Annotated in this window: 40 protein-coding genes (2 of these 40 only partly in view); 20 read left to right on the forward strand and 20 right to left on the reverse strand. The window is 38.0% G+C overall.

The features are described from left to right. On the forward strand, positions 1–2096 hold the 3' portion of the coding sequence (locus CRO54_RS13420; RefSeq protein WP_097132591.1) for a T9SS type A sorting domain-containing protein. 2524 nt of this gene lie to the left of the window's left edge; the window shows 2096 of its 4620 coding nt (coding positions 2525–4620); the start codon falls outside the window, past its left edge; the stop codon is at positions 2094–2096. Between the two features lie 294 nt (positions 2097–2390). Here the strand turns inward: CRO54_RS13420 and CRO54_RS13425 are convergent, their stop codons facing one another. Then, entirely contained in the window at positions 2391–6125 is a 3735-nt protein-coding gene (locus tag CRO54_RS13425) for a S8 family serine peptidase (RefSeq protein WP_097132592.1), read from the reverse strand. 99 nt (positions 6126–6224) lie between these two features. Here CRO54_RS13425 and CRO54_RS13430 point away from each other — a divergent pair, with 99 nt between their 5' ends. Continuing rightward, positions 6225–6641 carry a carboxypeptidase regulatory-like domain-containing protein gene (locus tag CRO54_RS13430; RefSeq protein ID WP_138765831.1) on the forward strand — a complete coding sequence of 139 codons (417 nt, stop codon included), beginning with the start codon at positions 6225–6227 and terminating at the stop codon, positions 6639–6641. A gap of 152 nt (positions 6642–6793) precedes the next feature. Next, entirely contained in the window at positions 6794–7054 is a 261-nt protein-coding gene (locus CRO54_RS13435) for a PID-CTERM protein-sorting domain-containing protein (protein WP_097132594.1), read from the forward strand. 3 nt (positions 7055–7057) lie between these two features. Here CRO54_RS13435 and CRO54_RS13440 read toward each other — a convergent pair whose 3' ends face one another. The 4 genes from CRO54_RS13440 to CRO54_RS13455 form a co-directional block, all read right to left on the reverse strand. After that, positions 7058–7921 carry an N-acetylglucosamine kinase gene (locus CRO54_RS13440; protein WP_097132595.1) on the reverse strand — a complete coding sequence of 288 codons (864 nt, stop codon included), beginning with the start codon at positions 7919–7921 and terminating at the stop codon, positions 7058–7060. Between the two features lie 73 nt (positions 7922–7994). Then, complete coding sequence (locus tag CRO54_RS13445) at positions 7995–9314, reverse strand: TolC family protein (protein WP_097132596.1); 1320 nt, start codon at positions 9312–9314, stop codon at positions 7995–7997. Positions 9315–9325: 11 nt separating this feature from the next. Then, positions 9326–12442 carry an efflux RND transporter permease subunit gene (locus tag CRO54_RS13450; RefSeq protein WP_097132597.1) on the reverse strand — a complete coding sequence of 1039 codons (3117 nt, stop codon included), beginning with the start codon at positions 12440–12442 and terminating at the stop codon, positions 9326–9328. A gap of 2 nt (positions 12443–12444) precedes the next feature. Next, complete coding sequence (locus tag CRO54_RS13455) at positions 12445–13524, reverse strand: efflux RND transporter periplasmic adaptor subunit (protein ID WP_097132598.1); 1080 nt, start codon at positions 13522–13524, stop codon at positions 12445–12447. Positions 13525–13850: 326 nt separating this feature from the next. On the opposite strand from CRO54_RS13455, the gene CRO54_RS13460 reads away from it, so the two are divergent. After that, complete coding sequence (locus CRO54_RS13460) at positions 13851–15674, forward strand: M61 family metallopeptidase (RefSeq protein WP_240775107.1); 1824 nt, start codon at positions 13851–13853, stop codon at positions 15672–15674. Positions 15675–15747: 73 nt separating this feature from the next. Here CRO54_RS13460 and CRO54_RS13465 read toward each other — a convergent pair whose 3' ends face one another. Continuing rightward, positions 15748–16218: a hypothetical protein gene (locus tag CRO54_RS13465; protein WP_097132599.1), complete on the reverse strand. Its 471-nt coding sequence runs from the start codon at positions 16216–16218 to the stop codon at positions 15748–15750. Positions 16219–16557: 339 nt separating this feature from the next. On the opposite strand from CRO54_RS13465, the gene CRO54_RS13470 reads away from it, so the two are divergent. Continuing rightward, positions 16558–17373, forward strand: a complete 816-nt coding sequence (locus CRO54_RS13470; RefSeq protein ID WP_138765832.1) for a response regulator — start codon at positions 16558–16560, stop codon at positions 17371–17373. 4 nt (positions 17374–17377) lie between these two features. Here CRO54_RS13470 and CRO54_RS13475 read toward each other — a convergent pair whose 3' ends face one another. After that, positions 17378–18529 (reverse strand): sensor histidine kinase, encoded by a 1152-nt coding sequence (locus CRO54_RS13475; protein WP_138765833.1) that lies wholly within the window; start codon positions 18527–18529, stop codon positions 17378–17380. A 651-nt stretch (positions 18530–19180) separates the two neighbouring features. Here CRO54_RS13475 and CRO54_RS13480 point away from each other — a divergent pair. The 6 genes from CRO54_RS13480 to CRO54_RS13505 all read left to right on the forward strand — a co-directional run bounded on the left by CRO54_RS13480 (position 19181) and on the right by CRO54_RS13505 (position 31539). Then, on the forward strand, positions 19181–24415 hold the full coding sequence (locus tag CRO54_RS13480; protein WP_097132602.1) for a T9SS type B sorting domain-containing protein: 5235 nt from the start codon (positions 19181–19183) through the stop codon (positions 24413–24415). A 93-nt stretch (positions 24416–24508) separates the two neighbouring features. Further along, on the forward strand, positions 24509–25390 hold the full coding sequence (locus tag CRO54_RS13485; protein ID WP_097132603.1) for a PorP/SprF family type IX secretion system membrane protein: 882 nt from the start codon (positions 24509–24511) through the stop codon (positions 25388–25390). Between the two features lie 10 nt (positions 25391–25400). Next, positions 25401–25754 (forward strand): response regulator, encoded by a 354-nt coding sequence (locus tag CRO54_RS13490; RefSeq protein WP_179747345.1) that lies wholly within the window; start codon positions 25401–25403, stop codon positions 25752–25754. 315 nt (positions 25755–26069) lie between these two features. Then, positions 26070–27845, forward strand: a complete 1776-nt coding sequence (locus CRO54_RS13495; RefSeq protein WP_097132605.1) for an AMP-dependent synthetase/ligase — start codon at positions 26070–26072, stop codon at positions 27843–27845. A gap of 10 nt (positions 27846–27855) precedes the next feature. Further along, positions 27856–29592, forward strand: coding sequence for a gamma-glutamyltransferase (ggt, locus tag CRO54_RS13500; RefSeq protein ID WP_097133095.1), 1737 nt, complete (start codon positions 27856–27858; stop codon positions 29590–29592). Between the two features lie 615 nt (positions 29593–30207). Next, positions 30208–31539: an OmpA family protein gene (locus CRO54_RS13505; RefSeq protein ID WP_097133096.1), complete on the forward strand. Its 1332-nt coding sequence runs from the start codon at positions 30208–30210 to the stop codon at positions 31537–31539. Between the two features lie 67 nt (positions 31540–31606). Here the strand turns inward: CRO54_RS13505 and CRO54_RS13510 are convergent, their stop codons facing one another. The 6 genes from CRO54_RS13510 to CRO54_RS13535 all read right to left on the reverse strand — a co-directional run bounded on the left by CRO54_RS13510 (position 31607) and on the right by CRO54_RS13535 (position 39468). Next, the gene (locus tag CRO54_RS13510; RefSeq protein ID WP_244904294.1) at positions 31607–32083 is read right to left on the reverse strand and encodes a hypothetical protein; all 477 of its coding nucleotides are present in this window, start codon (positions 32081–32083) and stop codon (positions 31607–31609) included. A 162-nt stretch (positions 32084–32245) separates the two neighbouring features. Next, positions 32246–33934 carry a sodium/sugar symporter gene (locus CRO54_RS13515; RefSeq protein WP_097132606.1) on the reverse strand — a complete coding sequence of 563 codons (1689 nt, stop codon included), beginning with the start codon at positions 33932–33934 and terminating at the stop codon, positions 32246–32248. A gap of 124 nt (positions 33935–34058) precedes the next feature. Beyond that, a complete protein-coding gene (gene xylA / locus CRO54_RS13520; protein ID WP_097132607.1) occupies positions 34059–35390 on the reverse strand; it encodes a xylose isomerase in 1332 nt (443 codons plus the stop codon). A gap of 90 nt (positions 35391–35480) precedes the next feature. Continuing rightward, a complete protein-coding gene (locus CRO54_RS13525; RefSeq protein WP_097132608.1) occupies positions 35481–36962 on the reverse strand; it encodes a xylulokinase in 1482 nt (493 codons plus the stop codon). A gap of 107 nt (positions 36963–37069) precedes the next feature. Further along, on the reverse strand, positions 37070–38086 hold the full coding sequence (locus CRO54_RS13530) for a LacI family DNA-binding transcriptional regulator (RefSeq protein ID WP_097132609.1): 1017 nt from the start codon (positions 38084–38086) through the stop codon (positions 37070–37072). 101 nt (positions 38087–38187) lie between these two features. Next, positions 38188–39468: a DUF2130 domain-containing protein gene (locus CRO54_RS13535; RefSeq protein WP_097132610.1), complete on the reverse strand. Its 1281-nt coding sequence runs from the start codon at positions 39466–39468 to the stop codon at positions 38188–38190. 180 nt (positions 39469–39648) lie between these two features. On the opposite strand from CRO54_RS13535, the gene CRO54_RS13540 reads away from it, so the two are divergent. The 8 genes from CRO54_RS13540 to CRO54_RS13575 all read left to right on the forward strand — a co-directional run bounded on the left by CRO54_RS13540 (position 39649) and on the right by CRO54_RS13575 (position 50585). Beyond that, entirely contained in the window at positions 39649–40851 is a 1203-nt protein-coding gene (locus CRO54_RS13540) for an MFS transporter (RefSeq protein WP_097132611.1), read from the forward strand. A 266-nt stretch (positions 40852–41117) separates the two neighbouring features. Next, entirely contained in the window at positions 41118–41492 is a 375-nt protein-coding gene (locus tag CRO54_RS13545; protein WP_097132612.1) for a response regulator transcription factor, read from the forward strand. Positions 41493–41668: 176 nt separating this feature from the next. After that, positions 41669–42268, forward strand: coding sequence for a TetR/AcrR family transcriptional regulator (locus CRO54_RS13550; RefSeq protein WP_097132613.1), 600 nt, complete (start codon positions 41669–41671; stop codon positions 42266–42268). Positions 42269–42345: 77 nt separating this feature from the next. After that, positions 42346–43542, forward strand: a complete 1197-nt coding sequence (locus CRO54_RS13555) for an efflux RND transporter periplasmic adaptor subunit (RefSeq protein WP_097132614.1) — start codon at positions 42346–42348, stop codon at positions 43540–43542. A gap of 10 nt (positions 43543–43552) precedes the next feature. Further along, positions 43553–46741 carry an efflux RND transporter permease subunit gene (locus CRO54_RS13560; protein WP_097132615.1) on the forward strand — a complete coding sequence of 1063 codons (3189 nt, stop codon included), beginning with the start codon at positions 43553–43555 and terminating at the stop codon, positions 46739–46741. A gap of 10 nt (positions 46742–46751) precedes the next feature. Continuing rightward, positions 46752–48161 (forward strand): TolC family protein, encoded by a 1410-nt coding sequence (locus CRO54_RS13565; RefSeq protein ID WP_097133098.1) that lies wholly within the window; start codon positions 46752–46754, stop codon positions 48159–48161. A 236-nt stretch (positions 48162–48397) separates the two neighbouring features. Beyond that, positions 48398–48976: a pentapeptide repeat-containing protein gene (locus CRO54_RS13570; RefSeq protein ID WP_097132616.1), complete on the forward strand. Its 579-nt coding sequence runs from the start codon at positions 48398–48400 to the stop codon at positions 48974–48976. Between the two features lie 67 nt (positions 48977–49043). Further along, complete coding sequence (locus tag CRO54_RS13575; RefSeq protein ID WP_097132617.1) at positions 49044–50585, forward strand: S8 family peptidase; 1542 nt, start codon at positions 49044–49046, stop codon at positions 50583–50585. 347 nt (positions 50586–50932) lie between these two features. Here the strand turns inward: CRO54_RS13575 and CRO54_RS13580 are convergent, their stop codons facing one another. From CRO54_RS13580 to CRO54_RS13595, 4 genes are all read right to left on the reverse strand, one after another. Continuing rightward, positions 50933–52438 (reverse strand): succinate CoA transferase, encoded by a 1506-nt coding sequence (locus tag CRO54_RS13580; protein WP_097132618.1) that lies wholly within the window; start codon positions 52436–52438, stop codon positions 50933–50935. 83 nt (positions 52439–52521) lie between these two features. Continuing rightward, the gene (locus tag CRO54_RS13585) at positions 52522–53340 is read right to left on the reverse strand and encodes a helix-turn-helix transcriptional regulator (protein WP_097132619.1); all 819 of its coding nucleotides are present in this window, start codon (positions 53338–53340) and stop codon (positions 52522–52524) included. Positions 53341–53426: 86 nt separating this feature from the next. Beyond that, positions 53427–53726, reverse strand: a complete 300-nt coding sequence (locus CRO54_RS13590; protein ID WP_097132620.1) for a response regulator — start codon at positions 53724–53726, stop codon at positions 53427–53429. A gap of 94 nt (positions 53727–53820) precedes the next feature. Then, positions 53821–54534, reverse strand: a complete 714-nt coding sequence (locus CRO54_RS13595) for a pirin family protein (RefSeq protein ID WP_097132621.1) — start codon at positions 54532–54534, stop codon at positions 53821–53823. Positions 54535–54728: 194 nt separating this feature from the next. Here CRO54_RS13595 and CRO54_RS13600 point away from each other — a divergent pair, with 194 nt between their 5' ends. Further along, positions 54729–55874 carry a putative sensor domain DACNV-containing protein gene (locus CRO54_RS13600; RefSeq protein WP_097132622.1) on the forward strand — a complete coding sequence of 382 codons (1146 nt, stop codon included), beginning with the start codon at positions 54729–54731 and terminating at the stop codon, positions 55872–55874. On the opposite strand, the gene CRO54_RS21225 is transcribed toward CRO54_RS13600, so the two are convergent. The 3 genes from CRO54_RS21225 to proB form a co-directional block, all read right to left on the reverse strand. After that, positions 55875–56036 carry a hypothetical protein gene (locus CRO54_RS21225; protein ID WP_171047913.1) on the reverse strand — a complete coding sequence of 54 codons (162 nt, stop codon included), beginning with the start codon at positions 56034–56036 and terminating at the stop codon, positions 55875–55877. A gap of 228 nt (positions 56037–56264) precedes the next feature. Further along, a complete protein-coding gene (locus CRO54_RS13605; RefSeq protein WP_097132623.1) occupies positions 56265–57503 on the reverse strand; it encodes a glutamate-5-semialdehyde dehydrogenase in 1239 nt (412 codons plus the stop codon). Positions 57504–57599: 96 nt separating this feature from the next. After that, a protein-coding gene (gene proB, locus CRO54_RS13610) for a glutamate 5-kinase (RefSeq protein ID WP_097132624.1) crosses the window boundary here: on the reverse strand, positions 57600–57671 show its 3' end. It continues 1005 nt past the right edge of the window; the window shows 72 of its 1077 coding nt (coding positions 1006–1077); its start codon lies beyond the right edge, outside the window — the gene reads right to left on this strand; it ends in the stop codon at positions 57600–57602.

The raw sequence follows: 57671 nt of genomic DNA on the forward strand, positions 1-57671 counted from the left end.
CTTCTGGCATTCAGAATCTAAGATTTGGAGGTGATGTAAATGTAAGTGGAGGAACTTTTTCAATGGGAAGCGGAACTGCCAATGTGATATTCGATGGCGGCACTCAAAACATTGAGGCTGTTGGTAATATAGAGTTTGGAAACGTTACTTTTTCTAACAGCGGTACCAAAACTTTAAATAGTGGCAGTTTTTCTTTAGCAACTGATGGAGTACTAACAATGAATCCTTCAGCTATTTTGAATGCTAACGGTAAGCTAACCATCAAGTCTAATGCCAGTGGCTCTGGAACTATTGCAGCTATTCCTAATTCGTCTTCAATTATCGGTGACGTAGCTGTAGAGAGATTTATTCAAGGTGGTGGTAAAAATCCATTCAGAACTTACAGAATGTTCTCTTCTCCTATCTATGATAACGGAAATCCTATTGATAGAACTTATAGCTTTACGCAATTTATAGACAATATGCTCATCACTGGTAGGTCTGCAGGATTTGACCAATTGGGCAATAGCGGTACAAGTGCTTGGACTTATGATAATGGATATGTAGCTATCCCAAGTATAGATACGAATGTTCCTGCTGGTAAAGGGGCATATTTACTTTACAGAGGTAATAGGTCTAATGAGACTGATAAAGTGGCAACGCCTTACGTAGACCCTGAAGATGTGGTAATGGACTTTAAAGGAATTCTTAACCAGCAAGATGTAACTGTTCCATTAACTTATGCCGTTGAAACTTCGGGCTTTAATCTATTGGGTAACCCTTATGCATCAAGTATCAACTGGGATGCCGTTAGTGCTGCACAAAAAGCAGATTTGGAAGATAACGTGATTTCTATCTTTAATCCAGCTCTTAGACAATATGCTACTTATGACGGTGTAACCAGTGCTAATGGTGGTAGCAATATCATTCCTGCTGGACAAGGCTTCTTTGTTAAAGCTAAATCAGGAGGCGGTTCATTTACTTTTACAGAAAGTAACAAAGCCTTGGATATGCCTGCAGATTTGTTAATGGCTGTTCCTGTTGGTGATAATCAAACAGCAATGTCTTCTAGTGGTAAATTGTCTGTGGCCAATGCCAGAAATGTTTTTTCTGCTAGTCCTCAATCAGAACTTAGAACATGGTTGAAAAAAGAGGAAACTCCTTTTAAAGTAGAAACCGTTGTTGTTTTTAAAGATGGAACTTCAGCAGATTACGTTTCAAAAGAAGATGTGTCATACGCTAGAGGAAGTGATGTTTACATGTCGAGCTTAACCAATGACAATAAAAGAGCAGTAATTAACTACATGCCGGCAATTGTAGAAACTACTAATGTTGCTTTAGATTTGGATAGTTTAAATGCATCTGGAAATTATGCTTTAGAGTTAAATTACACTAATATCCCAAGTGGTTATTTGGTTAAACTTACCGATAATTATCTTGGTACATCTGCTTTTGTAGAAAACGGCACTGATTATAGTTTTACTATCGATAGAAAACAACTGGCGAGTTCAGGGCCATCTAGATTTATTGTCTCTTTTGAAGCGCCTGTAACGCTTCCTGTTACTTACAATACACTATTTACGGCAGCTAAAACTAATCAAGGTGTGGCATTGAAATGGAGTACAGCAACCGAAACTAATCATAACAGGTTTGAGGTAGAAAGAGCAGCAGATAACGGAGTGTACGAGAAAATTCACACAGAATTGGCAAAGGGAAGTGGTTCTTCTTATTCGTTTATCGACAGTAACCCATTGTTAGGCAACAATTATTATAGATTAGTGCAGTACGATAACAATAACACCTCTAAGGTAACTTCGCCTCAAGTTATAAATTATACTGGTGGAATTGAATCTGCTACAGATTTAGTAAGCGTCTTCCCTAATCCGGTAATTTCTAATTTCACGGTTAAATTTAATGGTGTTTTAAAAGCTAACCAACAAACCATTAAAATTGTAAGCGCTGCGGGGAAGATTTTATTAACCCAAAATGTTTCTAAAACACAGTTGATTTCTGGACACGATATCGCCATAGCTGATTTTGCAGCTGGAGTTTACATTTTGGAAGTTTATGAAAATGGAACCCAGCGAATAGGACAAATGAAATTGATTAAGCAATAGCATTGCTTGTCCACTAAAATAGAAGGGCTGTACATAAATAAAATGTACGGCCCTTCTTTTTGATTATGCCGAAGCATGGCAAGCTGTAATGATGTCGCTAAGAGGATGATTATTAGAATGCTATCGTTATTTCAATCTTTTCTTTCTGAGGAAATAGATTTGATAGATAAAACACAATGCAAAAGCCCGATTATTCTTTTGTAATCGGGCACTGCTTAAACCAAATTCAGATTTAAATAACTAAATGATCCAAGCCTCATTCGAAAGGCCTGAATCATTTTATGGGTTTGTTTATTACAATTTAGCAATCTTTTTAGAGTAGATTTTATCCTTAACTCTGATGTTCAAAATGTAGGTGCCTCTAGGTAATTTAGAAACATCCAGATTGTCAATGATTATTCCTGTTTGATTTCCTTTATTTCGTTCGTAAACTTTCTGTCCAACAATATTTACAATGCTGACAATTACTGGCTGGGTTTCGGCTAATTCAAAGGCTACGGTTAAGTCTTGAGAAGCAGGAAGAGGGAATACGCTTAATTTAATTTCGTTGTCGCCCTTGCCACCAGGTAGAAAAACAAACTCTTCGGAAATAGAAGTACAGGTTGCATTGATTGCTGCCCAAACTTGATATTTTCCTGCTTTTAAAGGCTTATAGTTACGTGCGGTTGCACCTTCTATTTTTTCGCCATTAACATACCATTGGTTTCCAGAAGCTACGCTTGACACCAATTCTTCACCATTTTTAATAATGGCCAATTTAGAGACTGGAACTTCAACTCTTGCAACAGCTAAGCATCCAAAAGCCTTAATTTTTAAATCGTAAAAATAGTAGTAGAAAGAACCAGGTTGTGCCGCATCGTTACTAATGATGTTAAAAATATCTAACTGAGAACTTAATGGATAGATAGAACGTGGGACGCTATTGTTCCTAAAAATGGTAGCATCGTCCTCATAATCTGTATGTATGGTGTAATTGCCTGCCGTAGGAAATTTAAGGTTGAGGGTATAGACTTGTCCCTGGTCGGTTAAATCATCGCTAGCTAAACCAGCTACAGGCACGCTTCTAGTTGCAGTTACTTTTACGGTACTGCTAGAAACCTCAACGCCAATATTGTTTTTTACGTAAAACCTAATGGTTCCCGAATGACCAATATATAAACGGGCACTTTCTAATAAAGCTGGTGCAAAAGTACGGACACTGACACCTCCGCTAGTCTGTAAATAAGTGCCGCTACCCAATCTTGCTTCGTATTTATTTACTGGCCCAAATGTACTGGTATATTCATTTAAACCTGCAAAGTAGCTATTGTTAGTAGGCTCTTCTGTGGTGGTGATACTATTTCCCTGAGCAAATGGAGTAGTCGAAGTAGCATCTTTGTACCAGTAAGTGACACCATCGCCATTAGCTGATAATTGATATTGCTTATTATTATCGCAATAAAGTGCAGATTGGTCGACGAGACTTGGAGGCAGACTTATCTGTTCGCTTTTGCTAAATTCATCGTTAGAAGAAATAGGATCTATATTCAGCGAAGTTTTTGCGGTAATACTGTAGGTTTTTCCAGCTACAGCCGCATAAAACCCGGGAAGAGAGAACTCACGCTCTTCAGAAGGTTTAATTTCGTTTGTAAAAGTACCATTAAGTGTTGATACAGTAGTGCTGCCATCTTTTACGGTTACCGTAACTGGGATATTTGAAATGCTTTGTGTTCCGAAGTTTCTAATTACTACCGTAACTTTTTGTTGAGTATTAGCGCAGTTGCTTAGTGGCTCATTAATGTTAGTAATACCTACATCAGTGCTCAAGTTCAGAAATTTAATCCTGTAATCTAATGTTTCTCCTTTATTGTAGGTACCACAAGATTGTACATTAGCTGCATCATTAGTTTCAGCTAATACCACTCTTAGCAGCGAAAAATTATTAACATTTACCGTAGAAGGAACGGTTATGTTTGCCGTTAGTTGTCCATTACCATTGATCACATTACTAGTCGCTACTATTTCATTCGCATCATTAAAATCGCCATCACTGTTCCAGTCTATAAAAACCTTCGCAACTTTGTTGAAATTTGCGCCACAAGTTCCTAATGATAGCACCAATGGATATGTTCTTGCTTTTTCCAACTCAACGGTTTGATTTGTAAAATCGTTATACGAAGTACATCCCGAACTTGCAGTGTAGTTGATGTTAGCCAAACTCAAGCCTGTAATTTTCGAATCATTGGTAGAGCTTGGTGCCGAAGCGCAATAAGGATTTCCTCCAATACCAGTAACAACTACAGAATAAGCCTGAGCGCCTCTTTGCAGTGTTCCTTTATGAGAAATGGTAAAAGTATAGGTCTTCCCAGGAACGGCATTCGCAATATAGATCTGCTCTACGTTATCTCTAAAATTATCACCTTTGGTAGCAGCAGCGGCTGGATTTGCCGGATTTAATACCCATGGTAAAAATGTATTGCTTCCATCATTAGCTCTCAGGTCTAAATCGTTCACTAGCCTAAGTGATGGGTTATTAAGTGCATCAGCCACAGGAATCACATCTATTTCTGGGTCGGTCCAACTAATGGTAGCGATAATTGGTCCATCTCCAGAAGCAACTACGTTAAAAGTTTCGGTACCACCTTGATTTAGTACCTTTTCACTCATCATGCTTTTGGTACCTTTATTTAAAATTGCTTTTGCGGCACTTTCTGTGTTCATGAGACCCCAACCAAATATATAATCTGGTCCCGGATTTGCACCAGCTTCGCTTGCCGTTCCTATGGTTAATGCTTTTAGTGTGGCGGCTCTCATAAAAGCACTGTTTTTTTGGTTATAGAGTTCTTGTAATAGCACTAAAGAGCCGGTAACGCTAGGAGCAGACATAGATGTTCCAGAGTAAGTTGTATAACTTGCACCACCGGCAGCGTTACTGGTAGAAGTTACATTCACACCATCTGCAGAAATGTCTGGTTTTATCCTGCCATCATCAGTAGGTCCCCAAGCACTAAATGAAGAAATGGTGATGTCGCTTGGCGTAACCGTTCCGTAAGGCAGTGGATTAACAGCTGCTACAGTCATTACGTTTTTTGCTACCGAGTAGGTGCCTAAGATATCATAGCCATCGTTACTAGAAATTCCAGCAGGCCTAGCTCCGGCATTAACCAAACTTCCGCTTGCATTAAAACGATAATAATTTGCACCAACTGCTGGGCCGTTACTGCTACGGTAATTCCCCGCAGATTTTACAGGCAGATAGAAAGGAGCATTGTAGCAAATCCTATCCCATTCTTTAGCATCGCTATCATAATAGCCAAATTTGTAATCTTCATTTGCACCAGCTTGTCCTCTAAACTCCCATCTATTCGGAATAGCGCTTGTATTTTCATACCAGCCAGCAATAGTTCCGTAAGAATGATTAGAAATAAGTAGAGAAGCCGCGTAGCTTGACATCTCAGAATTATCGTTATTGAAATCAAATGATAATAATTTTGGTAGTCCGTAAGCCATACCTTTGGCGTTTGGGTTTTTACCTTCTGCCATGATTGTACCAGCAACGTGGGTAGCATGGGTAGAGGTTACTACAACACCATCCTTGATTTCTACTCTATTCGTTGCAAATTCGGTATGCGTGGTTAAAACTGACCCTCCATCCCAAATTGCTATTTTATCATTTGGCATGGTACTTCCACTTAAGTTTAGTCCAAGCGAACCACCTGTGTAAAGTCTATTTGTATTAATTGTTGCTGCCGAAATGGAATTGTTTTCTGTGATTTTGTACAGCGGCATTCCGAAATCATCTACACAATGTAACGTAAATACTTTTCCTTCTTTGGTAACGCCAAATGTTTCCCATCCTTTTTCAGCCGCCAAAGAGAAGGCACGTGAACGCTTCGTATGCTCTACGTTTTGAAGAAATACCGCATTTTCCTTTAAAAAAACTGTATTGGTTTGATTTTGTTTATTAGCTTGAGCATAAAGCCTGCTGGGGTCAATAATGCAAAACAATGAAAGGAGAGAGAGCGTGGATAGGTATTTTAAGCTACGCATTTAATAAATCTAAATAAATGATTAATTTAAAGACAATTTTACGGATAATTCATGACTTACATTAAAAAGATAGCATTTTTGTGCTTGTTATTGCCGCTTATGAGCTGCTCATTACAAAAAGAAGGTTTACCAAAAATAAAGCAAGGTGTTTTTGGTACGGTGACTTGGGTAGAGGGAAATATGATGCCATCCCCAGATGCGCCTGAATCTGCTGGTGCTAGAACAATAGAGCGTGAAATAAGAATTTATGAAGCTTTGACTTTTAAACAGGTAAAAGGCGAAGCGCCATTATTTACAGCTGTGGAGGGTAAATTGGTTAAAACAATAAAATCAAATGCTAAAGGTTTTTTTAAATGCGAATTACCAGTAGGTAGCTATTCTATATTTTCTGTGGAGTCGGAGGGGAAACTATTCGCAAATAATTTTGATGGAAATGGTTTAATTAATGCTGTAACGGTGACTCAAGGTGAAGCGGTTAAATTGGATATTCAAATTAACTATAAGGCGGCATATTAAACTAAAATTTATACAGAAATGTGGTGATAATGGATTGACTGCTAGAGCTATAAAATCTATGATATTTGCTTAAAATTCTTTTTTCAGTGAAAAAACACCTAATATTGTAATAATTTCTTTAAAGTGTTTTTTATAAGAGATTTGATGATTTTATGACTGGACCCATTACTAGAAAAACATTTTACAGGGCTTTAACATTCGTATTCTTTGGTATAGTTTGCAGCCCTTTCGTATCTGCACAACCTCTTCCTCCATGTGAAGATGGTTCTATTCCGGAGCCAGGTGCAGATTGTGTTGATACTCCTGCTCCAATTGATGGTGGTGCAAGTATACTTATTGCAGCAGGTGTTGCCTACGGTTTAAAAAGGGCATACGATAAACGTAAGCAAAATAAAGAAGCGGATATAGCTTAATACTTATTCCGCTTTCTCTAAAATTCCTTCTCTTTTTAAGATATATTCAAAGATGCCTTCAATAGGCTTTTGAAGCGTTTTGCCAATTTTTAAATTGTTTTCTGCAAATACAGCACGCAGTTCATCTTGGTAATAATAGCTAATAGAACCTACAAAGTTGCACTCTAAATTTTTGTAGTTCTTATAGTCTTTTACGTTGGTGTCTATAAATTCTTGGAAACCATCCTTCAACGTTTTTTGTATAAAAGGATGCTGCCTGTTGTGTATCATAAATCTACTAAAAGCAGCTAAGTATGAATTTGGAAAAGGTTTTTGGTAAATGTTCTCTACAGCAATATCTTTTGTGATTTCAAACTCTTCAGCAAAAGCATCTCTTAACTCTGTTGGCATTGTCTTGTGTAAATAAGAAATCAACATCTTCTTGCCGAAGTAGGTGCCAGAGCCTTCATCGCCCAAGATATAGCCTAAGCCATGTTTGCCATTATAAAGCTTTTCGCCATCGTAGTAAGCAATGTTTGAACCAGTCCCTAAAATACAAGCCAAACCTTTTTTGTCACCGCATGTTGCATAGGCCGAACCTATCAAATCGTGGTCTACGCTAATGAATGCATTTTTAAAGAATGAGGATAGCCCATTGGAAACAATTTCATGTTTATCAGGATTGAGACAGCCAGCACCAAAAAAGTAAACTTCCTTTATTTCATTTGCTACAGCAGAGATTTCTTTGTTTTTAGAAAGAATTCTCACTACATCTTGCGCATTTGCAAAATATGGGTTAATACCTTGCGTACTGAAAGAGAGTGTTTGTTCTGGGCTGTAGGCCATCCAGTCTGTTTTGGATGAACCGCTATCTGCGACTAAAATCATCCTCTAAAATAATAAATTTTTTTAAAAAGTAGGGACGAAGATTTGTTGGGCGAAAGATTTTTCGCCCTTAAGGTTATTGTAAATTCAATGTGCCGCTAATCTGCTTTAAATAAATTTCTGCCAATTTGCCTTGATATTTGATTTCAAGATATCTGTTGTTCGCGTCAATGGCATTTCTTTGTGCTTCCCTTAATTCCAAAGGAGCGATATTGCCTAATCTGTATTTTTCTAAGGTGATATCTAAGTTCTGGTTCGCGATATCAATATTCCCTTTTTCCAGTTTTGCTAGCTCTATAAAAGTCGAATAATCTTGGTAAGCACTGATTAATTGAGCGGACAGGTTTTGCTTGGTTTGGTCTAGCTGGAGATTTGCAGTGCTAATATTCACCTTCGCATTTCGTTCGTTTTGGCGTTGTAAGAAGCCATTGAAAATATTAAAGCTAGCGGTTAGTCCGTAGCTGAAGCCTTTTGCTCTAAACTGCGTATTAAATCCCGTTGGAGATTCGCTTTTGTTAAAATCGTAGCCACTGTTTACGCTAATTAAAGGGTAACGAGCTCCTTGAACTTGTTTTAAATTTAATTCGGCAACTTTTTTATTTAAAATAGCGCTTTGTAATGCCGGATTTAATTGCTCTAGCTGGGAAGCAAGTGTTGTGTAATTTAAATTTTCCTCAATAGCAAAGGCATTGTCTACTGTAAACTTAATATTTACATCCCTTGCTAATAACTGATTCAAAGTTACTTGATAGTTGTTGAGCAGGTTTTTTTGCTGCAAATAAGTTGAAGTATCTGTATTATAATCAACTTTTGCGGCAAGTACATCTAACTTAGAACCACGACCAATTTTCAGTTTACTATCCGCAATGCGTAAGCGAAAAGCTGAAACATCAATCGTACTATCTGCAGCGACAACCAGTTGTTGTTGTTTGGCTACATTGTAATAAGCTGAAATTACATCCGTTATGGTGGTTAAAATTTGTAAATCGGCATTTTTTTCGCCTTGCTGACGTAAGGTTTTTAAGCGCTCATAATTAGCAAACATGGTAAAGCCATCAAAAATTGTCCAATCTAGGCCTACACCGTAGCCCATATTGCTGTTACGAGCTCCGTTTATCCTTCTTTCAGTTCCACTTGCTTGCGTTTGAAGGGTATTTTGTCTACTTCCTCCAGTATTAAAAGTAGCAGCCGCGATAGGTAACATGCCTGCATTACCCATATTCGCATTGTTTTTCGCGATCTCGACTTCGTTTTTAATTAATTTGATGTCGTAATTGTTCTGTAAAGCAATGCTAATCGCTTCTTTTAAAGTTAACTTCTCTTGTGCATTAACCATTGAAATGCTGCAAAAGCATATCGAAAGTGCAGCGAACAATCCATATATATAATGTTTCATTTTCAATTTCGCTAGTGGTTTTTAGGTTGTTCTTCATCGGCCAATGCCGCAGCTAAAGATGCTTTTAAATCCGTATTTTCTTTGTGTTCTTTAGACCAGAGCGAGTAAATAGCAGGAATTACAAATAGCGTAAGAATTAAAGAAAACATGGTTCCACCGATAATTACGGTTCCCATACTCATTCTACTTTTTGCTGCAGCTCCTAAAGCCATTGCAATTGGTAATGCCCCAATGGCAATAGCCAAACTTGTCATTAAAATAGGGCGTAACCTTGAAACTGCTGCTTCTCTAATGGCTTCCTGCACCGATTTGCCTTGTTCTTTCAACTGATTGGCAAACTCTACAATTAAAATGCCGTTTTTAGTTACCAAACCAATCAACATAATGGTGCCAATTTGGCTAAAAATATTCCAGCTTTGTCCGCATAACCAGAGTGATAAAAAAGCACCAGCAACAGCCATTGGTACCGTTAGGATAATGATGATTGGATCTTTAAAGCTTTCGAATTGTGCTGCCAAAATTAGATAAACAAGCAATAAAGCTAATCCAAAGGCGAACATGGTGTTAGATGAACTTTCTTTAAAATCTCGAGATTCACCACTTAAATCAGTAGTAAAACTTTCATCTAGCACTTTCGCTGCAATTCTATCCATGGCTTCAATGCCATCACCAATACTTTTTCCTGGCGCCAAACCAGCAGAAACGGTAGCTGAGATAAATCTATTGTTGCGATACAATTGTGGTGGACTGCTTTCTTCTTTGGCCGTAACCACATTATCTAATTGAATGAGCTGGCCCTTGTCATTCCTGACATAAACAGAACTTAAATCTAGCGGGTCTTTTCTATTGCTCACGTCGAACTGACCAATCACTTGATATTGCTTGCCGTTCATGAAGAAGTAAGAAAAACGTTGCCCGCTTAATCCCAATTGTAAGGTTTGAGCAATATCAACAATGGAAATGCCCAAACTTTTTGCCTTTTCTCTATCTATGGTTAAGTTAATTTCTGGCTTGTTAAATTTCAGGTTTACATCGGAAGTGGTAAAAGTTGGGTCTTGTGAAACTTCCTCCATAAATACTGGAACTTTTTCACGAAGCTTCTCGAAGTTTTGAGCTTGTATAATGTAACTGATTGGTAAACCACCTCTTCTGCCTACTGAAATGGTGGGTTGTTGCGTTACGGTAACTTTGCCTTCAGTATATTTTCTAGTGATTTTTGTAAGCTTTTCTGCAACTTCTTTTTGACTCCTTTCACGGTCACCTGGGTCAATTAAGCCCATTCTTACAAAGCCAGAGTTGGTTGCACCAGCACCGCCAAAGCCTGGGGAGGTGATGGTGATGTTCACATTTTTTTCAGGAATAGAATCTAAAACCATCTGGTTAATTTTCATCACGAACCTGTCCGTAAATGCAAATGAAGATCCTTCTGGTGTACTTACATTCATGTTGATGGCACTTCTGTCATCATAAGGTGCAGTTTCTTTTGGTAATACTTTCCAAAAAAGAAAAATTAGACCTGCGCAAAATAAAATGATAGGTGCTGCCAACCAACGACGCTTTAAAAACTTCTCTAAGTTGGTTTGGTAGCCTTCGTTTAGTTTTACAAAGTAAGGTTCGGTTAGCCTATAAAATTTAGAGGGTTTGTGTCCACCTTTTTTCATCAAATAAGCGTTCAACATTGGTGTTAAAGTCAGCGATACAAATGCCGAAATTAATACGGCAGCGCCAATGGTAACCCCGAACTCTCGAAATAGCCGTCCAACAAATCCTTGCAGGAAAATTACAGGTAGAAACACAGCAGCCAAAGTGATGGAAATAGAAATTACCGCAAAGAAAATTTCATTTGAACCTTTAATTGCCGCTTCAATAGGAGAGTAACCTTCCTCTACTTTTTTGAAAATATTTTCGGTTACAACGATGCCGTCATCCACCACTAAACCCGTTGCCAAAACAATAGCTAATAAGGTTAATACATTGATGGAAAATCCAAAAATGTACATGATAAAGAAAGTAGCGATTAGTGATACTGGAATATCAATCAACGGCCTAAAAGCGATGCCCCAATCTCTAAAAAAAAGATAGATGATGAGGATAACCAGCACCAAAGAAATCAAAATGGTTTCGGCTACTTCAGTTACCGAACTTTTGATAAATCTTGTAGTATCTAAAGATATTTTCAACTTGATATCTGCAGGCATATCTGCTTGTAGCTTGTCAAATCGAGCATAAAACTCTTTACTAATGTCTAAGTAATTAGCGCCTGGTTGAGGAATTACGCCAATAGCCACCATGGGTTTTCCTGATTCGCGAAGTACAGTTTCTTCGTTTTCAGAGCCAATTTCGGTAACCGCTACATCTTGCAAACGTACCACACTAGTGCTATCATTTTTGATAATCAGGTTGTTGAATTCCTCTGCATTAACAAGCTTTCCTAAAGTTTTTACGGTAAGTTCTGTGGCTGCACCCGTTAGTTTTCCGGAAGGTAATTCTACGTTTTCTCTATCCAGTGCAGTAACAATATCTTGCGAAGTTAAGCCGTAAGAAGCTAGTCGGGTAGGGTCTATGCGAATACGCATCGCATATTTACGCTGCCCTTGAATTTGCATACTACTTACCCCAGGAATGGTCTGTATTCTGTCCGCAATTACGTTTTCTGCAAAATCACTTAAATCAGTTACGCCGCGTTTATCACTTTGGATGGTCATGGAGATAATCGCATCCGAATTTGCATCAGCTTTGCTTACGATAGGCAAGCCATCAATATCTTTTGGTAAATTTCTTGCTGCTTGCGAGACTTTATCACGAACGTCATTCGCAGCCACATCAATGTCCTTCCCTAAGTTAAATTCAACGGTGATATTGCTTGTTCCCTGATTACTCGATGACGTGATATTTCTAATTCCGTCAATGGAGTTGATAGATTTCTCCAACGGTTCGGTAATCTGAGATTCGATAATATCTGAATTGGCTCCTGGATAAGAAGTTCGAACAGAAATAATCGATGGATCAATCGAAGGATATTCTCTGATACCTAAAAAATTATAGCCAATTACCCCAAAAAGGATAATCACTAGGTTCATTACAATGGCTAGAACCGGACGTTTGATACTGGTGGTCGAAATGCTCATACCTAGTTCTTAGCGATGTTAACTTTTACTTCTGCGTCAGGTTTTAAAGCCATTGCACCTGTGGTTAACACGGTATCTCCAACACTTAAACCTGAAAGCACTAAGATTTGGTCGGCAGTTCTGGTTCCTGTTTCAATAGGTACTTGTTGTGCTTTTCCATTTTTAGTAACATAAACCACTTTACCCTTCAATACTGGAATTACCGCTTCTGTAGGAATCAATATTGCATCATTGATGGCGCTTAAGGAAAGTTTTACCTTCGCAAAAGAGCCAGGAAGAAGCTCGTTGTTAGGATTTGGAGCTAAGGCTTTAATTTGTAGGGTTCTGGTTTGCTCGTTAATGCCTGGTTCTATCGCAAATATTTTTCCAGTATAAGTTTTATTATTACCATCGATATTAAATGAAATATTGCTGTTGGTTTTTAGTTGCGAAACATATTTCTCAGGAATAGAAAAACTGATTTTGACTGGATTGGTGCTTAGTAAATTAGCAATAGTAGTATTTGGAGTTAAATATTCTCCAACAGAGATACTACGTAAGCCAACTTTACCACTAAAAGGTGCAATAATGGTAGTTTTTGCCAATTGTGCCCTAATTAACTGCACTTGCGATTTTAATGCTTGCAACTCGGCTTGTGAAGTATCGTATTCTTCCTGACTGATGGCACCTTTTTCTAGCAATTGCTTTGCCCTATTTTCGTTGCTTGCAGAAAGATTTTGTCTGGTTAATGCTTCTCTAAGTTGCGCTTGGATGTCTCGGTCATTGATTTTAACGAGTGTGGCACCTTTGCTTACGTTACTTCCTTCTTTAAAATAGATGCCGGTTACCAAGCCTGCTACTTCACTTCTTAGGGTTACAGCCTCGTTGGCTTCTATACCACCCGTAATTTCTAGGTTCGAAGAAAAATCGGAAGTTTTAACTACTATCCCGTCTACATTTAAAGTAGCCCCACCTTTTGGACCTTTAGCAGCACCGCCGCCAGCTCCTCCGCCTTCAATTTTTTTGTTTTCAGTTATTCTGTGGTATACAAGATAAGCAAGGCCAAATGCCAGAACGACATACAATATATATCTTTTCTTCATGGAGAAATTAAATAGCTTTATTTTCGGTTTAGTTATGGTTTTTCGGTATTAATTTCGGAAAATTGCGAAATGAATACAAACAAAAATATCTATTTGTTTTGCCATTCTAATGATGTACTAACTATGTTACAGCACTTGCAGCATAAACATTTAAGAAAGCAGTTATAAATTATATTTTTGTAGCGAGAGCTTATGAATTAACCACATAGACAGAAAGTTCACAAAAATTTTTAGCTGTAGTAGTAATGAGGTACTGCAATCTTAATGCTAATCTTTAAATATTTGGTGTTGTCTGTACCTTGGTGGTATAAAACAAAACAATATAAATGAAAAAAATACTAGGAGTAGCATTATTGCTAACGTTAACAATGACAGCTAAATCGCAGGTTAAAATTGGCTTCGAGGTTTCTTTTAAAGAACCGCAGGCGCATTACGCAGAGATTGAAATGAACATGTCGGGTATTGCGACAAAAGATTATGTGGATTTAAAAATGCCAGTTTGGACACCCGGTTCTTATTTGGTACGCGAATTTGGTAAAAATGTAGAAAGTTTTTCTGCATCGGTAAATGGAAAACCAGCTAAAGTGCAGAAAGTTACCAAAAATACTTGGAGGGTTTTCAATGCAAAAGCTGCTGCTATTAAAGTTAATTACAGGGTTTATGCATTTGAGATTTCGGTACGTACGGCGTTTATCGACGAGTCACATGCCTTTCTTTCTTCGGCAGGTATTTTCATGTATCCAGCGGGGATGATTAAAAACCCAAGTACAGTAAAAATTGTACCTTTTGGTAAATGGGACCAAGTTAATACAGGTTTAGAGCCAGTTGTCGGTCAGAAATTTACTTACTACGCATCAGATTTTGATGTGCTTTTCGATAGCCCAATAGAAGTAGGTAACCAAGAAGTTTTTGAATTTAACGCTTCTGGTGTTAAACACATTGTTGCCATGTACGGTGGTGGTAATTACGATAAAGAGCGTTTAAAAGTAGATATGGCCAAAATTGTAGAACAAGGGACTGCAATTTTTGGAGATAATCCTAATAAACATTATACGTTCATCGTTCATAATTATGCGCAAGGCGGAGGCGGTTTAGAACATTTAAATTCTACCGTTTTAGGGGCTAGCAGAAATGCTTACGGTACAGAAAGAGGTTACAAAGGTTTCCTTTCTTTGGTTGCTCACGAATATTTCCACTTATGGAATGTGAAAAGATTGCGCCCAGTGGCATTAGGCCCATTTGATTATGATAACGAAAACTATACTACTAATCTTTGGACTGCAGAAGGTTTCACATCGTACTACGAAAATAAATTGTTGATTAGAGCTGGGGCAACTAACAAAGCCACGTTTTTAACTGATTTGGTAAATGGTTTAGGAACTGTAATTAATACGCCTGGTTCTAAAGTTCAGTCTGCTTCTTCTTCAAGTTTCGATGCTTGGATTATCGGTTATCGTCCTAATGAAAACTCTAAGAACAACTCTATTTCTTATTATAGCAAAGGCGAGATTGTTGGTTTATTGATGGATTTGGAAATTGCAAATGCAACTAAGGGAGCTAAGAGTTTAGATGATGTGATGAAAGCGATGTACGAACAAGGAAACATTCAAAAACGTGGCTATACTGATGCTGAATTTAAGGCAATGGTTGAAAAAATCAGCGGAATCAGTTTTACTAAGTTTTGGGAAAAATATATTGACGGCACAGATGATATCGATTTTGAAAAATTCTTTGCCTACGCTGGAATTGATGCCTCGAGAGAAATTTCTTCTCCAGGAAAACCATATACAGGAGCTTCGTTAAAGGTTGATAGAAGCGTAACAGTGGGTGGTGTTTCTAGAAACTCGCCAGCATGGGTACAAGGTTTAAATGTTAACGATGAAATTTTAGCTTTAGACGGTTCTGGTATAATTGATGAGATGCGTGCGATCAGATTACCAAATCCAGGTTTAACTTTAGAGGCTTTGCCAGCCATTGCTAAGAAACAAGTTGGCGAGTTGGTAGAGGTGACCGTAAGAAGAGATGGTTTAGAGAAAAAGATATCTTTGAAATTAGAAGAAAGTCCTAATGTTCGTATCAAAGCTAACTATAACGAAAATGCTACTCCACAACAATTGGCAGTAAGAAAAAGATGGATGGGAGTGAATTAATTTTCATCCAAAAGGTTTTATAAAAGAAAAGCCCCGATGTAAAAATCGGGGCTTTTCTTTTTCTGTTTAAATCTTATTTAAAGATATATCTAAAACCGATTTGGAATCTAGCAGCTTCAAAGTTGTTACCGCCATCGAAAAATTGCCAAGCTGGTCTCCAATCTAAGCCTAAGCCTAGTGGTGCTCCACTAATTTTGTAATCTAAACCAGCATTTGGTCTAATTAAGAAATTAGTATTGTTATTGCCAATTGCTACACCAGGACCTGCTCCAAGATTCCATCTCAATCCTTGAGCACCTTTAATATCACCGTGATATAAGTACAAGCCTTGAATAAAAGTTGCACCATCTGCGAAAAGAATATCACCTTCTAACGCTCCATTAGCATTTATAAAGTGTTTAATGTGTGGTCCTACTAACGTACGGCCATCTCCAAAATCAATTGCTAAACCAGCAGCAGTTTTGTAGTCTTGGGCATTTGCTTTAGACAAGTTAATTGTGAAAAGAGCTGCGCCAGCGATTAATGTAAATAGTAATTTTTTCATAATATCTTGATTATAGTAATTAAATGCACTCTAACAACATCCATGCCGATGTAATTGTTCTGTAAAAAAGTTTGGTTGTTTATAATAAAATACCATTATCTGTTTTTTGACGTTATGGCTCGTTTGTTAGCTTATGTGATTGAAAATCAGAATATTTTTTTTAGGTATTAAGCACTTATTGCACTAAATGTTTTTAGACTTTAATTAAAGTGTAATTTCTTGAAAACTGTTTTTAAAACTGTACAGTTTTATAGAGTTTGCTTGTGAGATCTTTTCGTAGGTTTACTGTTATAGTATGATTTCTTCTACTTAAGTTAGATTTAGCTGAAGGATAAGTGTTTGTATCTTAATGCTGTTTTGTGTGTTTTTAAGTGTTTTTGTGAAAAAACAACTACGATTTTGCGGCTTTTTTCCCCGGAAGAATATAATGGACAAAAAAGAAATGTGGGTTTTGATGTGCTGAACGCATTATTTAGCCTTTGGATTGTTATTTGGTTAATAGGGGCGATGCGCATAACAATTGTAGACGATCATAGATTACTTTCTGAGCTATTGAAGCTTTCCTTGTCTGAGTTTGATTTTATTGAAGCAATTCACGTGTACAACAGTGCAGAAAATTATTTGGCTCATGTTGAAGTGATACATGCTGATATTTTAATAGTGGACATGATAATGCCTGGTGTCAACGGCATTGATGTGATAAAGCATTGTAGGAAAATCCGTAAAAAATCAGATTTGAAAATCCTAATGTTGTCAACCGTTATCGATACTAACTCAATTAGAGAAGCTTTTATTGCTGGTGCAAATGGATACTTATGTAAAGATGCAAGTATTGAAGAGCTCATCAAAGCCATTAAATTCGTTCATCATGAAGAGAATAAGTCTTATATAGGAGAGAGCATCAGAGATTTACTTCTTCAATCTCAGTTGTTCGAAGCCGTTAAATTTTCCCTTTCGCCAAGAGAAAAAGAGCTGCTTAATTTGATCTGTAACGGACGAACAATGAAAGAAGTGGCAGCAGACTTAGCCCTAAGTAAAAATACAGTTCAAAGTTACATGAAACAGTTAATGCGTAAAATGGAGGTAAATCGAACACCAGACCTGATTTTGAAAGCAATCAAGTACGGTTTATTCCATCCTAGCTCAATAGCTTAATAGTTTATTCAATACCAAGCGACACATTAATTTGCATGCCCTTTGTTGTATTGGTGACCTCGAAATTTCCGCCTAAATCGGCTATGCTACTTCTCAAAGCCGCTAAACCAAAACCCTCTCTTATATCATCTTTCCCACTTTTGCCATCATCATTAAACTGAATGTTGCAAACATGGTCTTGAAATTTAATACTAATCCAAATATTTTTTGCCATTGCATGTTTAATCGTATTTGATATACATTCTTTCAGTAAAAAATAAATGTTTTTCGTTTGTGCTGTATCTAGTTTTTTAAGGAGCTCATCTTCGTTAAGTTCAATGTGTAACTCCAATAATCCTAAGGTTAAAAATTGATGACGTAATTTTTCTAAATAGGATGATATGTTGTAAGATACTGTACTATCATTGATTGTTGTATTGCTAGATAATTCGTGGCTGTAATTTCTAGCTTCCTTATATATCACGCTAATTTCTGCTGCAAGGTCTCTAAATTTTTTTCTTTCTTCAATGTTCGTTGCCTTAGCTTCAAAATCTTCCGCCAAAAATCTTAGCGTTACCAAACTGCCACTTAAATCATTGTGCAATCTCCTACCTATAGCAGTTCGCTGAGCAATAATAGCCTTTGTTCTTTCTGCTTGTAGTTCAAAATCATGTTTTATTAAAATTTCTGAAGCCCGTTTTTTCTCCTTTTCAAGCTCAAGCTTTTTACGCATAACTTCTGTTTTAATCTCATATTTTTCTTTTAAATCTGCACTTGTTCGATAACTGATGGCGACGGAAAAGAAAATGATTTCACTAAAATATGCTAAGCTAGCATAGGTTGCCCCAGTAAACCCAAGTAAAATTCCACCATTAAAAACACTAATTAAATTGAAGCCATTAAACACCAACATGCAGATTGCACCTCTTAGGATATTTGTACTGGAAGTTTCTCTTTTTTCTTTAGACAGCAGATAAAGAATAATAAGACAGTAGGCGAAGATGGCGATGTTGAAGAGTAGAGCAACAATAGCAGAACTAAACTTTAAATGGATTGGGACGATGTAAATTAATGAATTTGCGATTACACCAAATGGGACGATAATGTAGTTCCTTTTATTCAATCTAATAAAAGGATTTTGCTCAGTCTTGGGGCCTCTTAAAGCTGATATAATCAAATTAAGATAAGTTAAATAAGATAACCAAAGGGTGGCCGTACAGTAAATGTAAGGTAATAATGGTGCTCTATCTGTTTTCCCATTTAATGTACCAATGGATTGGAGTAGATAAGCTAGGCTAACCCATAGGTAAATATTATAGTGTTTAAGTAGAAGCGATCTATTGAACAAATAGAATATAGTGTAGCAAATAGAAACGATTAGTAGTGCCCCAACGGTAAACAAAGGGATCAAATCATCGAGCTTGAAATGATAAAGCATAAACGGAAAATTTTAAATAGGTAGTGGAAGATGTTTGTTTGGATTTAGCTTATTAGCTCGAATCCAAGTTTAGTTTGGCAGTTAGCATAATTACATCAAGTTACAAAATTAATTCTTCAGAGCTTCATTTTTCCACATAAATCTGAGCATACGGATACCCCTAATTTGGGGTATTAAGTAGTGTGTTTTTGGGCTATTTACTACAAGGGTATTCTCTGCAATTTTGCCAAATCAATACATAAGTAACCAAGTATAGTTTGATTAGTAAGTTGATGTTTCTCAATTGAATAATGCTTTTGTTGAACACCAATAAATCTGATCCGCTTTTCTATTTCTTGGTCGAATTATTTTGAAAATTTTTATCAAGATACATACAACTCCCCATGAATTATGATTAAATTATTAAACAAATTACTCCAGAGCTTACCATTTGGCAAAATGGGTTTAGCACTAGCAACATTTTTAATTTCATCTATTTCCTTATTCGGACAAACTATTGTAGCCACTGGAACAAATGGTAGCTGCCCAAATAGTGCATTAATTTCGGTAACTGCCAGTGGTTTTGCCACAAACGCAAATATGTCCTATCGATTGAAGGATGCCAATACTGGTAACTACGTACAACCTGTAGATGGCTCTTATCAAGTTGGTACAACGTTTAATGGTTTACATTCTGGAACTTATATTGTTGAGGCGCTAGACCAAACTAATAACGTTAGCGCAAATGCTCCGCCAACCTCCGTAAACATAACTTATGTGCCGATGGAACTCACTTACACTAAAACAGATGTTTTGTGTGCGGGTGCAAGTACAGCACAAATTGTTGTTTCGGCAACAAATGGCAGTTCAGCTTATAGCTATGCGATTACCGCAGGTCCTGTGACCAGACCAGCACAACCGAGTGCTACATTTACAAATTTACCAGCTGGAAATTATACCATTTCGGTTACGGACGGATGTAATGTAACCAAACCTTTGTTGGTAACTATAGTAGAGAGTTTGGTTAACATTAATGGCATCAGTGACATCATGTGGCCTAGCCTTGCGAATGTCACTCCTGGTGATTGCTCTGCCAGACAATTTAGTATATACGATTTAATGACTAATGGCATGCAAGGTGCAGTAACTGGTGGTCGTATTCGTATTTCTTATGAATATCCGGCAGGGTCGGGAATCATTTATGGTGAAAATGGCGTGGTGGGTGCTCCGGGTGTAGCTTATAATGGTGGTGGCCCAAATGCTGGAGCAGTTCCTTTTCCTGCTGCTTTGGGAGTACCTAACCAATCGTACAACGTTATTGTAACTGGTGATTGTGGTACTCAAAAAAAATTGGGACCTTTCACTCCTGCTGCTAAACAGATAAGTGTAGACACCAAGTTTTGTAATGGAGACATTATACTTGATGTAAAAACTTTGGGCAATACTTGCTTAAATGTAACGCTAACTTTTACAGACAATATTACTTCAGCAGTACATCCCTTTACAATTACAGCTGCAACAACCGTAATTACTAATTCAGGCTTAGTCCCAGGACGTACTTATACTGTAACCGCGGTAGATGGTACTGGTAGTTTGATAGGTACTGTTGGAAACACATTTATTGGTACAAATCAGATGCAGCCACAATCTACCAGCGGTCCAGCCTCATTGATTTTTCAAAATCACGATGTTTGTAATAATTTAATTAGGCCAATGGTTTACCTGCCTGAAGGCTTTGTGGGGCCTGCCACAGCAACAATTGTGAGTGGTCCAGCAGGTACAGTGGGAACAACCGTAACTAAAAATCTTGCCTTTACAGATAACACTATTGGTTTTGATCTTTTACCATTTGGCGCTTATACTGTTTCCTATAGCACTACATGCCAATCGGGTACAGTTTCAGGTAACTATGATTTTACTCCATCTGCAATGACTGCTCAGCAAACACCTACTTGTTCTGGAGCAGACGTTCAAGTAAGTGTTTCTGCCTCAATAAGGAACGAGAACGGTAGTGTTTCTTCATTTCATAACGGTGCAGTAACCATACTTGTGGGCAGTGCATCAAATGTAGGTGCCAATTACACAATTGACAATACAAATGCAGGTGTTGTTAATTTTACCAATTTAACTCCCGGGGTTTACAAATTTGGATTAACCTACTACGGAGCCTCTTGTGTTGTAAATGAGATTACCGTAAATATAGTACTACCACTAGAGCCAATTACCGTTAACTCCTCAAGTACGGGTGGTTATGTATGCAATAATTTACCTGCTACCACTGGTACGCTTGTTATAGATGCAACATCTGCTACCAGTTCTAATTTGTATTACTCAATTGATAATGGTACAACTTATGGTGCAGCTAATGTAAATACTTTTTCTAATGTGCCCTACGGTACCAATGGAGAAGTTTTAGTTAGAGTAAAAGATGATTGTGGAAATTTCATTAGCCACATAGCCTATTTAGCAGTTGCTCCTAATGCAACAGCTACAGGAAATCAGCAAACTGCATTAGATGTTTGCGGAGGAGAAACTGTGAATCTAAATGTGAACGTGGTGGGAGCTACTAGCTATAATTGGACTGGACCAAATGGCTTCTCAGCTAATATTAAAAACCCTGTCATCAATAGTATTGCTTCCAACCAAGCAGGTGTATATACCGTTACTGTGGTAACCGGTTGCGGTGCAAGAACTACAGATGTTATGGTAACTGTAAATCCAAAACCAGTTGTTCCAGCTATAGGTAACACAGGCAATGTGTGTGTGGGTAGTAAAAGAATATTAACAAATGCGACTACGGGTGGTGTTTGGACAAGCGCCACACCAGCGGTTGCAACTATCGATACAACAACAGGTGAGGTAACAGGTGTAAGTGCAGGTACTTCAGTAATTACCTATAAAGTTACCTCAGGAACTTGTAGTACTGAAGTTAACTATAACATTACCGTTGATGCGCAACCAGTAACGAGTATAATGATGCCTCCTAGCGCTGGAGCCGCCTCGCAATCCGTAGAGGTGAATACACCAATTAACACTATTATTTATTTACTAAGTGGCGCTCCGGGTGCTTTCGATCCTACTTCTTCAGGAGTAGTGACAGGCCTGCCAGCGGGTATTAATTTTATTTATAATTCAACCTTGAGTAATGGTATTGTACGAATTTCGGGTACACCAACAGTTATCGGTACTTTCCCTTATGAGGTAAAAGTAAAAGCTTCGTCTTCAACAGCTTGTGAGACAATATTGACAGGTACGATAACTGTAACTGCTTCTACTGCAACGCTTGTACTAAGTTCTGCAGCAGGTTCAAATGTACAACGTTTCTGTATCGGCGGTGCGGTATCTCCTGATATGGTATTTACCACTACCAATGCTACCGCGGTAAGGGTAAGCACAGGAGCATTGCCTGCAGGTGTAAATGGCGTATTTGATATAGCTACACAAACCTATACCATTAGCGGTACGCCAACGGTAACAGGTTCATTCCCTTTTGAGCTTACCGCTACAGGAGCTGGAAGCCCAGCTGTATTAGGTGGCAATAGCATTACCATTGATACGCCACCAGTAACGAGCGTAGTGATGTCTCCTACTTCAGGAACGGCTTCTCAAACTGTAGTTGTAAATACACCAATTACCGGAATTTTCTATCTATTAAATGGTGCTTTTCCTAGCACAACTGTTGGAGTAGTAACTGGCCTGCCAGCAGGTGTAAGTTGGAATGTAGTTACAAATGCAGCTACTGCATTTGTGCAAATTTCGGGTAGCCCAACAGTTACAGGCATCTTCCCTTATCAGATAAAGATAAAGAGTTCTCCTTCATCAACATGTGAAACTATATTAACAGGTACAATTACAGTAAACGATCCTCCCGCAACAATTAGACTTACTTCTGCGGCAGGTTCAAACATGCAGAACTTCTGTATTGGTAGTTCAGTATCTCCAATTATGGTATTTACTACTACCAATGCTACGGCTGTAACTATAAGTACAGGGGCATTACCTGCAGGTGTAACAGGCGTATTTAATCCTGCTAGAAGCTCCTATGCAATAAGTGGTACGCCAACAGTAACAGGTTCATTCCCTTTTGAACTTACCGTTACAGGACCTGGAGGCTCTTCTGTGCTTACAGGTAGCAGTATCACCGTTAAACCAAACAGTGCCATAGCTTTAGCTAGTGGTAATGGACAAATATTATGTACAGGAACAGCGATTAGCAATATTGTATTTAATTTAAGCAATGCAACTGGAGCAAGTGTTACTACAGGCATTTTGCCAGCAGGCTTAACAGGTATATTTAACTTAGCAGCTCAAACCTATACCATTAGTGGTACGCCAACAGCAGCGGCAGGATTAACAACTTATACAGTAACCGCTACAGGCGAATGTGCGCCAGCAACGGCAAACTTTACCTTAACGGCAAACGCATTGCCAGCTGCACCTTCTGTAGCTGTAACGCAACCTACCTGTGCTGTAGCTACCGGTGGTATCACCATTACGGGTGCTGCGGGTCACACCTATAGCGTGGATGGCGGAGCTTATAGTGCTACGCTTGCGTATACAGGTTTGGCATCGGGCAGCCATACGGTAAGGTCACAAAATGCGGCTGGTTGCGTTTCTCCTGCAACTACAGTTACCATCAATGCACAGCCAGTAATACCAGCTGCAACTATTAGTTATGGTAGTGGGGCATTCCAAGCAAACGGCACTTTAGCCGTTACACAAGTAGGTCAAGCAAATGGAACTTATACAGCAACTCCTGCGGGCTTGAGCATAAATGTAAATACTGGTGAAATAAATTTAAGTACGAGTACTCCAAATCGATTGTATACAATTACATATTCATTTACTAACGGTTCTTGTTCTGCAACAACTAGTACTACTGTCAAAATAAATTCAATACCTGCAACCATTAACTATGCTAGCACCTCTTTTTGTGCTACTGGTTCAGCTGCAGTTATTCAAACAGGTCCAACTGGCGGAACATATACTGCAAATTCTTCAAATCTTAAAATCAATGCATCTTCTGGTTTGGTTAATCTAGCCGCTAGCTTACCTGGCGTTTATACAATTACTTATACTTACCAAGATGAAGCTATAACAGCGGCTTCGAGTACAAATATTACGGTATTGGCAATGCCAACTGTAACCCTTGTTAGCAATTTAGGATTGAGTATTTCTAGAGGAGATGTAGTCAGTCTATCCGCAACGGGTGGTACAAGCTACAGTTGGACTGGAACAGACATCTTAACAGGGCAAGGTACCAATGTGTTACAGGTGCGTCCTAAAGCTACAACAACATATACGTTGATCGTAACTAATGCTAATGGCTGTAGCCAAACACAACAAATTACCATTAACGTTAAGGATGATTTGAAATTGATTCCTAATAATGTCATCACACCAAATGGCGATGGTAAAAATGATGTTTGGGTAATTAAAAACATCGATTACTACCCAAATAATAAAGTATCAGTATTTGACAGGGCAGGACGTAAGGTTTTCAGTGCTACTAATTATCAAAACAATTGGGATGGTAAATATAATGGTCTCGATTTAGCCGAAGCAGCTTATTTCTATGTAATAGATATGGGCAAAGGTTTCGGTTTAGTTAGAGGTACTATTAACATTATTAGAGATAACAATTAACAAACTTGTTAGGGTTGGGCAGGTAAATATTCTTGCCCAATCATTACGTCTATTTAAAAAGTTAGCTGTCCTATACAATTTAAATTTAAAATAATGAAGAAGCTATTAATCATATTATCAATGCTTATCATTGGTAAAACTGCCCACAGTCAGTTAAATCCAATGGGTAGTATATATTATCAAAATCAATATTTAGCAAATCCGGCAATGGCTGGTGTAAAATCTAATTGGGAGTTAAATGCTGCTTACAAATCTCAATGGAGTGCAATTGATGGAGCACCTAATATGCAGATGTTAAGTGCAACCTACGGTTCGGAAAGTAAAAAGGCCGGGTTTGGGCTTTTGTTTTTCAATGACAAAGCAGGCGTAGTAAAAACTATGAGCATAAAAGCTACCTATGCATATCACTTAACTTTAAATGGAAATAACAGTTTTATTGATTTTGGTTTGTCTGCTGGTATGTTAGATGAATGGGTAAATAGAGGAGAGGTTGTAGGTGATATCAGCGATGTTTCTTTAAGTAATTTTAATGACCGTAAGCTCAGTTTAGATGCAGACTTTGGTTTGGCATTTCGTAATAAGGGATTAACCTTGCAGGGCACATTGCCCAACTTAAGGAGATATTTAAAGAAAGAAATTGAACGCAATTTAGTAGATAGGTCTTTATATATGGCCGCCTTGTCTTATAAATTTGCCAATGAGGATAGAAGCTTGACCACCATTGAACCTAAAATTGCTTTTAGAGGTGTCGATAATTATAAGAATATAGTTGATGTTGGGGTAAATTTTGAGTTTAGTGGCGATAAGCTAATGTTAAGTAGTGTTTACCATACTTCTGGAAGTATTACATTTGGTGCGGGAACCACATACAAAAAGCAATTGGCCATACTTTGCCAATATACCACAAATACAAATGATTTATCTTCATATGCTAACGGAGAGGCTGAAATAGCTGTAAGGTATAGCTTTAAATAGTTTTTAAATGATGAAGGCTTTAGTTGCTGATGACGAACAGATTATACGTTTTGGATTGAAGCTTGTTCTTAAAAGCTTATGGCCAGATATAATAGTTAGTGAGGCTCAAACGCTTGATGGTGTGGCAGATTTAATCTCCACAAATGATTTCAATTTAGCTATTTTAGATATCAATATGCCTGGTAGTAGCGGTTTGGAAAACCTCATTGAATTTAGTCTTCAGAATACCACGGTGATTATTTTCTCGGGATATGAAAAAACAAGTTCTAGAATTGAGAGCCTAAAACAAGCAGGTGTAGATGAATTTATTTTTAAAGACGCTTCTGTTGCAGAAATCAAAGTGGCTTTGGTGAGTCATTTTTAAGAATGAAAAGCAATAGACGCTGAAAGGTTGAATATTGCTTATTGTCTTAACTTCAATAAGAATTTCATACAATAGATTTCAATAAGCCATAGCTATTTATTTAGTAGTGGCTTTTTTTATGCGTTGTAATAATTAAGTGGTTTTTTGTATGTCTCGAAACAAGAACAAGTAGAAGGTGTTGTATTTGTAAGACATTTACAAGTTGAAAATAATTATGCTTGCATAGTATAAACTTCATTTAAAAACATTAAATTAGGCTGTCTTACAATTGCTAAGAATTGTATTTCAGTGTATAGCCAATATAAAATTAATCGTATGTCAGCTTCAGTTACAAGGGTTTTCGACCTCCTAAAATACAATCAGGAGAAATTTTCAAAAGATGAATTTATAAGCGGAAAAATAAATGGCGAGTGGGTTAAATACAGCACACAAAAATTTTGTGAGGTAACCGATAATTTGAGTAAAGGCCTAACCACGCTCGGAATTAAAAAAGGTTCTCGAGTTGCCATCATTTCTACTAACAGACCAGAATGGAACGTTGGAGATTATGCGATTATGCAATTGGGTGCGTATCAGATTCCTTTATATCCCACACTTGCCGAACATGACATTAAGTTTATTGTTGAAGATGCAGAAATTACTGTAGTTTTTGTTGGCGATAAACAATTGCATGAGAAAATCACCAAAGTAATTGCAGAGGTAAAACACGAAGTTAAGGTCTATACTTTTGATAAAGTAGCTGGTGCTAGCCACTGGGAAGAATTGATAGAAGAAGGTAAAAAAACAGCGGTAGATTTAGAAAACTACAAAAAAGAGGTAGCTCCTGATGACATCCTTACACTAATCTACACATCTGGAACTACAGGTACGCCGAAAGGTGTAATGCTTACGCATGATAACTTAGTGCAGAATTTTAAAAAATCGGCGGTGCTCTTGCCGGATGGTGTTGCACATGGATTAAGCTTTTTGCCTTTGTCACATATTTTTGAGCGAATGATTTCTTATCTGTACGCCTATCTCAATATCTCTATTTATTATGCGGAAAGTATGGATACTATTGTGGCTGATATCCAATCTGTAAAACCAACTGTCTTTTCGACGGTCCCTAGGCTGTTAGAAAAAGTCTATGATAAAATAGTAGAGAAAGGAAAAGCTTTAACAGGCATTAAAAAGATGATTTTCTTTTGGTCGTTGAGCTTGGCAGAAAAATATGATACTGATAAAGGCTGGTGGTATACATTTAAGTTAGGTATCGCTAGAAAATTGGTGTTTAAAAAATGGCAAGAGGCTTTAGGAGGAAATATCCAAGTCATTATTTCTGGAGGAGCCGCTTTAAATCCACGTTTGGCGAGAGTGTTTTGGGCAGCGGGTTTACCAGTTTTTGAAGGATATGGGTTAACAGAAACTTCTCCAGTGATTTCGGTAAACTATTTTGATGCCATCAAGTTTGGCTCGGTAGGTAAACCTATTGAAGGGGTGGAAGTGAAAATTGCTCAAGACGGAGAGATCTTGGTGAAAGGTCACAACATTATGAAAGGCTATTATAACAAGCCTGAATTAACCGATGAGGCCATAGATAAAGATGGATTTTTTCATACTGGCGATATTGGTGAATTAACTGACGGTTATCTGAAAATCACTGATAGGAAAAAGGAAATGTTTAAAACTGCTGGAGGTAAATACGTGGCTCCACAGTTGATTGAAAATAAGATTAAGGAAGCGCCGCTAATTGAACAAATTATGGTGATCGGCGAAAATCGCAAATTCCCAGCTGCTTTGGTGGTCCCAAATTTCGAGACATTGAAAGGTTGGTGTAAGGTGAAAGGAATTGAATATGGTAGTAATGAAACTATCGTAGAAAATAAAGAAGTACACGAGAAGTTTAAAAGATTGATTGACGACGCGAATAAGGAATTTGGTAAATGGGAGCAAGTAAAACAATTTGATTTGTTACCGAAAGAGTGGAGCATTGATGGAGGCGAATTGACACCAAAGTTAAGTTTGAAACGTAAGGTCATCTTAGAAAAGAATAAAGAAACTATAGAAAAAATATATAAAGATGCAGAAAACTATCATCCCGAAGCTAAGTAAAAGGATTAAAATGAGCACATTTTGTGCAGTGGCATTGTTCTTAAACTTTAGCCAGGCAAGTGCTCAGGTAGAAAAAGAAAAAAACGTAAAAGCATTCGAGTTTTTATCAAACTCAACTGAAAAAGATAATAGAAAAGCTCTTGAATTTAAAAAGGGAGCTGTAGTTTCGGCACATCCAGAAGCTACAGCAGTGGGTGTAGCCATTCTTAAAAAAGGTGGTAATGCAGTAGATGCCACCGTAGCGGTCAAATTTGCATTAGCTGTCGTTTATCCGAATGCAGGAAATATTGGTGGCGGTGGCTTTTTAATTTATCGCTCTGAAAAAGGAGAACTTAATTCGATGGACTTTAGAGAGAAAGCGCCTGCTTTAGCTCAAAAAGACATGTATCTAGATATCAATGGAAACCCAATTTCAGAGAAAAGTAAGGAAGGTCATTTAGCGGCTGGCGTACCTGGTACAGTTGCTGGGATGGTAGAATTACATCAAAAGTATGGTAAATTAAAGTGGGCAGAATTGGTTGAGCCAGCTTTGCAGTTAGCTACTAACGGATTCAAAATTACTACGCAACAAGCTAATGAATTAAATAGGTTACAAAGTAAGTTTCGTCAATTTAATCCTTTAGGTACTGTTTTTATTAAGGATGAAGCTTGGAAAGAAGGTGATTTGCTTATACAAACAGAATTGGCTAATACCTTGAAATTAGTTCGCGATAAAGGCCGTGCAGGTTTTTATGAAGGCGAAGTAGCCAACTATATTGTTGAAGAGATGAAGCGAGGTGGAGGTTTGATTTCTAAAGAAGATCTTAAAAATTACCATGCCGCTTGGAGAAAGCCAATTACTGGTAACTACAAAGGATATAAAGTAATCACGATGCCGCCAACTTCAAGTGGTGGTATTGCCCTGATACAATTATTGCAGTCGGTAGAGCCGTATGCACTTTCTAAATGGGGACATAATGCCGATTCTACGGTTCAGGTAATGGTTGAGGCAGAAAGAAGAGCTTATGCTGATAGAGCTAAACATTTGGGCGATCCGGATTTTTGGAAAGTACCACAAAAAGAACTTTTAGAACCTGCCTACAACAAAGGCAGGATGGCCACCCTAAATTGGAATAAAGCAACACCAAGCACTGAAATTCAAGCTGGTGAATTTGCGAAGAAAGAAAGTGAAGAAACCACCCATTTTTCTGTGATAGATAAGGAAGGTAATGCCATTTCATTAACCACAACTATTAATACTTCTTATGGTAATTATGTAGTGGTAAAAGGCGCCGGTTTTTTATTAAACAATGAAATGGATGATTTTTCGGTAAAGCCTGGAACACCTAACTATTTTGGATTGGTAGGCTATGAAGCCAATGCGATAGCGCCAAATAAACGCATGTTAAGTTCAATGACACCCACTATTTTGGAAAAAAATGGAAAACTTTCAATGGTGGTTGGAACACCTGGCGGGTCTACCATTATCACTTCAGTTTTTCAAACGATAGTAAATGTGATTGATTTTGGGATGGATATGCAGCAAGCGGTGAATGCGAAGAAATTTCATCACCAATGGTTGCCAGATCGAGTAGATATTGAGCCTAATGCGCTAAACCCCGAAGCGCAACAGAAGTTGGAAGCAAAAGGCTATACTTTTTACAAGCGTAATAGTATTGGAAGGGTAGATGCTATTTTGGTTACTAAAAAAGGAATTTATCAAACTGGTGCCGACCCGAGAGGAGATGATACTGCTGGAGGTTGGTAAGAAAAATAATTATGGTGTACTGAAGAAAGCGAGGTTAACAGATGTTAGTCTCGCTTTTTTTTGTAGTAAGTTTGTTAATTAAACCCGACTGACAGCGGTATTTAATTGACTGAGTTTACGAAGGAAATTAGATTTAGCAAAAGGCGGGACTACATTTGCCGAGAAGCACTTGCGAAGCTTTTCAAAAAGAAAAAATGTGCTTTATCAATAGATTGTATCTCATTTGCGCAGTTAGTCGTGGATATGCACAATACCAAACCTTTTTTTTAATTAAAACGTTGTATAGAAACTAAATTCACCAATAGCTATGACTAGTGTAAATCGTCTATATTCAGGGTGACATAGTGGCTAGTAGATGAGCTGCCTTAGCGAGTAATTTTTAATGAACGTAAAATGATACAAAATAAATGGGGTAGTTTGTACGTTAATACTTACCCATTTTATATAAAAGTGTATAGCAAAATACACACTTTTTATTTTTTTTAGTTTTGCTTTTTATGCTCAAGTATCTGTATGTTAATTATTTGAGCTTTGTATTTAGCGCCTTTGTTTTCTTTTGGTACAGGTATTGACTAGATGTTTGATATTAAACAGAAGCTTATAAAGTCAAATATTATGAAACTAAATTTCTTAAAAGTTTTCCCAGTAGCATTAGCAGGTCTAATCATCGGAAACAATGCCCAAGCTCAAGAAACTTCGGGCTCAAAACCATCTTTTAAAACTTGGTCAATAGGTGTAAACGCAGGTGCTTTAACTGGCGTTTCTCCACTTGGTGGTCGTAACGATTTCTCAAATTGGAAAGCTAGCTTAGGCTATGGTCTTTATATCAAAAAGCAAATTACACCAGCGTTTGCACTACGTTTAGACGGAGTTAAGGGTAAAGTAAAAGGTGATAATTCGGAGCCTTTTAATGATGGAAGTACCATGTCTGCAGCAATTAACCCAATGGCATCTTTCGAAACGGATTTAAGGTATTCAGCAAGTTTAAGTGCTCAGGTTAATATGGTTAACTGGAGTATGTTTAACGACCACAACAATGCTCAGCTTTATGCTACAGCGGGTGGTGGTTTAGTAAATTACAAAACTACTAATGTAGCAAGAAGTTCAAGTGCAGAAATTGAAGGCAATGCGACAAACAAGTTTGTAGTTCCAGTTGGTGTTGGTGCTAAATTTCGCTTATCTGAAGGTGTTAATTTTGATTTAGGATGGACTATCAGTTTTGTTGATGGTGACACGTTTGATGGTGTACGTGCTAGAGAAAATAACGACAGATATAACTACGGTTATGCTGGTTTAGAGTTTGCTTTAGGAAGTGGAAAACAATTGGCTTTCTATAGCCCAGTTGCTGCAACTTATCAAGAAGCTTTAGCAGCTAAAAACACTGCAAATGCCTTGAAATCTGATTTAGATGCACAAAAGGCAGAAAATGCAAAATTACGTACAGAAATGGCTGATTTGTTGAAAGACAGCGATGGAGACGGTGTAGCGGATAAATTAGATAAATGCCCTAACACGCCAGCAGGTACGGTAGTAGATGGTTCTGGTTGTCCTTTAAAAGTTCCAGCTCCACAAGTTACTGAAAGAGTAATTGTAACAGAGGCAGACCGTAAAGTAGTTAGAGATGCTATTTCAAACTTAGAATTTGATTTAGGTAAAGCGACTATCCGTTCTAAATCTTACGAAACTTTAAATAGAGTTGCTGCTTTATTGGTAGAGAAAAACTTTAGCTTGAAATTAGCAGGTCACACGGATATTACTGGTTCTAGAGAGTTAAACTTACGTTTGTCTAAAGAAAGAGCAGAATCTGTAAAAGCTTACTTGGTTTCTCAAGGTGCTAATGCTTCTAGAATCGAAGCTACAGGTTACGGTCCAGATCAACCAATTGCAACAAATAAAACAGCAGCTGGTCGTCAGCAAAACAGAAGAGTAGAGTTTACACTTTACTAGTCTTTAAAATATTACTTATGAAACAAAGAAAAGCCCCGATTTACATCGGGGCTTTTCTTATTTAAGATTATTTACATTCTGTAGTAACGAAATCAAATTTTCCTCTTTCAAAATTGATTGGCTTATCCTTTGCAAAATAAGACCTGCCAAAAGAGGTTTCTATTACTCCAACACCCATTTTCAAATTCGTTCCTTGTTTAAGAAATACCAATGGATTAGAAAACTCTTGCTTGTTTTGTCCAGTTTTGAAAGAATAATCTACATAAAGTGTATCTCCTTTAAATTCACCTCTAACAATGCCATTGTTATGCGGTTTTTCAGCGTACTTAATTACTAAATCGCCTATTACTTTAACGCTGTCAATAACCTTAAGGTCTAAAATGGCACTGTCTCCCTCAAAAGATGCAGTGTAACATTGTTTCACCGTATCCGCAACTACTTTGCTGGTTTCTTCTTTCGATTCTTTATTTCCTCCTTGGCCGCAACTATAGGCAAGGGGTAGCGCTAAAAACGCCCAAGCTAAATGTTTAAGTTTCATGTTCATTGTTTTTTGTTTAGAGTATAACTTAGTAAAAGTTGGAAATGTTTGTCACCAGTTAAGTTACAAATAATAATTATAAGCTTTATAAAGGGATGAAATACGATAGGGGTTTCCATAAAAAAAGCCCCGATTTTTTCGAGGCTTCTTCTACAATTATAGGTTATGCTACCAATAAACTGTGTATAATGCTACTATAATTCCGATGATTAATAACGCACCAACTGCAAACTTGGAATCGGTTTTGAACATTTTGGTATCCACTTCCAATCCATTTGGTACAACGCCTCGTTTATTTTCTAGCACACTAATAATGTACATTCCAATCACTGCAAATAGGAATACAAAACCCATTCTATCTAAGAAAGGAATCTCGTAAAGTAAGCTTCCATCTTTTTGCAATACTTGCTTTGAAAATCCCATTGGACTAAGGAATTCTAGGTTGGCAAAATTAGGTAACGCTTTAAAGAATACCGATAAACCGAAACCTCCAATAGTTGCAAAAAGTGCTGCGTTACTGGTTGTTTTCTTCCAAAAGAAACCTAAGATAAACATGGCAAATATCCCTGGAGAAACAAAACCGGTGTACTCTTGGATAAACTCGAAACCTCCTTTTTTATCGATACCTAAAAATGGTGCAATAAGTACCGCAACCAACATGGATATCAAAATAGTTGCTCTGCCAATCCAAACCTGTTTTTTCTCATCTGCTGCTGGATTGATTCGCTTTTTGTAAATATCTAAGGTGAAAATTGTGGCAATACTATTTGCTTTACCTGCTAACGAAGCCACTACAGCGGCAGTAAGTGCGGCAAAAGAAAGACCTTTTAATCCAGAAGGTAAAAGGTTTAGTAATACGGGATATGCTTTGTCTTGTACTAATTCGCCATTTACCATCATTTCTTGTTGGAAATAGCCGTTTTTAAATAGTACATAAGCTGCAATACCTGGTAATACTACAATTACTGGCATTAATAATTTTAAAAATGCAGCAAATAAAATCCCTCTACGGGCTGTTTTTAAATCTGCTCCTAAAGCTCTTTGAGTGATGTATTGATTACAGCCCCAATAGTTTAAGTTTACAATCCACATACCGCCAAATAACACAGTTAAGCCAGGTAAACTAATGTAGTGGTTATTGTCTGGCTTCAATATCATGTGGAAGTGGCTGTCGGCTTGTTGCGTGATATGTTTAAAACCTTCAATAGCACCTTCTGTACCAAAGTGTTTGGCCACTAAATCAAGTGCGAGATAGGTTGTTGCCAATCCGCCTAAAATCAAAAAGAAAACCTGAATTACATCTGTAAAACCGATTACCTTCATTCCTCCCAGAGTGATGATTACAGCAAATACGGCCAAGAATATCATACAAGCGGTTAAGCTAATTCCTGATATACTACTGATGGCCAATGCACCCAGAAATAGGATTGAAGTAAGGTTTACTACTACATATAACAGCAACCAAAACACTGCCATAATCATAGCTACAGTTCCATTATAGCGTTCGTGCAGGAACTGTGGCATAGTGTAAATCTTGTTTTTTAGATATACTGGAATAAAAAATACAGCTACCACGATTAAGGTTGCTGCGGCCATCCATTCGTAAGTTGCTATGGCAAGCCCCATGGTAAAACCATTTCCGCTCATGCCAATAAATTGCTCGGCAGAAATGTTAGAGGCAATTAGTGATGCACCAATAGCCCACCATGTTAAAGAACCTTCTGCAAGGAAATAATCTTTAGAATCTTCTGTTTTGGATTTTTTCTTGTAATAGATGTAAAAGCCATACGCTGCTACAATTACAAAGTATACAAAGAACACAATATAGTCCTTTATATCTAGTACATTACTGTTCATTTAGTCTTGGTTTATTTGAGGTTAGGTGTTGTTTAACAATCAAATGTATTGTTCGTAAGTTATAAAAACAATAGTTGATGTGTTGAAAGTACACTTAGCATTACGCTAAGTGTACTTGGTGGAATTAAATATATCTATTAATTAAGTTTTCGATGTATTCTTGTCTACCACTTCTTACTTCGGGTTCGCCATTTTCGGCAGCGTAGTTTCTAAGGTCTTCTAAACTTAAAAGTCCCTTTTCAAATTCAGCACCTTTTCCACTATCAAAAGAAGCATATCTTTCTGTTCTTATTTTTTTGTAATCCGATTTTTGAAGGATATTATCAGCTGTGATTAATGCTCTTGCAAATAAATCCATTCCACCGATGTGTGCATAGAACAAATCCTTTTGGTCGGTAGAATTTCTGCGGATTTTAGCATCGAAGTTAACACCGCCACCCTGTAAACCACCACCTTCTAAAATAATCAACATCGCTTCGGTCAGTTCATTAATATCATTAGGAAATTGGTCGGTATCCCATCCATTTTGGTAATCTCCACGGTTGGCATCGATAGAACCTAATAAACCATTATCAACCGCTACCTGTAACTCGTGTTGGAAGGTGTGACCAGCTAAAGTTGCATGGTTTACTTCTAAGTTTAATTTAAAATCTTCCAATAAATCATACTGTTGTAAGAATGATTTTACGGTTGCTGCATCATAATCGTATTGGTGCTTAGATGGTTCGCAAGGTTTTGGCTCTATAAAAAATGTTCCTTTGAAACCATTTTTACGGGCATAGTCTTTAGCAGCATGTAAGAATTTTGCCAAATGCTCTTGCTCACGTTTCATGTTGGTATTTAGCAAGCTCATGTAGCCTTCTCTTCCGCCCCAGAATACATAATTCTCACCACCTAGAGCGATGGTTGCATCTAAAGCCGCTTTAACTTGTGCACCGCCATGTGCCAGTACATGGAAATCTGGGTTGGTTGAAGCACCGTTCATGTAGCGTTGGTGGCTAAACAAGTTTGCCGTTCCCCAAAGTAACTTTACACCACTTTCTGCTTGTTTTTGTTTCGCATAATCTACAATTGCTTGTAAGCGACGTTCGTTTTCTACTACGTTATCCGTGTAGTCTACCAAATCCACATCGTGGAAACAATAGTAAGGCAATTGCATTTTAGTAATGAACTCAAAAGCAGCATCCATTTTATCTTTTGCACGTTCTACAGCATCAGCTTTTGCATCCCAAGGGAACACATGAGTTGCACCGCCAAATGGGTCGGCTCCATTTCCATTAAATGAATGCCAGTAAGCACAAGCAAATTTAAAATGCTCGTTCATGGTTTTACCAGCTACAACTTTGTTGGCATCGTACCATCTAAACGCAAGCGGATTATTGCTTTCTAAACCTTCGTATTTAATTTGGTCGATACCGCTAAAAAATTCCTTTTCTCCTTTAACTACTTTTGTCATCGTTTTTGTTTTTTGATTTGGCTGATAGTTTACAGTTGATAGCTCATAATTCTAGTCTAGTTTTAAGCCATCACTATCATTCGTTGACCATCAATCCTTTAATTGTCTAATTAATATTTCTTTCCAATCTTGATAAATTGGTTCGTATGCTTGTGTATTTTTTGGTTCGATGTATTTTAATACGTGATGATTGGTAAATGCTTCTGCTGTGCTGCTGAAAATTCCGGCACCTACGCCAGCTCCTAAAGCTGCCCCCACACTACCATCATTATCATATAGCTCTACTGGAGTATTGGTAACGTCTACAAATGTTTGAGCAAATAAATCACTCAGAAACAAATTGGCTCTTCCAGCTCTAATCACTGTGGGCTGCATCTTGTTTTCACGCATAATGTCTAAGCCGTATCTAAAAGCGAAGGCGATACTTTCCTGAACAGCTCTAAAAATATGCGACTGCTCATGTGTGTTAAGGTCAATCCCTACAAATTGAGCACCTGTATATTTGTTGTTTAACATCCGCTCTGCGCCATTGCCAAAAGGTAAAGCTCTTAGCGACTTACTACCAATTGGCGCTTGGGAAGCGATATGATTTAACTCGTTGTAACTTAAATTAGGAGCGAAAGTGTGTTTAGCCCAACGATACATGCTGCCCGTGCCATTGATGCAAAGCAATACGCCGGTTCTTAATTCATCGGTACTGTAATTCACATGGGCAAAAGTGTTTACCCTCGATTGTTTATCGTAGGTGAGTTGGTCGCTTACGCCATAAATTACGCCTGAAGTTCCTGCAGTTGCCGCAACTTCTCCAGGTTGCAATACATTTAGAGACAAAGCATTATTGGGTTGGTCGCCAGCTTTGTAAGCAACAGGAATGCCTGCTGTTAAACCAAGTGAGCTTGCAATACTTTCCCGAACCTGCCCGTGAGACGAAAACAACGGTCTTATTTCTGGAATTACATTCTTATCTAAACCGTAGTGACTTAAAACATCCTCAGAAATTTGGTTTTGCTGGAAATCCCAGAAAACACCTTCGGAAAGTGCCGAAATACTAGTGGTGATTTCTCCTGTTAATTTCATTGCGATGAAATCTCCAGGAAGCATGATCTTGTCTATTTTGCTATAAATCTCTGGCTCGTTTTGTTTTACCCAAGCTAACTTAGAAGCTGTAAAATTTCCAGGGGAATTAAGTAAAGTAGAAAGTGATTTTTCATGACCGATGCTATCGAAAGCTTGGTTGCCTAAGTCTACAGCCCTGCTATCGCACCAAATAATTGAATCCCTTAATACTTCCTGGTTTTTATCTACAACCACCAATCCATGCATTTGATAACCAATGCCAATTGCTTTAATTTCCTTTGGATTGAAAAGTTGCAGCGCATTTAATTTTAAGATAGCTTGTTGGGCGTTATGCCACCAATCCACTGGCGATTGCTCTGCCCAGCCTGTAGCCAAAGATTTAATGGGCGTTTCTTCTTCTGGATATTGCACCGTTGCCACACTTTTTTGAGTGGTAGCGTCTACAACTGCAACCTTTATGGAAGAAGTGCCTATATCAATGCCTAATAAATACATATTGAATTTTGAGTTTTATATTTGGTTTATGCAAACGGTTGCATAAAGATAGATGTTAAATTAATAATGTCAAATATTTTGTAAAAAAGTTTTGAGGATGAAGTGTTTTACTCGGTAATTCCAGTAGATTGCCGATCTACTAAAGAGGGCTCGATAACAATGTTGCTGATTTTTTGACTAGGCTTGTTTTGAATGGTACTTAGAAAAAGCTTGGCACATTCTGCTCCCATTTGGTTAGGATGCTGGTCTATCGTGGATAGGCTGGGAGTGATATAGGCTGAAAAAGCTTCGTTGGCAAAACCAATAACGCCGATTTGAGGTGGAGTTTCGTTGATTTCCTTCAGCTTCTTAATTACACCGAGTGCAGTAAAATCATCGGCAGCAATGATTGCATCAGGTTTATTTTTCGAACGTATTAATTTGCCAGCCCCAAATCTTCCATCCTTAATAGATAATCCTCCAAAAATAATGTTATCCTCGTTGAGTGGTAAATTGTAATCAGCCAATGCGGCTTTATAACCTTTTAAGCGGTCGTTAAAAATGCGGATTTGATGTGATGTTGTAACGTAGGCGATGTTTTTATACCCTTGTTCTATCAAATGTTGGGTAGCCATGTAACCAGCTTTAAAATCATCTAAAGTTACGGTTGGTACTTTCAGCTTTTCGTGTACACGGTCAAACAAAATTAACGGTTTATTCTGTTTGATCACTTCTTCAAAATGTGTTACATCTTCGGTTTCCAAGGAAAGAGAGGCCATAATGCCATCAACTTGTGCTTCTAGCAAAGTTTTTACCCCATTAATTTCGGAAGCCACCGACTCGTTAGATTGGTATAGGATGATACGATATCCGCTGTCCTTTAAACCTTCCTCAATGCTATGAATAATAGAAGCGAAAAAATGGGCTTGTACACTGGGTACAATTACGCCAATAATGTACGTGCGGCCTGATTTTAACGCCGAAGCCAACTTGTTTGGGCTGTAGTTTAGCCTTTTTGCTGCTTCGAAAACAGCTTGGCGTGTAGCATCGCTTATTGCGGGAAAACCACTTAAAGCTCTAGAAACTGTAGAAACAGTAACGTTTAGCTCTTTAGCAATATCGTAAATAGTGGTTTTCTTATTCAATATATAGTTGGTTTAGCTTTTAACAAAGCAAACAAAAATTACTTGATAATACAATAATTAGAAAAAATAGCGCCTCGGTTGTGCAACCGATTGTTGATAAATTATTCTAGAAGCAAATCTTCATCGTCTGTCAAGCTAAGTTGTATATTGTCGCTACCAGCAATTCCTTCGATAGAACCTCGCACATGAGCAGCATTTAGTAATACTTTATCCAATTGCTTCTCTCTCGCTTTCCACATTTTTTCCATCGCATCTCTTTCGCGTTGTATAGACAATTTCATGCTCATGAAACCTTCCCTGATGGCTTTCCATTGCTCCGAAAACTCATTGCTGGTTAAGTAATCGTACAGCATGTGCATTTTATCACCTTTATTATCTTGCGATTTTGCAGCGTTAAATAAACGTAAAATGCCATCACGTAAAACTGCAGATAAAGCTTGCACTTCATTAAAAGTACAAATCCAAACGCCATCTCTTAAGCCAAAACAGTTCATGTCTTTGGGCATGTTCTGTGTAACTAAAACCGCAATTTCTGCTCCTTGGCTACGCATATCGGTTTTTAGTTTTTCAATCCAATCGTTAGCAAAAGCAACGGTACGTTTACTCTCATAAATGATATGCCCACATTCCTGTCCAAAATTATTCCTTACCGTTTGGATACAGTCGGCACCACGAACGCCTTTGCCCACTTCCTGAATTAAGTCGAATGGGAACGAGCTGCGTAAAAGCTCTTCCAAAGCTAACTCTTGAATTTCACCTTGTAACTGCATAGAACCTTGTTCAGCTTTACGCTTCATTTCTTCGGCAAGCTTCTTTTGGTCTTCAAGCTGTTTCTCTTTTTCAGCCAATTTCATCTTAAACTCGTGTTCGGCATTTTGCAAACGCTGGTTTTCGATGGCACGAATATCAACAGCCATTTTTTCACGCTCCTCCGCCATTTTCTTCTGGATGTCGAGTTCCATTTCCTCCTCCTTGCGTTTCATCTCATTGGCCAATTGCAAGTATTCCAACTCTTTCTGACGAGCAGTTTTTAGCTTTTCTTCGTTTTCCTTATTGGCATCATCTAACATTTTTAGCTTGTTTTCAAAATCAGCACTGATAGATTTACGCAAGTTTTCGCTTACAGATGCTTGTAGTGCTTCTTTTTCTTTGGTCAGTCGTTGCTCAAAAGCAAGTTCTTGTTGTTTTCTTTGTGTTTCAAAAACTTCCTCCTGTTGTTTCTTTTGTAATTCTAGCGTTTGAGCCTTTTTATCAAATTCTTCCTGTTGTTTTTTCTTGAACGAAGCCATCTGCTCACGCAGTTCTTTCTTATATTCTTCGGCCATCACTTCTTCGATGGGAAAAGCATGGTTACAATTAGGACATTTGATTTCTGTAGACATATGATATGAGTTTTTGAAAAAGAATACCAAAATTAAGCATTGTTAGCCACAGATGCACAGATAATGTTTTAGAATAATGTATGCGACGCTATTAAATTAATTAGGTTATGATTTTATTTATCTGTGCATCTGTGGCTACTTATTGCCCGAATATGTACTTTTGCAGACCAACCAAAACAAATGTTCACCAGTATTTTAAATGCCTATAAAACCTCGTTTTCTGGTCTTAGCCGACAAACGTGGATACTCAGTATCGTAATTTTAATTAACCGCTGTGGATTTATGGCGGTGCCATTTATGGGACTTTATGTTACGCAGGCTTTGCACAGGCCAGAATCTGATGCAGGAATTATTATCTCACTTTTTGGCGTAGGGTCTATTTTAGGAGCAGCGGCAGGAGGCAAGCTCACAGATGTTTTCGGTTATAGACCAGTACAAATCTTGGCTTCATTAATGGGCGGCCTTTTCTTTCTGTTTTTCGCCATGGTCGAAGATTTTACTTGGCTCTGTGTTTTGGCAGTAGTCATCAGTTTCTTCTCGGAAGCATTTAGACCAGCCAATTATACAGCAATTGCTTCTTACGCTGCCGAAGGAACAGAAACTCGTTCGTATTCGCTCAATCGTTTGGCAAATAACATTGGATGGGCTTTCGGGATAAGTATGGGCGGTATTATCGCATCCTATGATTACAAACTCCTATTTATGGTAGACGGAGGAGTGAGCGTTTTAGTAGCCATTGTGATTTTCTTTTCGTTACCAGCAAAGAAAGTACAAAGGAAAACGGCACAAGAGAAGAAAGAGATGAATGTGAGGAAGCCTTGGAAAGACGTTTCTTATGTTAAATTTCTGATTTTATGCGCCATGTTTACCACTTGTGCTTTTTTGATGTTTAGGGTAGTTCCAGTTTTTTATAAGGAAGTTTGGCATTTAAATGAAGCTTTGATAGGAATCATTTTAGGAATTAATGGAGTGGTGATTGCCTTGGTGGAGATGGTAATGATTACCAAAATAGAAAATAAACGTTCGCCGATATTTTACATCGTACTAGGGGTGATCATTGTATCGTTCTCTTTTGCCGTTCTGATGTTGCCTAAGTCCATTCCCGTGGTTTTGGCAATCGTTAGTATTTTGTTATTTACTTTCGGAGAAATGTTTTCGCTGCCGTTTTTCAACACTTTTGTAGTAAAACGAAGTAACGAATATAATAGAGGTTTGTATGCTGCTGGTTACACCTTAAGTTGGTCGGTGGCGCAAGTGGTAGGCCCAACTACTGGCTTTTATTTAGCGGAAAAATTTGGCTATAATGTTTTATGGATTTCGATAATTGTCCTTTTGCTACTGTGTGCTTATTTTTTCAGTAAGCTAAATCTCACAGAAGATTAGTAAAACATTAAGAAGTGAAGAAGAATGAAGCTTAATCATCTTAATTCCTTAATGTTTAGTTTTATTTGATTTAAATGTTTTAATCTGGTGAGCGATTAGTAAAACATTAAGAAGTGAATTAAGATGAATGAATTTTAATCGCCTTAATACCTTGGTGTTATCATTTTTTTTAAAAATTTTAAAAACCTTTTGCTTTTCGTATTGTTCAATGTTTGATAAAAGTGTATTCAACCAAAGTATAACTATTTAAATTAAGCCATACGCAAATGAAAAAGCGCATTCACGTTTTAGAAGACGATAAAGACATTGCTTTCATCATCGAATTTTTATTAAAGGATGAAGGTTACGAAATCCAAGTATCATCTACCTTTAAAGAATTAAGAGAAAAATTGAACGATTCTATTCCTGATTTATTCATTTTAGATGTGATGTTACCAGACGGAAATGGTTTGGATATTTGCAAAGATTTGAAAAACGATGCCTTCACTAAACATATTCCGGTAATTGTGATGTCGGCAAATGTTCGCAATGCCGAATTAAGCGAAGCATCTAGTCCAGATGATTATATCAGCAAGCCTTTCGACTTAGATTATATCGAAAGTAGAATCAAAAGATTAATCGGAGAAAAAAAAGTAGCCTAATAGAGTTTTAATCAAATTATATAAAAACCCGTTCCTTGTATAAATGGAATGGGTTTTTTATTAATTTCAACTTTGACTTTTTCAAGTCTAAAAAATTTCTGACAAATAAATGATAGGTAAAATTAAAACTGTTTATACTTTTGCTTAACAGTGTTAAATTATTTAAACACTCATCAATGGGAAGTAAAGAAAGAATACAGCGACAAAAAGAAGATACTCGTAAGGGTATTTTAGATGCTGCTTTACAAATTGTGAAACAAGAGGGTTGGGCTGCGTTGAGTATGCGCAAAATTGCGGATGTAATTGAATATACAGCACCAATCATCTACGAATATTTCCCAAACAAAGAAGGTATTCTTTTAGAATTGACCAGACAAGGCTATATCAACTTAGGTTTGAAGGTTAAAGCAGCTAGAGATAGCAAGGAAGATCCTGAAGAGAAGTTGGAAGCAATGTGGCTAGCCTATTGGGATTTTGCTTTTGAAGAAAGTGAATTTTACCAACTGATGTATGGCGTGCAGGTAAACTGCTGCGAGATGTATAAGAAAATGCCAGAAGCAGAGTATACTACTGACTTGTTTTATGATGCGATAGAAGTATTGCTTGTTAAACAACCTGTATCGGAAGATGTTTCTTGCTTGAAGTATTATACATTTTGGTCGCTAATTCACGGTTTAATTTCGCTGAATTTAGTTCAAAAAGGAGCAAATGACCAGATCAATCAAGAGATTTTGAGAAGCGCCATTAAAGCGATTATTAAAACCATTAACGACTAAACATTTTTTTTGCCTTCTTATTTAACACTGTTAGATTAATTATTAACGTAAAGTAAAACATTAAAAACCCCAATCATATGAATCATATATACAAACATGCACCTATATCTAACGGTGTTAAATTATTTAACGAATGGATTATTTTGTTAGTTCTTGCTGTTGTACTGTTTCTAGCGAGTTGCTCAGGAAAAGCAGAACCTATGGCTTTGGCAACTGCTCCCATATTGCCAGTAGCTACTGTATCTACAGGTGAACAAGAAACTTTTGTAGATTACCCAGCTCCATTACAAGGAACTACAGACGTTGAAATAAGGCCTCAAGTTGCCGGAGCTATCGACCGAATTTATGTAAACGAAGGTCAGTTGGTAAGTAAAGGACAGTTGTTGTTTCAAATATCAGAACTTCCTTTTAGAGCACAATTAAATAATGCAAAAGCATCCTTACAAGCTGTACAGGCTGCTGTTTTAAACGCACAGCTAGAAATAGATAAGTTAACGCCTTTAGTACAAAGTAAGGTAGTTTCAGATTTTCAATTGAAAACGGCCAAAACTACTTATCAAATCGCCTTAGCTAATGTAGAACAGGCCAAAGCGAGTGTAAATAGCGCACAAATTAATTTAGGTTACACTCAGATTAAAGCTACAAGTAGCGGTTACATCGGGCGCTTGCCGAAAAAGCAAGGTAGTTTAGTTTCTCCTTCAGATCCAGAAGCATTAACCCAGCTTTCTGATGTGAATCAAATTTATGCGTATTTCTCTCTATCAGAAACTGACTTCATCAATTTCAACGCTAAATACTCAGGGAACTCTGTAGCAGATAGAATTAGTCATCTGCCTGCAGTATCATTGGTTTTGGCAGATCAGAGTTTGTATCCTGTTAAGGGAAAAATAGACATGATCAATGGTCAATTCGATAAAACTACTGGTGCAATAACGTTGAGAGCAGTTTTTGCCAATGCTAAAGGTGTGCTAAGATCAGGCAATACAGGTAAAATTAGGTTAGGTCTTTCTCATGACAACACCATATTGGTTCCTCAGTCTGCTACGGTAGAAATGCAGGATAAGATTTTTGTATTCGCTGTCGGAAAAGACAACAAAGTAAATAAAGTTGCTATCGCTATTGACGGTAAAAACGGTACTGACTATTTAATCAAAGACGGTTTGAAATCGGGAGATCAAATTGTTTTAAGTGGTTTAGACAAACTACAAGACGGGCAACTGATTCAACCAGAAAAGAAAGTAGAAAAAGTAGCCCAGTTAATTTCTAAAAAATAATAACAAGATAATGTTTAAGATATTTATACAAAGGCCGGTACTTGCCACTGTGATCTCCATTTTATTGGTGATACTAGGAGTACTCGGTTTAACTAAATTGCCACTCCAACAGTTTCCGGATATTGCGCCACCATCGGTTTTGGTGACTGCGGTATATCCAGGAGCTAATGCGGAAACTGTTTTGCGTTCGGTAGCACCATCTATAGAAGAATCGATAAACGGTGTGGAGAACATGACTTACATGAGCTCAACTGCTAGTAACGATGGGTCATTGGCGATTACCGTATTTTTCAAGCTAGGAACCAATGCAGATCAAGCAGCTGTAAATGTGCAGAATAGGGTAGCTCAGGCTACGAGTCAGTTACCAGCTGAAGTAGTGCAACAAGGTATTACTACAGCAAAACAGCAAAATAGCTTTATCATGGCTATTGGCATGTTTACTGAAGATGAAGCAAAATACGATCAGACTTTTGTAGCTAACTATGCACAAATCAACATTGTTCCAGAAATTAAAAGGATACCTGGGGTTGGTGCGGCAAGTATTTTCGGTGGTGTAAAAGATTACTCGATGCGTGTTTGGTTAAATCCAACGCAAATGGCGAGCTATAAAGTTACGCCTAACGAAGTAATGGGTGCTATTCAAGACAAAAGTTTAGAAGCTGCGCCAGGTAAATTTGGCGAGCGCAGTAAGGAAGTTTTTGAGTACGTAATTAAATATAAAGGTAAACTCACTAAACCAGAAGAATATGAAAATATTGCTATCAGAACAAATTCAGATGGTTCTATCCTTCGTTTAAAAGACGTTGCTAGGGTAGAGCTTGGTGCTTATTCGTACAACAGTTTAACTCGCTTAAATGGACAAAAAGGGATTGTAATTGGTGTAATTCAGTTGGCTGGATCTAATTCTAACGACATTCAGATTGCCATTAATAAGTTAATGGAAAAGTCTTCAAAAGATTTTCCAAAAGGGATTAAGCACAACATTTTTTATAGTACAAAAGTTGCGCTAGATCAATCTATAGATCAGGTAATCCATACCCTGATTGAAGCATTTATCTTGGTGTTTATTGTGGTGTTTATTTTCCTTCAAGATTTTAGATCAACACTAATTCCAGCTATTGCAGTGCCAGTAGCTATTTTGGGTACGTTTTTCTTCATGCAGTTGTTTGGTTTCTCCATCAATTTGCTAACCTTATTCGCTTTAATTTTAGCCATTGGTATTGTTGTGGATGACGCCATTGTGGTAGTGGAAGCGGTGCATGCCAAAATGGAACATAAACATCTATCGCCTAAAGTGGCTACCCACGAGGCCATGAGCGAAATTACTGGAGCTATTATTTCCATCACGTTGGTAATGGCAGCGGTATTTTTACCAGTTGGTTTTATGGAAGGATCTACTGGATTATTTTATCGTCAGTTTGCCTTTACTTTAGCCATTGCAATTGTAATTTCTGCGGTAAATGCATTAACGTTAAGTCCGGCATTGGCAGCGTTATTTTTAAAAGATAACCATTCGGGTGCTGCACATCATGATGAACCAATAGCTAAAAAAGGATTTAAAGAAAAATTCTTCAGTGGTTTTAACAGCAGTTTTAATTCCATGACCAACCGTTATGTAAATAGCTTAAGGTTCTTGATTAAAAATAGATGGCTGAGTTTGGGTGGGTTGGCATTGATCACCTTGGCTACCATCTGGATGGTGAAAACTACACCATCGGGCTTTATTCCAACAGAAGATCAAGGTTTTATCGCAATTTCGGTTTCAACTCCATCGGGAACTTCATTAGACGGAACCCAAAAAGTAATGACCGATGCGGAGAATACGTTAAGAAAATTAGAGGCATCGAGATTTGTAACTGCAATTTCTGGGTTCAACCTATTAACCAATTCAACCAGTCCTTCGGCAGCCGTGGTTTTCGTATTACTTAAACCAACAGAAGAAAGGGGTAAGGTGAAAAACATTGATGAGATCATGAACCAAGTAAGGGGAGCATTAGGTAGCATATCTGGTGGAAGTTTCTTTGTGTTCAGTTTTCCAACGGTTCCTGGTTTTAGTAACGTAGAAGCTTTAGACTTGGTTTTACAGGATAAAACTGGAGGAAAGCTAGATAAGTTTAGTGGGATTTCGCAGAACTTCATTGGCGAACTGATGAAACAACCTGCAATTGCTGTGGCCTTTACGAGTTTCAAGGCAGATTATCCTCAGTTAGAATTAGATATTAACCAAGAAAAAGCTGATCAATTAGGGGTGAATGTGAAAGATATTTTGCAGACCATGCAAGCTTATTTTGGTAGTGCACAAGCATCAGATTTTAACCGGTTTGGTAAGTACTATCGTGTAATTGTACAAGCTGATATTGCTGATAGGGCAGACCCAGCATCAATAGACCGAGTATTTGTGAAAAACAAAACTGGCGAAATGGTGCCAATTAATACTTTGGTGACTTTACGTCGAATTTATGGTTCGGAAACGGCATCGAGATACAACTTATTTAACTCTATTTCTGTAAATGCGATACCAAAACCAGGCTTTAGTTCTGGAGATGCCATCAAGGCGATTGAGGAAGTAGCGGCTAAGCAATTGCCTGCAGGTTACAGCTACGAGTTTTCTGGTCAAACACGAGAGGAAATTTCTTCTGGCGGACAATCGGCAGTGATTTTTATGTTGTGTTTGGTGTTTATCTACTTCTTATTAGCAGCACAATACGAAAGTTATTTATTGCCATTGGGTGTGATATTGTCGATTCCAGTAGGTGTATTTGGGGTTTTTGTAGCCATCGGCTTTGCCGGAATAGCCAACAACATTTATGTGCAAGTGGCACTGGTAATGTTGATTGGATTGCTTGCCAAAAATGCCATTCTGATTATCGAGTTTGCCCTACAGCGACGAAGAGCGGGTAAGCCGTTATTAGCTGCGGCATTAGAAGCTGCAAAATTAAGGTTGCGTCCCATCATCATGACATCTCTTGCTTTTGTGGTAGGATTAATTCCGATGATGTTCGCTTCGGGACCATCGGCACAAGGTAACCACAGTATCAGTATTGGTGCAGCTGGCGGAATGGTTTCTGGGGTAATTTTAGGATTGTTCATCATTCCTGTGCTCTTTATCATCTTCCAATATTTACAAGAAAAAGTAACTGGCGTGCCATTGGCAGTAACTAATGCAAAGGCTGCACACGAACATCAGGAAAACCATTAATTATAAACAGATGAAATCATTTATATATAGTTTATTTTTCATTTTACTTTTGGGAAGCTACGGTTGTAGCATCCCGAAAAGTGTCATCAACCCAATAAGAGACATACCCTCGCAATATAGAGGATTGGCCAATACGGATACGGCTAGCATTGGTAAACTGCCAGTAAAAGAATTCTTTGCTAATCAGTCAATTCAGCAACTGATAGATAGTGCAATCGAAAGAAATATCGATTTGCAGATTGCCGTTAAAAATATCGACGCTGCGAATTTGCTATTGAAGAGAGCGAAGATGGGAAACCTGCCTCAGTTAAATCTGCAAGTTACTGCGAACTCTAACCGTCCTTCCGAAAATAGTTTGAATGGAATTAGTGCTTCACAGTTTTTAAATACTAGCCACATTGAGGATTTTAATGCAAACTTGGCCTTAAGTTGGGAGGCTGATATTTGGGGTAAAATCAGTAAACAAAAGGAAGCGGCTTACGCCACCTATTTACAAACTGACGAAGCCAAAAGGGCTGTGCAGACTCGTGTAATTGCTATGGTGGCGACTGGTTTTTATCAACTGTTGTTATTAGATGCACAGTTGGATATCGCTAATAAAAACCTGAGACTTACGGACAGTACCTTGAAAATGGTGAGCAAGCAGTTTGAAGCTGGACAAGTAACTTCTTTAGCTGTACAACAAACGGAAGCACAATTGCTTAGGGCAAGTCAGCTGATTCCGCAAATTACACAGGCGGTTAGCATCCAAGAAAATGCATTGAGTGAACTTACAGGAAGATTTCCAACGGCAATTGAACGCAAAGCGACTTTAGCACAGCTGGAAATTCCTGCGCAGTTGGCTATTGGCGTGCCAGCAACCATGTTGGCTGTTAGACCTGACGTTAAAAGCGTGGAGTTAGGTTTGAGAATTGCTAACGCTAAAGTTGGTGTGGCTAATGCGAGCATGTACCCGTCGTTAACCATTACTGCCAGTGGCGGACTGAATTCTTTTAAAGCAAGTAACTGGTTCAATGTGCCTGCCTCGTTATTTGGCGTAGTTGGCGCAGGAATTGTACAACCTATTTTTAATCGTAAGGAACTCAAAACTCAGTTCGAATTGGCAAAGGTAGAACGAGAAAAATCTGTACTGTTGTTTAGGCAATCGGTCATACAAGCAGTGGTAGAAGTTACCAACGAACAATCTAAATTGGAGAACTTAAAAGAGGAGTTCGGTATTGCTCAAAACAGAGTGAAAACTTTGAAGTCAGCAGTGCAAAATGCAGATTTGCTGTTCAAAAGCGGAATGGCTAATTACTTGGAAGTGATTACGGCACAGTCTAATCTTTTGCAGGGCGAATTGGACTTGGCGAGCTTAAAAACAGCACAATTAAATGCAAGTGTAGAATTGTATCGAGCGCTAGGTGGTGGGTGGCAGTAAGTCAAAATTTCCTCATAGAAATTATTGGATAGATTGCTTCACTCCCTCGCTTATCCCAAGGGCTTCAGTTCGCAATGACGTGCTATTTTTGTTAGCTCTTCAATCGTTGGCGTCCCCGCCAACGATTTTTTTATACAGGTTTTCTGTTGGCGGGGACGCCAACAGAAGCAAAGAATTCAATTTTCGAATCCAATAAATTTATTTGTTTCTTAACTTGCCTGCTTATTTTTTAGCGGATGGCACAAGAAGAAATTTATTACGATGATAGGGTTTTTAGCGAAGCAGATATCTTAGAAAAGGGGCGAAGAACGACCCATTTTAACAACTGTACTTTCAAGAAATGTGATTTTAGTGAGGTTGATTTTAGAAGCTGTAATTTTACCAATTGCGAGTTTGATGGCTGTAATTTGAGCATGGTAAAATTTAACGATACAGGCTTAGATAACGTGAATTTCAAGAACAGCAAACTAGTTGGAACCGATTTTTCTGTAGCGAAGGATTTCCTGTTTAGCGTAAATTTTACAGATTGCATTTTGGATTATTCCACCTTTGTGAAGAAGAAAAACAAGAAAGCAAAGTTTATAGGTTGCTCGTTAAAAGGAACTGATTTTAGTGAGGCAGATTTAACTTTAGCCATATTTAAACGTTGTGATTTAAGTGGAACTGTGTTTATGCGTACCATTTTGGCTCAAGCAAATCTTTCTGAAGCCTACAATTTCAGCATAGATCCAGAACAAAATAATATTAGAAAAGCATTATTCTCAAATTCTGGATTGTCAGGTTTGCTCCATAAATATGATATCGTAGTCGCTTAAAATTGACAATCATAATAAAACACAGTAACTTGCCGTTTCTTAACAACTTAAATTATAATTAATACAAATGAATAAAAATCAAATTAGAAGTCTGGTTGCGCTAGCATTATTGGCAACTGGTCCTTTATTTGCCTCTGCCCAATCGCAAAAGAAAAACTGGTATAACTTAGATTTAAAAGCAGATAGCGTTTTTGGTATCAGTACTGAAAAAGCGTATAACGAATTGTTAAAAGGCAAAAAATCTACCACTGTAATTGTTGGTATTTTAGATAGTGGTGTTGATGGTGTTCACGAAGATTTGAAATCTGTAATGTGGGTGAACAAGAAAGAAAAAGCTGGAAACGGTAAGGATGATGACAAAAACGGTTACATCGATGACGTAAACGGATGGAGCTTTTTAGGTGGTAAAGGTGGAAATGTTAACCAAGAAACTTTAGAGCTTACTCGTTTAATCCGTAGAGATGCTGCTCGTTTTGCTAATACTACAGCTGAAAATGTTTCTCCTACAGACAGAGCTGCTTTCGAAGCTTACTTGGCAATGAAAACAGAATTTGACAAAGGATTAGCAACTGCAAAAGCAAATTTAGATGGTTACACTGGTCTTAAGAATGCTTTAGATGCGCTAACGAAAAAAATGGGTAAAGAAAATCCAACTTTAGAAGACATCAAAAACTTCACACCAGAAGGTCAGGCAGAGAGTAATGCGAAAAATGCTTTGCTTAGAAGTTTGGTAAATACTGATTACAAAACTTTTTACGAAACAAGAGTAAAAGCAGGTTACGACCACTTTTATGATCAAGTAAACTACAACTATAACTTAACTTTCAATCCACGTAATTTAGTTGGCGATAACGAAAACGACAGCAATGAGCGTATTTACGGAAGTACAGATTCTAAAGGACCAGATCCTTCACACGGTACTCACGTAGCTGGTATTGTTGGTGCTGATCGTAAAAACAATTTAGGTATCCAAGGTGTTGCTGATAACGTTTTGTTAATGGCTGTACGTAACGTACCTAATGGTGATGAGCGTGATAAAGACGTTGCAAATGCTATCCGCTATGCGGTAGATAACGGCGCTAAAGTTTTAAACATGAGTTTCGGTAAAGCTTACTCATGGGATAAAAAAGTAGTTGACGATGCAGTGAAATATGCGGTAAGCAAAGATGTTTTATTGGTACATGCTGCTGGTAACGACAACAAAAACTTAGATGCTGAAACTAACTTCCCTACCAACAAATATGAAGACGGAACTTTAGCAAGTGCTTGGTTAACTGTTGGTGCATCAACTCCGTTTAACGATAAAAGATTGAAAGCTTCTTTCTCTAACTACGGAAAGACTACTGTAGACGTTTTTGCTCCTGGTTTCGGTATTTATTCTACTTACCCAGATCAAAAATATCAAGATAACAACGGTACAAGTATGGCATCTCCAGTAGTTGCTGGTTTAGCCGCTTTAATCCGTTCTTATTATCCGAAGTTGAAAGCTGTTCAAGTAAAAGAAATCATCATGAAATCTGTAGAAAAAGCAGATGCTTTAAAAGATATTTCGGTTACTGGCGGTGTTGTCAATGCTTATAATGCATTAAAATTAGCTGCAACTTACTAATAAGTTAAAAGTATAAAGGCAAAAGTAAAAAGTACAAACTGCCGATTTTATAGGAAAGCCCAGATTGAAATTTTCAATCTGGGCTTTTTGTTTAACTTAGTCGTCATTTCGACCGCAGCGTAGCGAGCGGAGAAATCTTTGGACTTTACTTTCTGCTGTCTTAAGTGTATAATGAGGTAAAATCTTTGAACTTTTATAGAGTGTCTCGCAATGGCGTATTATTTATACTCTGCGCCGTCATTTCGACGAAGCATGAGGAGAAATCTAGCATAATATTTTTGGATGCTAGATTTCTCCCTTCGCTGCGCTTCACTCGAAATGACGAACTATCAACGTGGTTACAAAAACTAAACCATTACCGTCTTTTTCATACTTCCAGTTTCCCTCAAAGAAGTATGCCAGCTAAAAGCTTCTTCCAAGATATGTGGCGTTTGTCCGCCGCGTTCTGCACAAGCTCTGTCGAAGTAACTTTGCATTTCTTCCTGATACTCCGGATGTACACATTTGTCGATAATTACTTGCGCTCGTTGTCTTGGCGCTAAACCACGCAAATCTGCCAAACCACGTTCGGTTACAATAATATCCACATCGTGTTCGCAATGATCAACGTGGGAAACCATAGGAACAATACAAGAAATTTTATCGCCTTTGGCTACTGAAGTAGTAACGAAAATGCTGAGGTAAGAATTACGGGCAAAATCGCCAGAACCTCCAATACCGTTCATCATGTGTGTACCGCTAACGTGGGTTGAGTTCACATTGCCGTAAATATCGCATTCCAAAGCAGTGTTGATAGCAATAATTCCCAGTCTTCTAATTACTTCTGCCGCATTGCTGATATCCTGTGGACGCAATATTACTCTGTCTTTATACTTATCAAAGTCAGCGAAAATTCTATCGTAATAATCCTGCGAAACCGTAATGGAAGAGCCCGAAGCGAATAACAATTTGCCCGAATCTAATAAGTCGAAGGTGCTATCTTGCAGTACTTCAGAGTACATGGTCAAATCTTCAAAATCACTATGGGTAAAGCCCGTTAAAACAGCGTTGGCTACTTTTCCAATTCCAGCCTGCAATGGCAATAACGATTTGGTGAGGTTCCCTTTGGCTACTTCTCGGTTAAAGAAACCAATTAAATGGTTGGCAATTGCGGTGGTAGCGGCATCGGGTGCTTCTATTTCCGCTGGACTGTCGGTTTTCTGCGTAATCACAATCCCCACAATCTTATCAGGATTAATGGCAATGCTATCGGTTCCAATTACAGAATTTGCCTTTGTAATTGGGATTGCTCTTCTGGTAGGATATTCGCCGGTAGAAAAAATATCGTGTACACCTCTGATGGAAAGTGGTACTGATAAATTAAGCTCTATAATTACTTTTTCTGCCAAAGCGGCGAAAGAGGCCGAGTTTCCTACCGATGTAGTTGGAATAATACTGCCGTCTTCGGCTATTAAACAGGCTTCTAATATGGCGATATCGATCTTCGGAAAGTTATTAGCTCTCAATAGATTAGCTGTTTCTCCCAAGTGTTGGTCAATAAAAAATACCTCGCCTTTATTAATTGCCTTTCGCATGATAGGGTCTACTTGAAAGGGTAAACGTAGGGACAGTGCATCAGCTTCTGCTAGTGCGCCATCGGTTCCTTGTCCCAAAGATGCACCGGTCATCAAGGTTACTTTTAAGGGGTCTATTTTAGCTCGCTCTGCCAATGCCATCAATACAGCTTTGCTATCTCCAGCTTTTGTAAAGCCGCTAGAAGCAACAACCATTTTATCTTTAAACAGCATTGCCGCTTCTTCTGCGGTAATAATTAGCTGCTCTAATTCTGTTTTTCGTATTCTATTTTCGTACATACTATTTGGCAATTAACAAATGTATGGGGTATCAATTTTGGCTACTTATCATTTAATGACAAAATATTATCAAATTCTGTCAATTATGGTTTTAAATTCAAACCGTCTTTTCTTTTCGCATAGGCGGATGGGCTAGCACCCAACACTTTCCTAAAGGTGGCACTAAAGGTTGGGATGCTATTGTAGCCAACCAAAGCGGCTACTTCTTTGATTTCTATTTGATGGTCTAATAATAATTGTAAAGCTTTCAGCATACGCTGGATGGTGTGATATTGTACAAAGGACATCCTGATATCACTTTTAAAAAGCCTAGACAAACTACGCTCGCTGAAACCAAATTTTTGTGCCAGTTGCGGTAAAAGCACACCTTCTTGCATAAATTCATCCATGTATTGAATAATTTGTGCCAAGCGCTTATCGGTAGGAATGGGCAACATCAATAGCAACCGGTTTTGACTAAGCTGCGGTAAAATCAATCGTAAAGCAGAAACAAATCCAAATGCAGCTTCTCGCTCTGGTAAAATATCTCCATCCCATTGGTGCGTAAAAATGAGCATTTGTAACAGTAATTCATTTACAGGGAATATACCCGCTTGGGCAGAAAAAACTTCATTGCCCTGTGTTTTAGGGAAGTAAAGATTGCGCATCGTTACTGCATTGGAGCCAGGGTGAATGCTGTGTTCCAGTCCAGCGGGAATCCACATGTAGTGCCTAGCGGGAAGGAAATACGTGGTGTCTTGTACTTTTACATGTACCAGTCCGCCTTCGGTGTAAAGCAGTTGGTCTTTAACGTGCTGGTGTGGTTGAATACCATCTTCGCCCATAAAATCATGCATACAATAGATGCTATTGGGCAATTTATCAACTTCTGTGAGATAGTAATCTTTAGCAATTTTCGCCATAGGATTTACGGTTTATCATTCATCCAAAAGTATGTACGCAAATTAAGGCTAAACCTCTTGCCAGTCAACCCATAAAATGATTTTAATCACTTCTTTACCAAAGCCTGATAAATTTCGGCGTAAAGTAAACCGCTGCCACCACCATAGTGTTTTACTACGGGCGTTTCGGCATTCAGTTTTTCCAGATGAAGGTTCAATACATCCTCGTGTTCTTGGCTAATGCCCGAACCAATTAATATCACGTCGTAAGTTTTGGCATAGCAATGTTCTAATGCATCGTTTAACGACAATGCAACAGCAGCATGCCAATCTTCCATCTTTTCGATTAAGCGTGCTATTGTTGCTGCAATAGGTTGGTTGGTGCAAACTATTAAGATATTGGTCATTTGCTTTTGTTTTTATTGTCATACTGAGCTTGTCGAAGTATTTGTAGAAGTCTTCGACAGGCTCAGACTGACAGGTCATATGAACTATTGCTTCCTAGAACTTCATTGGAACTTCCATGATTAAAAACTCTGCATCAGTACTTGCGGTGATTTCAAATTTATCGGTCTCCCAAATTCCAAAACCATCCCTTGTATCAACGTCTTGTCCATCTACTTTAATACTTCCTTTCAAAACAAAAATGTAAGCACCGTTTCCTTCTTTGTGTAAGTTGTAGGTTTTTGCAGTTTCGGCATCAAATCTAGCCATGTTAAACCAAGCATCTTGGTAAATCCATACACCGGCATCATCAGCATTTGGCGAAAGCACTTGTACAAACTCATTTCTTGTGGTCGCATCAATAGTGATTTGATCGTAACGAGGTTCTACATTTCTTTTGTTAGGGAACACCCAGATTTGTAAAAACTTTGCAGGATTTGCTTCATCAGGGTTGTACTCTGAATGGTAAACACCAGTTCCAGCGCTCATCACTTGAATTTCTCCAGATTTGATGGTTGCCGTAGTTCCTAAACTATCTTTATGTTGTAATGCCCCTTCCAATGGAATAGAGATAATTTCCATATTATCATGTGGATGCTCACCGAAACCTCTACCTCCAGTTACGAAATCGTCATTTAAAACTCTTAACGCACCAAAGTTGATACGATCTGGGTTGTAATATCCAGCAAAGCTGAAAGAGTGAAAGCTTTTTAACCAGCCATGGTCTGCGGCTCCGCGAGTGTTGGCTGTGTGTAATACGGTCTGTGCCATAATTTTTTTCTCCTTTGTTGATACAAATTTACGGCACTATTTTGAGCTATAAATTGATGTAGGATAAGAAGTGATGCTAGTTCTTATCTCATAGCTAAAACAATTTTGTATTACATCGTAATTCCTGACTTTGGGCTTACACGTTAAAACTCGTAACTTGATAACTTTACCATACCAAATACAGAATTATTAGCATGATTAATCGGGCTACTTACCAAGCGGCGCAAATTGTTGCACCTACCATAGAAACACACTTTGCAACGCATTTGGCAGAAGCTAGTGCTAAAGGCGAAATAGACTTAGCACCACAGCCTCCAGCCCGAGTAATCGAAGCTATTTTAGATGCTGCTTTTTGGAGTAGTTTAAGAAAAGAAGAAGGACATTCGCCTAAAATTTCTATTGCATTTTTGCCGCCAGAGCAAGCTACAAAACCATTGCTTTTTAAACAGAATTTACCTTTAAACCCAAATGTGCTCACTAAGTTGGCGCCGGGAGTAGAACGCGGAGGAATTCATATTGGTGTGTGGCACGATGGTTACGATTTGTACGTGTGGGGAACTACGCTCAATATTCCGAACTATTGTTTTGTAGTAGATGTTTCGGAACCTGCGTTGCTGGTAGTTAAACACAGAAGAATTTATGGTTTTGGCAAGTTTACCAACGTTGCGGTTTTAAAGGGTGATCAGATTAAGATTGTCAATGAAAATGCTCCAAAAACTGGCGAATGCCCAAGTATTTTATTGTCGCTGTTAGATTTAACTGCAGATAGCAACTGGAGCGATGCCTCGAATATCTTAATTCAGCTTTCAGTTTCGATGCGTGCCCATGGTAGGGGTGGAGCTGTATTAGTTGTACCACAAGATACAGAAGATTGGAAACGTTCAGTTATTCATCCCATCAGCTACGCCTTAACCCCGCCATTTAAGGGCTTGGCAGATTTAGTGAGGAAAGATAGAGGCGAAGCAGCTAGTGAAATTTTTTGGCAAACTGCATTGAAACGTGAAATAGATCATTTAGCAGGCTTGACTGCTGTAGATGGAGCTACGATAATTACTGATGAATATGAATTATTAGCTTTTGGTGCTAAAACAGGTAGAGCTAATAGTAGTGAGCATATCCAGCAAATTTCGTATACTGAACCTATTAACAACGCAGAGGCAATAATTGTACATCCAGCTAAAATTGGTGGTACGAGACACTTGTCTGCTGCACAGTTTATATTCGACCAACGTAACGCACTAGCTTTGGTAGCATCGCAAGATGGACACTTCACTGTTTTCAGCTGGTCGAAATCTTTAGATATGGTACAGGCGCAAAGAATTGATACTTTGCTGTTGTAGTTAAGCGGTAATTACAGCGGTAACTATAGTGCCTAAAAACATCAGGCCCATTACAATTCTATCTGCTGTTACTCTTTCTTTGTAGGTAGAAGGCATAGCAACTTTTTTTTCGCGAACGTTACAAAGTGTTGATGATATTGATTGATGTATGTTTGCTATCATGGCTTTTCCCTCCTTTGTTTTATTTTTAACAAAGACAAAGCCAAAAAGATGTGGAAATGTGAATAAATAGTATTTTCTCGAAAAAATTATTATTAGTACGTATAAATCCTGATATAGATTAGGGGTTTATACTTGTTTTTTTTGCTAATGTTTAATTGAATTGCACTAATTTTATTGTCTAGTTTTTGATAGGCTGTAGTTTTTTTAAAACACTTCTAATCAGTAAGGTTAACTTCTGGTTTGCCCATCGCCAGTAACCAGCCATTTGTAACTGGTTAGCTCCTCTAAAGCCATTGGTCCACGGGCGTGTAATTTCTGTGTACTGATGCCAATTTCAGCTCCTAAACCAAATTGAGCACCATCTGTAAAGGCAGTAGATACATTGGCATACACTGCTGCGGCATCTACTTGATTTAAAAACAAAGTGATGTTTTCAGCATTTTCGGAAATGATTGCTTCGCTATGTTTAGAGCTATATTTTGCGATATGGTCCAAAGCTTCATCTATGTTTTTTACTACCTTAACGGCCAATTTTAAGGATAGAAATTCTGTCCCGAAATGTTTTGGCGTAGCCTGATTTAAAAGTGCGGCTGGATAAGTATCTTTCAGCAAAGCATAGCTGATTTCGTCGGCATAAAGTTCTACCTCTTTTTCTGCCAAAGGCGATAGGAGTTCTGGAATATCTTTCAGACGGTCTTCGTGAATTAATGCACAATCTAAGGCATTGCAAACACTCACTCTTCTGGTTTTCGCATTGGCGATGATTTGCTGCCCTTTCTCTAAGTTTGCAGAAGCGTCAAAAAAAGTATGTACTATGCCAGCGCCAGTTTCAATTACCGGAATTTTACTGTTTTGGCGTACATACTGAATTAAAGATTGACTTCCTCTTGGAATCAATACATCTACGTAACCTACAGCATTTAAAAGTGCTTCGGTGGCACTTCTATCGGCTGGCAACAACGTTAATACGTCTTTATTGATTTGATGTTTTTCTAACACCTGATGAATAACCTTAGCAATGGCTAAATTTGAAAATTCAGCATCACTACCACCTTTTAATATAGCTACATTTCCAGTTTTGAAGCACAAAGCGAACACATCTACGGTAACGTTGGGTCTAGCTTCATAGATAACACCTATTACGCCCAATGGTACACGTACTTTTTTAATGTTCAGGTTGTTCGGTAGAGTACGGTCGGTAATCACATTGCCTAATGGATTAGCCAAATTAACTACATTTTTAACATCGTCAGCAATGGCTTTAATACGTTCTGTAGTCAGTTGTAAACGGTCATATTTCGGGTCGGTGCTAGGCATTCTGTCTAAATCCTTTTGGTTTTCGGTTAGGATAAAGTCAGTGTTTTTTACTAGCGAATCTGCCAAACTAGTAAGCACCAAATTAATGGTCTCGTTGTTTAGCGTAATGATGTTTCTAGTGGCTTGCTTTGCTTGTTCGAAATATTTCATTTTTTTAGTGGTCAGGTATCAGGGATTAGGTGTCAGTTGTGTTTGCTATGAAGTTTACGCTATATCTTCGGACGAATTACTTTCGGACTTTCCCGACTAAATAGCGTAAAAATAATCGTAGTGTACTAATGGTTTTTGGTTCTTCTGTCCGATGCGCTCCTTGGCTTT

The sequence above is a fragment of the Pedobacter xixiisoli genome (assembly GCF_900215335.1).
GTDB classification, from domain to species: domain Bacteria; phylum Bacteroidota; class Bacteroidia; order Sphingobacteriales; family Sphingobacteriaceae; genus Pedobacter; species Pedobacter xixiisoli.

Coding starts and splice junctions, on each gene's coding strand:
- CRO54_RS13585 (WP_097132619.1), bottom strand. CDS start 53,340: ATGGCGAAAATTGCTAAAGATTACTATCTCACAGAAGTTGATAAATTG.
- CRO54_RS13600 (WP_097132622.1), top strand. CDS start 54,729: ATGATTAATCGGGCTACTTACCAAGCGGCGCAAATTGTTGCACCTACC.
- CRO54_RS13595 (WP_097132621.1), bottom strand. CDS start 54,534: ATGGCACAGACCGTATTACACACAGCCAACACTCGCGGAGCCGCAGAC.
- CRO54_RS13605 (WP_097132623.1), bottom strand. CDS start 57,503: ATGAAATATTTCGAACAAGCAAAGCAAGCCACTAGAAACATCATTACG.
- CRO54_RS13465 (WP_097132599.1), bottom strand. CDS start 16,218: ATGAAAAAATTACTATTTACATTAATCGCTGGCGCAGCTCTTTTCACA.
- CRO54_RS13460 (WP_240775107.1), top strand. CDS start 13,851: ATGAAAAAAATACTAGGAGTAGCATTATTGCTAACGTTAACAATGACA.
- CRO54_RS13555 (WP_097132614.1), top strand. CDS start 42,346: ATGAATCATATATACAAACATGCACCTATATCTAACGGTGTTAAATTA.
- CRO54_RS13575 (WP_097132617.1), top strand. CDS start 49,044: ATGAATAAAAATCAAATTAGAAGTCTGGTTGCGCTAGCATTATTGGCA.
- CRO54_RS13445 (WP_097132596.1), bottom strand. CDS start 9,314: ATGAAACATTATATATATGGATTGTTCGCTGCACTTTCGATATGCTTT.
- CRO54_RS13495 (WP_097132605.1), top strand. CDS start 26,070: ATGTCAGCTTCAGTTACAAGGGTTTTCGACCTCCTAAAATACAATCAG.
- CRO54_RS13535 (WP_097132610.1), bottom strand. CDS start 39,468: ATGTCTACAGAAATCAAATGTCCTAATTGTAACCATGCTTTTCCCATC.
- CRO54_RS13490 (WP_179747345.1), top strand. CDS start 25,401: ATGAAGGCTTTAGTTGCTGATGACGAACAGATTATACGTTTTGGATTG.
- CRO54_RS13450 (WP_097132597.1), bottom strand. CDS start 12,442: ATGAGCATTTCGACCACCAGTATCAAACGTCCGGTTCTAGCCATTGTA.
- CRO54_RS13560 (WP_097132615.1), top strand. CDS start 43,553: ATGTTTAAGATATTTATACAAAGGCCGGTACTTGCCACTGTGATCTCC.
- CRO54_RS13435 (WP_097132594.1), top strand. CDS start 6,794: ATGACTGGACCCATTACTAGAAAAACATTTTACAGGGCTTTAACATTC.
- xylA (WP_097132607.1), bottom strand. CDS start 35,390: ATGACAAAAGTAGTTAAAGGAGAAAAGGAATTTTTTAGCGGTATCGAC.
- CRO54_RS13580 (WP_097132618.1), bottom strand. CDS start 52,438: ATGTACGAAAATAGAATACGAAAAACAGAATTAGAGCAGCTAATTATT.
- CRO54_RS13505 (WP_097133096.1), top strand. CDS start 30,208: ATGAAACTAAATTTCTTAAAAGTTTTCCCAGTAGCATTAGCAGGTCTA.
- CRO54_RS13590 (WP_097132620.1), bottom strand. CDS start 53,726: ATGACCAATATCTTAATAGTTTGCACCAACCAACCTATTGCAGCAACA.
- CRO54_RS13550 (WP_097132613.1), top strand. CDS start 41,669: ATGGGAAGTAAAGAAAGAATACAGCGACAAAAAGAAGATACTCGTAAG.
- CRO54_RS13545 (WP_097132612.1), top strand. CDS start 41,118: ATGAAAAAGCGCATTCACGTTTTAGAAGACGATAAAGACATTGCTTTC.
- ggt (WP_097133095.1), top strand. CDS start 27,856: ATGAGCACATTTTGTGCAGTGGCATTGTTCTTAAACTTTAGCCAGGCA.
- CRO54_RS21225 (WP_171047913.1), bottom strand. CDS start 56,036: ATGATAGCAAACATACATCAATCAATATCATCAACACTTTGTAACGTT.
- CRO54_RS13570 (WP_097132616.1), top strand. CDS start 48,398: ATGGCACAAGAAGAAATTTATTACGATGATAGGGTTTTTAGCGAAGCA.
- CRO54_RS13510 (WP_244904294.1), bottom strand. CDS start 32,083: ATGAACATGAAACTTAAACATTTAGCTTGGGCGTTTTTAGCGCTACCC.
- CRO54_RS13425 (WP_097132592.1), bottom strand. CDS start 6,125: ATGCGTAGCTTAAAATACCTATCCACGCTCTCTCTCCTTTCATTGTTT.
- CRO54_RS13515 (WP_097132606.1), bottom strand. CDS start 33,934: ATGAACAGTAATGTACTAGATATAAAGGACTATATTGTGTTCTTTGTA.
- CRO54_RS13480 (WP_097132602.1), top strand. CDS start 19,181: ATGATTAAATTATTAAACAAATTACTCCAGAGCTTACCATTTGGCAAA.
- CRO54_RS13540 (WP_097132611.1), top strand. CDS start 39,649: ATGTTCACCAGTATTTTAAATGCCTATAAAACCTCGTTTTCTGGTCTT.
- CRO54_RS13430 (WP_138765831.1), top strand. CDS start 6,225: ATGAGCTGCTCATTACAAAAAGAAGGTTTACCAAAAATAAAGCAAGGT.
- CRO54_RS13485 (WP_097132603.1), top strand. CDS start 24,509: ATGAAGAAGCTATTAATCATATTATCAATGCTTATCATTGGTAAAACT.
- CRO54_RS13565 (WP_097133098.1), top strand. CDS start 46,752: ATGAAATCATTTATATATAGTTTATTTTTCATTTTACTTTTGGGAAGC.
- CRO54_RS13440 (WP_097132595.1), bottom strand. CDS start 7,921: ATGATTTTAGTCGCAGATAGCGGTTCATCCAAAACAGACTGGATGGCC.
- CRO54_RS13525 (WP_097132608.1), bottom strand. CDS start 36,962: ATGTATTTATTAGGCATTGATATAGGCACTTCTTCCATAAAGGTTGCA.
- CRO54_RS13455 (WP_097132598.1), bottom strand. CDS start 13,524: ATGAAGAAAAGATATATATTGTATGTCGTTCTGGCATTTGGCCTTGCT.